We start from the raw sequence: 56,710 nt of genomic DNA, 5'->3' as shown, positions 1-56,710 counted from the left end.
ACGGTGTCAACCCCCTCGCCCACCGAGTCGACCCAGCCGGCATTCTCATGGCCGAGCGTGAACGGTGTGGTCCACGGCATCATCCCGGGCTCGAAGTCGTGCATCAGATGCAGGTCGGAGTGGCACGCGCCCGCGCCGCCGACCTTGACCACGACCTGCCCTGGCCCGGGAGTGGGTTTGGGGACCACCACCAGTTCCGGCTCGCTCTTCCAGTCCATCAGTCTCAAGGCCTTCATTTCGCTGATGGTAGGACCGCGACGGGCAATCGCACCTGTGATCGCAACGGCGGGCATAGGCTGCGGACAGGGCACGGGCGACTCGATGACGAGGGAGTATGCCCATGACAGCGCTGCGCGGCAGGACAATCGGTTGGGTGGTGTGCACGGTGGCGATCGCGTGCGCGGCACCGGCCGGCGCCGACCCCGTCGATCCCATCCCGGGCAACGGCTTCTTCGTCGTCGGGCCCGACGTCGCCCCGGGCCTCTACCGCACCGGCGGCTCCGCGTCACCGTTCGGGGTCTGGATCAACGACGTGCCCACCCAGGAGTCGATGTGCGTGTGGTTCACCTACAGCACACCGGCTCCCGAGACCGACCATGTCGTCTCGACGAACATGTCCGTCGGCCCGATGTACGCGAACATCAATGCGACGGTGCAATCGTTCGAGTCGCGCAACTGTCAGCCCTGGACGCGGGTGCCGTGAGCCCTCAGGCCGGCTTGCCCGCCGGGTCGATGGGCGTGTAGGAGAGCACCCCCTCGAGCTCGTTGCGCCAGGCCAGACCCATCTGCACCAGCTCCTCGGCGGCGGGGACGTGCTCGTCGGGCACCTGCGGTTCGTGCGCCAGCACCTCGGCGGCGGCGCAGTGCTGCGGTCGGGTGCGAGGGTCCGCGGCGACGGCTGACAACCACCGTTGCCGGGCATCGTCGGTGTTGGTCGGGTCCTCGGCGGGATCCTCCGGTGCGTGGCTCATGCCTGTCGATTTGACGCTCGCGCCGGGGACGAAACCGGCCCGATTTGGCCGGTCTTCCGGGCACGGTATAGCCTGTCGGCGTGTACAGCGGTGTGTGCGTCGCCTATTGGCGCTTTATCAAGGCTCCGGGCGGAGCCGATAAAGCGCAGCGCTAAGCACGCAATCCACCCGGAGCCCAGGCAGTGACCACCAGGTCGCTGCCTTTCGTCATTCAGGGCGCCGGACTCGTGCAGGTGCCCGTCACCAGGAAGGCACCCCACGATGAATCTGGCGCAGATCGCCACTCCGCCCGCCACGTCTGACCGGCGCATTCGGCGATTCACCGAGATTCCCAGCCCGCACGACGTGCTGACGGAGTTCCCGCTGGGCGCCCGCCGCGCCGAGCGGGTGGCCCGCGATCGCGACGAGATCGCCGACATCCTGGCCGGCCGCGACAACCGTCTGCTGGTCGTGGTCGGACCGTGCTCGGTGCACGACCCGGCAGCCGCGCTCGACTACGCGAGCCGGCTGGCCAAGCTCGCCGAAGAACTCGGCGACCGGCTCAAGATCGTCATGCGGGTGTACTTCGAGAAGCCCCGCACCACGATCGGCTGGAAGGGGCTCATCAACGACCCCGGTATGGACAACACCTTCGACGTGGCCCGCGGTCTGCGCATCGCCCGCCAGTTACTGCTCGACATCATCGACATCGGCCTGCCGGTGGGGTGCGAGTTCCTCGAACCCACCAGCCCGCAGTACATCGCCGACGCGGTGGCATGGGGCGCGATCGGCGCCCGCACCACCGAATCCCAGGTGCACCGTCAGCTCGCCTCGGGGCTGTCGATGCCCGTCGGCTTCAAGAACGGCACCGACGGCAACATTCAGGTGGCCGTCGACGGGGTCAAAGCCGCGGCCGCCCAGCACGTCTTCTTCGGCATGGACGATCTGGGCCGGGGTGCCGTGGTCAGCACCGAGGGCAACGAGGACTGTCACGTGATCCTGCGCGGCGGCACCGACGGCCCCAACTACTCGGCCGAGGCGGTCACCGCGACCGCGGCCAAGCTGGTCGCCGCCGGGCTGCCGGGCCGCGTGGTGATCGACTGCAGCCACGCCAATTCCGGCAAGGACCACCTCCGTCAGGCCGGAGTGGCCACCGAGGTCGCCCAGATGGTGCGCGACGGCGCGCCGGTCAGCGGCGTGATGCTGGAGAGCTTCCTGGTGGCCGGTGCGCAGGCGCCGGACTCCGCGCCGCTGACCTACGGGCAGTCCGTCACCGACAAGTGCATGGACTGGGCGGCGACGGACTCGGTGCTGCGCGAGCTGGCCCGGCGTAACTAGGCGGAATTTGAGGCATCCGCCTCATGCCGGCGGACGGGGTGCGGCGCCACGCTGGCAGCCATGACAACCACCACATCTGCTCGATCTCCTCGCTCCGCCGCCGCTGCGGTGGCCCGCACACCGATCCTGCCGGCCGGCCCCGACGAGACCGTCACCGGTTTCGGGGTGATGGGCTTGCCGTTCGCAACCGGTCACTACCTGGCCTACCGGGATTTCCCGGCCGCCTCGTTCCTGCCGGACTCGGTGCCGGGCTACCGGTCGGTGTGGCATCGCGCGCCGGACGGCACCTGGACGTTCTATGCGACGACGCCCGCCGAACACAGTTGCGCCCGCTACTTCAGCACCGCAACCACCAACGACGCCGTCGTCTGTCCGGTTGAGGCGACGTGGACCGGGGACAACGCGCTGGTCATCGCGATCCCCGGCGTGCTGGAGTGGGCCCTGGAACTGCACGCCACCGCGACCACCCGCGCGCTGACGGCCGTCGCGACTCGACTGCCCGAGCAACTCTGGACCAGCACGGGCGCACTGGGCGTGATCGGCCGGTTGGCCGGCACGATGCTGGGCGCCGGTCAGGTGCGGCTGGCGGGCACGATGCCCAACGGGCAGCACTTCCGCATCGCGCCGCGGCAGATGTGGGCGGTGCGCACCAGCCGCGCATTCCTGTTCGGCCGTGATCTCGGGCCGGTCGCACCGTTGCCCGACCAGGCCCGGCTCGGCGACTTCCGGGCGCCGCAGCGCGGGCTGGCCGTGGTCGGGCAGGGCCGGTTCGACGCGTTCGACCCGACCCGGCATCGAAGCGCACTGGATCTGGCGACTTGACATGTCCCGGGCCGTAGCGAGGCGCACACTCGAAGCTGTGCACGCAGCGACGGGCCCGTCCCGGGCCGAGTTGCTCGCGGCCCTCTCGGTGGCCGTGGATCTCGGCTTGGGCCAGCCCGCCGAGCACATGCTGCGCTCGGCGCTGATCGGCACCCGGATCGCCGACCGCCTCGGCCTGGACCGCGCCCAGCGTGACTGCGTCTACTACACCGCGCTGGTGATGTGGATCGGCTGCCACGCCGACTCCCACGAGTACGCCCGCTGGTTCGGCGACGACATCGCGGTCCGCCGCGATTCCTACTCCGTCGACTGGTCCGGGTTGCCGTACTATCGCTTTCTGCTGTCGAATATCGGACGCGGACAACCGATTTCGCGACGCCTGCTGACCATCGCGTCGTTGGTGGTGAGCACCCGCGCCCAACTCGTGGCGCTGATCCACTCCCACTGCACGTCGGCGGCGCTGCTGGCCGAACGGATGGGGCTGAGCCGCGACGTCCAACACGCGCTGGGCTTCACGTTCGAACGGTTCGACGGCAGCGGGCTCCCGCACGGCGCCGCCGGTGAGCACCTGCCGATCGCGATCCGGGTGGCGCAGTTGGCGGACACGGTCGAGGTTCATCACCGCACCCTCGGGATCCCGGGCGCCGTCGCGGTGGTCAGGTCACGCCGGGGCGGGCAGTTCGACCCCGTCGTCGCCGACGCGTTCCTCGCCGACGCGGAGCCGATCCTGGCCGGACCGCCGGCCGGCGACACCTGGCACGCCGCGCTGCACGAGTCGCCGGACCGCGGCGAGCGGCTCGACGGCGCGGAGCTCGACACGCTCCTGCGGGCCCTCGGCGAGTTCGTCGATCTCAAATGTCCGTTCACCCTGGGGCATTCCCGCGCCGTCGCGGACCTCGCCGCGGGTGCGGCGCGCTCGGCCGGGCTCGACGAGGCCGAGGTCTCGACCATCCGGCGGGCCGGGTACGTGCACGACCTCGGGCGCATCGGGGTGTCTTACCGGGTGTGGTCCAAGCCGGCGGTGCTGACCCCCGGTGAGTTCGAGCATGTGCGGCTGCATCCGTATCTGACGGTGCGGATCCTCAGCCAGGTCCCGGGGTTACGCGAGGTCGCCGAGCTTGCCGGGAACCACCACGAATGCGTCGACGGTTCCGGCTACCCCCGCGGCGTCGTCGGCGGAGCGCTGCGCATGCCCGACCGGATCCTCGCCGCGGCGGTGAGCTATCAGGCGGCGCTGGAGCCGCGGCCCTACCGGCCGGCACTGTCCGCGGCCGATGCCGAGCGGCGCGTCAAAGAGCGGGTCCAAGCCGGTGAGCTCGACGCCGCGGCGACCGAGGCGGTGCTGTACGCCGCGGGGCGCCGCGCCCTGCGGGTACGTCCCCGCCCGCACGGCCTGACCCCGCGGGAGACCGACGTGCTGCGCCTCGTGGCGACCGGCGCGTCGAACAAGGAGATCGCCGCGGCGCTGGTGATCTCGGAGAAAACCGCACGCAACCACGTGGAGCGGACCTACGCCAAGATCGGCGTGTCCAACCGCATCGGTGCGAGCATGTACGCCCTGCAGAACGGACTGGTGAACTGACATGAACACAACGCTTCGCCGCTCAGCGGCACTGATCTACGGAATCATCTGTTACGCAGCGTTTCTCGCTGCCTTCCTGTATGCCGTCGGCTTCGTGACCGGAATCGGGGTCCCCCGCACGGTCGACCGCGGCATCGACGCGTCGTTGGCCGAGGCGCTGCTGGTGAACGTGGCGTTGTTGGGGGCTTTCGCCATCCCGCACAGCGTCATGGCGCGCCCGGGGTTCAAAGCGCGCTGGACCCGGGTCGTTCCCGCCGCTGTGGAGCGCAGCACCTATGTGCTGGTCTCCAGCGCGCTGCTGGGCTTGCTGTTCTGGCAGTGGCGCACGATCGACGGGACGGTGTGGCACGTGGGCCCGCCGGCGGCGCGTGCGGTCATCTGGACGGTCGCGGCGGCCGGCTGGGTGACGGTGGTGGCCTCGACGTTCATGCTCAACCACTTCGAACTGTTCGGGCTGCGTCAGGTGATCGACGCGTGGCGCGACCGGGCTCCAGGAGGTGCGCACTTCCGGACGCCGCTGCTGTACCGCCTGGTGCGCCACCCGTTGATGCTGGGTTTCCTGGTCGCGTTCTGGGCCGCGCCGACGATGTCGCGGGGACACCTGCTCTTCGCGGCAGCCACCACCGGATACATCCTGGTGGCGCTGCATTTCGAGGAGCGGGACCTGGTGGCGGCGCTCGGTGATGAGTACCGGCAGTACCGGCGGGACGTGCCGAAGTTGGTGCCGGGCACGTCGCGCCGGGTCCACCGCGCTCAGGCGGTGCGGCGAATGCCGCGCTTGAGCAGCAACTCCCGCTCGGACTCGCTCAACCCGCCCCAGATTCCGTAGGGCTCACCGACCGCCAGCGCGTGGCTGCGGCACTGCGCGATCACCGGGCATTGCCGGCACATCTCCTTGGCGCGCATCTCGCGCTGCGCGCGGGCTCGTCCGCGTTCGCCGTCGGGGTGGAAGAACATCGAGGAATCCACCCCCCGGCAAACACCGTGCATCTGCCAATCCCAGACATCGGCATTCGGGCCCGGAAGCTGTTGCGGCTGTGGCATGGGAAAACCCCTCTCTGTCCACCCTTTTCGCGTACGCAGTGGACGCGTGAGTTTGTCGATCAAACCGAGCACAGTCGCCGATGACCACTCGTGCACACAAGGTAGAAGGGCTTCGGAATTGCCGTCAATACCGCAGGGGTGTGCGTAACCGCATATCCGCAGGCAGAAAATTTACATCGCGTTCATCTAGGCGCAGTTTGCATGTCGACAACGGTGCTAAGCAATGTGGTGGCAGCCCAATCACTGTCCCATTTTGGCTGTTGAGTTCTTCAGGTGGCACACAGCTAATTCGGCGTGCCCTCTTCGCCGTTGACATTGTCGTAACACGGCGTCCATGAATTGTTAACTGACGCGAATCGAAAATTCTTGTGGCTGATAGCGTCGCCGTCCGATGAGCAATGCCGCGCCCGTGGAGTTGACCGACGTGGCGTTCGGGCGCCATCCCGGCCGCTGGCCGCTCCCGCCGGCGCACAGTGCCGGCGAACACTGGCTCCGCGCCGTCGCCGCCGCGGGGCAGGGCCGCTACGCCAGCGCGCTGACCGACCTCGACTGCCTACTCCGGGCGACGGCCGAGGGACCCCTCGCGTCGCTGGCCCACAGCACCCGTGCCTCGTTCTTGCGCCAACTCGGTTGGCACGACACGGCGCGCGGGTACGACGGGCGCGGCTGGGCGCTGTCCGGCGGTGCCGGCGAGGCGGCTGCCGACGCGCTGATCGGGCTGGCCGCCGACGCGCTGGGCGTCGGCCGGTTCGCCGCGTCGGCGCGCGCACTGGCCCGCGCCGCCGACGTGATCTGCACCGCCGACGCGCCACGGCCGGCGGTGCGGCTGGCGTGGGTGTCGGCCGAGCTGTCGATGGTCCGCGGGGACGGTGTCGGTGCGGTGACCTTCGCGCAGCAGGCCGTCGGACGCGCCGAGGCGCTCGGTTCGACGCGGCACGCCGTCAAGTCTGCGGTCGTGCTGGCGGCCGCGCACTGCAGCGCCGGCGACCTCGAGGCCTCGCGGCGGGTGGCCGAAGCCGCGCTGGCGGCCACCGAGGAGTCGGGGCTGGTGCCGTTGCGATGGGCGGTGGCGAGTCTGCTCGCCGACATCGGTAGCGACACCCGGACCAAGGCGCAGGTCACGGCGGTGCGTGACGATGCCGCCGCGGCGGTGTCGAGATGGGGCGGCGTGTGGCGTTCCCGGTAACGCGGTTGCGGCGTACTCGGTCGTTATTGTTTAGCTGACCGGCCCCGACAACCACCGACTGATACAGCCGCCTCGTCCTCCGGGAGAAGTGGGTCCTGACGTAACGCTGGAGAGATCGCGCACGATGACAATTTCGGGAGAACGTCTCGATGATGTCGTTGCTGCGGCAGTGGCCGGCAGTCGGGACGCCCTCCGGGAGGTGCTGGAGACCATCCGCCCCCTCGTCGTCCGGTACTGCCGGGCGCGGGTGGGTTCTGCGGAACGCAGTGGCCTCTCGGCAGATGACGTTGCTCAGGAGGTGTGCTTGGCTGCCATCACGGCGCTGCCGCGATACAAGGATCAGGGACGACCGTTTCTGGCCTTCGTGTACGGGATCGCAGCGCATAAGGTTGCTGACGCGCACCGGGCGGCTTCCCGGAACAAGTCCGATCCGATGGACGTCGTCCCGGAGCGCCACTCCGGCGAAGCCGGCCCCGAGCAGCTGGCGATCGACTCCGAATCGGCGGCGCGGATGAAGGCGTTGCTGCAGATCCTGCCCGAGAAGCAGCGGGAGATCCTGATCCTGCGCGTCGTGGTGGGGATGAGCGCCGAGGAGACCGCCGAGGCCGTCGGCAGCACACCGGGCGCGGTGCGCGTTGCTCAGCACCGCGCGCTTTCCCGGCTGAAGTCCGAGATCACGACGGCGGGACACGGCCATGCCTGACTTCGGACGCTGGGGCGCCAACGGAGGCGATCCGTCGCTCAACGACATCAACCGCACCGACCAGTTCCTCGACTCGCTGGCCGGGCAGCAGCCGGTGTACGCCACCGACCGCGCCGAGGCCGAGTTGGCGCAGCTGTTGTCCGGATGGCGCGACGACGTCCGCGAGACGCCCGTCGGCACCATGTTGTCGGTCGACGACGCGGCCGCCGCGCTGGGACGCGTCACGTCACCCGGCCGGCGCCGCCGGCTCTCGCTGGCCGTCGTCGGATCGGCCGCGGCCGCGGTGCTGTGCCTGGGTGGGTTCGGCGCGGTGGTCGCAGGGTCCGGACCGGGCGATGCGCTGTACGGTCTGCGCACCATGATGTTCGGCGAGCAGTCGCCGGCGGTCCGCGACGACGCCGTGATCCTGGCCGCGCAAACCGAGATGCAGCAGGTTCAAGAACTCATCGAGCAGGGCGACTGGCAGGAAGCCAGGGTCAAGCTGGAAGCGGTGACCACCACGGTGGCCACGGTCGGCGACGAGGGCCGCAAACAGGACCTGGTCACCCAGTGGCAGGAACTCACCGTCAAGGTCGAGGCGCAGGACCCGGCCGCCACCGTGCCTCCGGGTGCGCCGCTGCCGACGTTCCCCGAGGTGCCCGTCGAGGCGCTGGATCCGGGAGTGCCGCCGGTCACCGCGCCCACGGAAGTGTCGGAAACCACCACCGGTACCGAAGCGACCGAGACCACCGGGCCGACCGAGACGACTGGGCCGACCGAGACGACGGAACCGACTCCGACGACCGGGCCGACGTCGGAGACTGCGCAGCCCTCGGAGACGCCGGGAAGCTCGGCACCCACCGCGACAGCACCGACCAGCACGCCCGAGGCCCCGGCCACCAGTACGCCCGCGGCGCCGCCGAGCAGTGCGCCCGCGCCGACGTCCACTGTGGTCGAGCAGTCCACCTCGGCGGTCCGGTCGGCGCCGTCCACCACCTCGTCGGGGAGCCCGGCACCGTCCGCATGGCCGACGGCGGTACCGTCGCCGACCACTACGACGGCCGCTGCGCAGCCCACGTCGGCGTCCGTGGCGGCGCCGACCACGACGACGGTGGTGCCCAGTGCGGCGCAGGAGTCGGTGCCGGCAGCGACGACGCAGGTGATTCCCACCACCACGACCACGCTGATCGTGGTGCCGGAGAGCGCGGGTTAGCCGCCGTTCGCCGGCTCAGCGGTAGCCGTCGGAGTCCGACGTCGCCTCATTCAGCGATGCGTCGGCGTAGCCGCGGCAGTAGTCCCAGGTGACGTAGGCATCGGGCTCGGGGTCGTAGGCCGGCTCGTGCGGGCGTACGGTGCCGTCGACGAGCAGCTGCAGCAGATTGGCGCGCAGCATGTCCCAGTCGTGGTAGTGATCCTGCTGGCATTCGTCGCAGCAGACGACGAGGCCCCGAATTCCCTTGTGCGCCAACAGCGCCTCGTACACGGCGAGGTCGGCGAGGTCGGCTTCGACAGCGGTGCGCTCCTGCGGATCCAGCGGCTGACCCGGCTCCAGGGCGTCGAGCGCGGCCGAGGGATCGCTCGGGTCGTCGGCGAACGGATCAGGCGGTAGTCCTGGTGGCAGGTGGTCTTGCACGCCACAAGACTACGCAGCCCCCGCCGCATCGCGCCAGCGCTCGGCACGCTCGCCGTGGGCGACCCGAACGGCGAAGTGGTTGCCGATAAGATGTGTGTTCAGGTCGCATATGGGCCTGCTGCACTGTCTCTGGAGGCTTCCCCCATGTCGATCGCCGAAAGCAGCATCCCCCTCACCGTTCCGGTGTCCACGGGCGGCGATGACCCCACCAAGGTCGCGATGCTCGGGCTCACGTTCGACGATGTGCTGCTGCTGCCCGCCGCGTCGGATGTCATCCCCGCCACCGCGGACACCTCGAGTCAGCTCACCCGCCGTATCCGGCTGAAGGTGCCGCTGGTCAGCTCCGCGATGGACACCGTCACCGAGGCTCGGATGGCCATCGCGATGGCCCGGGCCGGCGGCATGGGCGTGCTGCACCGCAACCTGCCCGCGGCCGAGCAGGCCGGCCAGGTCGAGACGGTCAAGCGCTCCGAGGCCGGCATGGTGACCGATCCGGTGACCTGCGCCCCGGACAACACGCTGGCCGAGGTGGACGCGATGTGCGCGCGGTTCCGCATTTCGGGCCTGCCGGTGGTGGATGCCGACGGCCAGCTGGTCGGGATCATCACCAACCGCGACATGCGCTTCGAGGTCGACCAGAACAAGCGCGTCGCCGAGGTGATGACCAAGGCGCCGCTGATCACCGCACAGGAGGGGGTGTCCGCCGAGGCCGCGCTGGGCCTGTTGCGGCGACACAAGATCGAGAAGCTGCCGATCGTCGACGGCCACGGCAAGCTCACCGGGCTGATCACCGTCAAGGACTTCGTCAAAACCGAGCAGTTCCCGCTGGCCACCAAGGACTCCGACGGCAGGCTGCTGGTCGGCGCGGCCGTTGGGGTCGGGGAGGACGCCTGGTCGCGGGCGATGACCCTGGCCGACGCCGGGGTCGATGTGCTGATCGTCGACACCGCGCACGCCCACAACCGCGGCGTGCTGGACATGGTGCACCGGCTGAAGAACGCGGTCGGCGAGCGCGTGGACGTGGTCGGCGGCAACGTCGCGACGCGGGCGGCCGCGGCTGCGCTGGTGGAGGCCGGTGCCGACGCCGTCAAGGTCGGTGTCGGACCCGGGTCGATCTGCACCACCCGCGTCGTTGCCGGCGTCGGGGCTCCGCAGATCACCGCGATTCTGGAGGCGGTCGCGGCGTGCGCCCCGCACGGCGTGCCGGTGATCGCCGACGGCGGCCTGCAGTACTCCGGTGACATCGCCAAGGCGCTGGCCGCCGGCGCGTCGACGGCGATGCTGGGCTCGCTGCTGGCCGGCACCGCCGAATCGCCCGGCGAGTTGATCTTCGTCAACGGCAAGCAGTTCAAGAGCTACCGCGGGATGGGGTCGCTGGGCGCGATGCAGGGCCGGGGCGCAACCGGCAATCTGCGGGGCAGCTACTCGAAGGACCGCTACTTCCAGGACGACGTGCTGTCGGAGGACAAGCTGGTGCCCGAGGGCATCGAGGGCCGGGTGCCCTACCGCGGCCCGTTGGGGTCGGTGATCCACCAGCTCGTCGGCGGTCTGCGCGCGGCCATGGGGTACACCGGCTCGCCCACCATCGAGGCGTTGCAGCAGGCGCAGTTCGTGCAGATCACCGCGGCCGGGCTGAAGGAAAGTCATCCCCACGACGTCGCCATGACCGTCGAGGCCCCCAACTACTACACCCGCTAGGGTCGGCGGGGCCGAAGGGGAGAAACAACTGATGCGCGACATGGTGGAAATCGGCATGGGCAGAACCGCCCGCCGCACGTACGAACTCCACGACATCAACATCGTGCCGTCCCGGCGCACCCGGTCCTCGCAGGATGTGTCGACGGCGTGGCAGCTCGATGCGTACCGGTTCGAGATCCCGGTGGTCGCCCACCCGACCGACGCGCTGGTGTCGGTCGAGTTCGCCATCGAGATGGGGCGGCTCGGCGGGCTCGGCATCCTCAACGGCGAGGGTCTGATCGGCCGGCACGCCGACGTCGAGGACAAGATCGCCCAGGTTTTGGATGCTGCGGAGAAGGAGGCCGACCCGTCGGCGTCCACCCGGCTGCTGCAGCAGTTGCACGCCGCACCGCTGGATCCCGAGCTGCTCGGCGCCGCCGTCGCGCGGATCCGCGAGGCCGGGGTGACCACCGCGGTGCGGGTCAGCCCGCAGAACGCCCGCGCGCTGACGCCGGCGCTGCTGTCCGCGGGCATCGACCTGCTCGTCATCCAGGGCACCATCGTGTCGGCCGAGCGGGTCGTCAATCACGACGGCGAACCGCTCAACCTCAAGACGTTTATCTCCGAGCTCGACGTGCCCGTCGTCGCCGGTGGGGTGCTCGACCACCGCACCGCGCTGCACCTGATGCGCACCGGCGCGGCCGGCGTCATCGTCGGTTACGGCTCCACCCAGGGCGTGACGACCTCCGACGAGGTGCTCGGCATCAGCGTCCCGATGGCCACCGCGATCGCCGACGCCGCGGCCGCGCGCCGCGAGTACCTCGACGAGACCGGGGGACGCTACGTGCACGTGCTCGCCGACGGGGACATCCACACCTCCGGCGACCTGGCCAAGGCGATCGCGTGCGGCGCCGACGCGGTGGTGCTGGGCACCCCGCTGGCGTCGGCCGCCGAGGCCCTGGGTGGCGGCTGGTTCTGGCCGGCGGCGGCCGCGCACCCGTCGCTGCCGCGCGGGGCGCTGCTGCAGATCGCAGCGGGGCAGCGGCCGTCCCTGGAACAGGTCCTCATCGGTCCGTCCGACGATCCGTTCGGCTCGCTGAACCTCGTCGGCGGGCTGCGCCGCTCGATGGCCAAGGCCGGCTACTGCGACCTCAAGGAGTTCCAGAAGGTCGGACTCACCGTCGGGGTCTGACCGCCGGCTGCAGGCTGCGCAGCGTGCGGGTCAGGTAGTCGTCGACCAGGTTCTTGCGGGCCTGGGAGTCGTCGACGGTGATCAGCAGCGCGTAGAGGCCGAGCAGGAAGAAGATGGCGCTGTTCATCGCGTCCACATCGGGATCGATCGCGCCGGCCCCGCGGGCCCGGTCGATCTGCTCGGCCACCAGCACGACCAACGGATGGTCGTCACCTTCCTCGGCCGGTGGGCGGGTCGGCGAGAAGTGCAGCGCCAGAAACTCTTTGAACAACACCACACCCAGCCTGCGCTCCAGGCCGAGCACCTGGCGCACCGCCTCCTGCAACGTCGAGGCCAGGTCGTCGTGCGTCTTGGCGAAGGCCGCGAACCGCTTGGCGATGCGGGCTTCCTCCCGGCGTTCCAGTTCCAGCAGCACGTGCTCTTTGGTCGGGAAGTGGAAGAAGAACGTGCCGTGCGCGACGCCGGCCGCCCCGACGATCGCGCTGACGTCGGCTTCGGCCATCCCGGCCCGCTTGAACTCGGCGATGGCCGCCCCGAGGAGGCGCTCTCTGGTCTGCAGCCGCTTCGTCTCGCGCGTCGTCATCCCGGTGGCCACAGTGCATGACACTAACGTCTGCCGGGTAAGGCCAGCCTCGCTGGCAAGTTACCGAACGGTAAGTTCATACTGGTCAGATGAAGCCTGACTACGACGTCATCATCATCGGCTCGGGGTTCGGCGGCAGCGTGACCGCGCTGCGCCTCACCGAGAAGGGCTACCGCGTGCTGGTGCTCGAAGCCGGTCAGCGCTACGCCGACCAGGAGTTCGCGAAGACGTCGTGGAACCTGCGCAAGTTTCTGTGGGCGCCGCAGCTGGGCATGTACGGCATCCAGCGCATCCATCTGCTCGACAACGTGATGATCCTGGCCGGCGCCGGGGTGGGCGGCGGCTCGCTGAACTACGCCAACACGCTCTACGTGCCGTCCGAGCCGTTCTTCAAGGACCCGCAGTGGCGCGACATCACCGACTGGCGCGAGGAACTGTCCCCGCACTACGACCAGGCGCAGCGGATGCTGGGCGTGGTCACCAACCCGACGTTCACCGACGCCGACCGCATCATGAAGGAAGTCGCCGACGACATGGGCGTCGGCGACACCTGGGTGCCGACGCCGGTCGGGGTTTTCTTCGGCCCCGACGGCACCAAGACCCCGGGCAAGACCGTGCCCGACCCGTATTTCGGCGGCGCCGGGCCGGCCCGGACCGGGTGCATCGAGTGCGGCTCGTGCATGACCGGCTGTCGGTACGGCGCCAAGAACACCCTGGTGAAAAACTACCTCGGCCTGGCCGAAAGCGCCGGCGCGCAGGTGCTGCCGATGACCACGGTGACCGACTTCAGCCAGCGCGGCGACGGCAGCTGGCAGGTGCGCACCGTGCGCACCGGCAGCCTGTTGCGCCGCAACCGGCGCACCTTCACCGCCCAGCACGTCGTGCTGGCCGCCGGCACCTACGGCACCCAGAAGCTGCTGTTCAAGATGCGCGACACCGGCCGGCTGCCGGAGTTGTCCGACCGGCTCGGTGTGCTCACCCGCACCAACTCCGAGTCGATCGTCGGCGCGGGACGGCTGCGGGTCGGCGACGACCTGGACCTCACACGTGGGGTCGCCATCACCTCATCGATCCATCCGACGTCGGACACCCACGTCGAGCCGTGCCGGTACGGCAAGGGATCCAACGCGATGGGTCTGCTGCAGACGCTGATGACCGACGGCGCCGGACCCGAAGGCACCGATGTGCCGCGCTGGCGGCAGCTGCTGCACATCGCCCGGGAGGATCCCCGCGGCACCATGCGACTGCTCAATCCGCGGGGGTGGAGTGAGCGCACCATGATCGCGCTGGTGATGCAGAACCTGGACAACTCGATCACCACGTTCACCCAGCGCACCCGGCTGGGCTTCCGGCGCTACCGCAGCAAGCAGGGCCACGGCGAGCCCAACCCGTCCTGGATCCCGGTGGGCAACGAGGTGACCCGGCGCATCGCCAAGAAGATCGACGGCGTGGCCGGCGGCACCTGGGGCGAACTGTTCAACATTCCGCTGACCGCGCACTTCCTGGGCGGTGCGGCGATCGGCGACAGCCCCGAGCACGGCGTCATCGACGCGTACCACCGGGTGTACAACTACCCGACGCTGTCGGTCGTCGACGGTGCTGCGATCTCGGCCAATCTCGGTGTCAATCCGTCGCTTTCGATCACCGCGCAGGCCGAGCGGGCGGCGGCGCTGTGGCCGAACAAGGGCGAGCAGGATCTGCGGCCGAGCCAGGGCGAACCGTACCGTCGGCTCACCCCGATCGCCCCCAACAACCCGGTCGTCCCCGCCGACGCGCCGGGCGCGCTGCGCAGCATCCCGATCGAGCCGATCACCTCAGCGGGCTGAACCTGCCGTGGTGACGGGCCGGCGGACCAGACACCACATCTGATCGCCGGCGACCACCACCTCGACACCGGGCGGGTGCCCATCGAGGGTGTCGTCGGCACCGAGATCGCAGACGACACTGACCTCGACCCACTCAGGGGTAGAGGTGATCACCAGCCGGGCCGAGCTTTTCGCGCGGCCGAGGACCGCCCTGAGCGGTTCGATCAACGCGTCGATCGTCGTGTCGGTGAGGTCGGGCGGCGGACCGGTGAGATCAACGACCACGTCCACCTGACGTGCTTCGGCGGCGTCGACGAGGGGCCGGATCCGCTGCATCAACGGATGATCGAACGTACTGGCCTGGTCGAACAGCGCTCGTAGCCGGCGGCATTCGGCTCTCGCGCGCAATTGGGTGTCCCGGTCGACCCGACCTCGGGACAGCGCGTCCAACAGGGGGACCACACTGTCGACGATATCGGCGTAGCGGCGCCGGTATTCCGCCCGCAGTGCGGCTGCCACCCTCTCCTGGGCGAGCAGCGCATGGTGCGCCGTCGTTTCGGTCTGCGCGTCGGCGGCGGCATCGCGCATCAGACCGCTGAAGATCAACGCGAACAGTTGCACCGCGAGGATGCTCGCCGAGCCCAGGCCGATGTTGACCCACGCGGCCGCGGACGGATCCAGCCACAGCACAACGGAGTTGCCGACCACCCAGTACCCCACCAGAATCGTGACGCCCGTGCGGGTGCGCAGCCCCAGCAGCAGCGGCAGCACACACCAGCCGATCGCCGCCTGCGCCCAGTGGGCATATCCGATCACCGACCCGTGGGTCACCGACAACGGCTGGACCACCGCGACCACCAGCAGCGCGACCGCGGCAGGCCAGACGAAGACGGATCGGCCCCACAGGATTCGCGGCACCGCGGCCAGCGCGCCCAGACCGGCCAGGACGCCCAAGGCCGCATTGAGGCCGGTGTGGGTGGCACCGGCCGCCGCCGGAACCGTGATGAGGAGGTTGACCACCGCATAGACGGTCAGGGCCAAGCCGTAACGCATCCGGGCGGGAAGCGTCAGCGGGTCGGTGTCGGCCGGGGGGGCGGGGCGGGGATGATCGGTCCGCCACCATAATTCGACCGACGTGCCCTGGCCCGGAGTGGACGTGATCCGGGCGCGGCCGCCGGCCCGCTGCATCCGCCCGAGCACCGAGTCGCGCAGGCCATGCCGGTCCCGTGCGGCAGCGCCGTCGAAGCCCACGCCGTCGTCGTGCAGCCGGACGGCGGTGTCCGACACGCTGACCCGCAGCAGCGTCGCGCGGGCGTGCCGGTCCGTGTTGGTCATGATTTCACGAACCGCGGCGACCACCGGGTGGGCCGTCCGCCCCGGCAGCCAGAGTCGTTCCGGGCCGTCGAACTCGACCGGCGTCGCGACGTGTTCGGCGCACTGACGCAATGCGGCAACGAGATCCACCCAGCGCGGCGGCGTCCGCCAGTTGGTGTCGCCGAGCAGCGCGAGGTCTCGTCGGGCCTGCGCTGCGATGCGCGTCGGGCTGATCGCCGTGCCGTGTCCGACCATGAGCAGGGTCGAGGCTGCGGTGTCGTGCAGCAGTGCGAGCTGTTCGTGCTCGTAGTCGCGCACGGCGGCGTCGACCTGGCGGGCGAGTTCGGCCTGGTGGCGGTCGGCGCGGGCGCGGTCCACGGTGGCGGCGAGACCGAGCAGCATGGCGCGGATCACCGACGCGGTGGCCCACTGGACTGCGAAGTAGTACATCGCGTTCACCGACGCCACCTCGGACCATCCGGCCGCTTGGGCGACTCCGCCCGCGTAGGCCGACGCGATGCCGGTGACGAGCAGCAGACTCACCCGCGGTGACACTGCTACCGAGAGGCTGACCACCGCGGTCCCGGCGATGGCCTGCGGCGCGCTGTTGGACAGGTGAAAATCGGTGCCGGACACCAGCATCGGGATGGACAGGCACACCAGCAGTACCAGCAGGTAGTCCAGCGCCAGCCAGCGCGCGGCGCGGGAGCGGGTGCTCAGCCGGTACAGCGACCACACCGCCAGCAACGCCAGCAGCGCCGCTCCGGCGGGCTGCGCCGGTGAGTGCGGATCGCCCAACGCGACCACCGCCACGCCGAGGTTGACGGTGTGGCGCATCAGCAGCCCGACGGTCGCGGCGCGGGCCGCCATCTGCCGCCGGTATGCGTCGTCCGGCTCGGTGCGGCTCGTCGACACCACACCTCCCCGCCGTCGGTCAACGCATCGATGGCGATACCGTATCCCGTCGCTGACGGGGCGTGCGCGGCCCGACTGCGGTGGTGACGGCGCTGAACGTAGCAATACAAAGTTGGCTGGCTGCCGGGATGGCAACGTCGCGTCGGTGGGGAGGCGCTCTCGCGGTGACGCGTTCCCTGCGGTTGAATACCCGGCAGGCGTATGACTGACATTGGGCAGTGGCTGCCAAGTCGGGGGAGGGTGGGCATGTCCGGCGGGGGTGCGGTGCGAATCGCGATCATCGACGACCATGACGTCGTGCACGCTGGCGTGCAGGCCTGGTGCGCGCAGGCCGACCCGCCGATCGAGGTGGTGGGCTGTTTTCTCGAGCCGGCCGAGTACTTTGCTGCCCGTTCCGACGGTGCCGCCGACGCCGATGTGGTGCTGTTGGACCTCCAGATCGAGGGCAACCGGCCGGACTTCGAGGCGTTGCGCCGGCTCAGCGACGGCGAGCAACGAGTGATCGTCTACTCCCACATCTCCGCCGACGAGGTGATCCTGACCTGTCTGGAGCTGGGGGCGGTGACCTATCTGGCGAAGTCGGAAGGCAAACGCCATCTCATCGACGCCGTGCGCGCGGCTCACACCGCGACGCCCTATGTGGGACCGCGGATGGGCAAGGCCTTGCTCAACGACACCACGCTGGGCAGGATCAAGCTCTCCGAGCGGGAGAAGCAGGTCCTGATCGCGTGGTTTCAGACCGAGAGCAAGGAACTCGTGGCCAAGAGGCTGTTCATCGCTCCGACGACGGTGCGCACCCATCTGCAGCGTGCCCGGGCGAAATACGCGAGTGTGGGACGGCCGGCGCCCACGAAATCGGCTCTGCTGGCGCGGGCGATCGAAGACGGAATCCTGAGCCTCAACGACTTGTGAGGGCAGCTTCGTACGTTCGGGCGACAGACGACGTAGTTCCTCGGACACTAGCGTGTGCGTCGGGGGAAATGTGGTCACCGGCAGCGCCGCGGCCTCGGCGGCCGTCTTACGTGGGGTGACGGTCGGTCGGGGACCGACCGGAGTCGGCGAGGTGGCGCGCCGGTGACCACAGACATCGCCGTCTCACTAAACTGACCGGGTGGAAGCTGCAACCCCCCGTCCTGTTCTGGTCGTCGACTTCGGCGCGCAATACGCTCAGCTGATCGCGCGTCGTGTGCGGGAAGCGCGGGTGTACTCCGAGGTCGTGCCGCACACCGCCGGGGTGGACGAGATCCGGGCGCGCAACCCGCGGGCGCTCGTGCTGTCCGGGGGGCCGGCCAGCGTGTACGCGGAGGACGCCCCGCAATTGGACCCCGCGCTGTTCGATCTCGACGTGCCGGTGTTCGGGATCTGCTACGGCTTTCAGGCGATGGCGCAGGCGCTCGGCGGCACGGTGGCCCGCACCGGCACCAGCGAATACGGCCGGACCGAGCTGAGAGTCTCTGGCGGAGCGCTGCATTCGGATCTGCCCGAGACGCAGCCGGTGTGGATGAGCCACGGTGACGCGGTGACCGTCGCGCCGGACGGTTTCGAGGTGGTGGCCACCAGCTCGGGAGCCCCGGTCGCGGCGTTCGAGAACCGTGAGCGGCGGCTGGCCGGCGTGCAGTACCACCCCGAGGTGATGCACAGCCCGCACGGTCAGCAGGTGCTGAGCCGGTTCTTGCACGAGTTCGCCGGCATCGACGCGACGTGGACTCCGGCCAACATCGCCGACGCGTTGATCGAGCAGGTGCGCACCCAGATCGGCGACGGCCGGGCGATCTGCGGGCTGTCCGGTGGCGTGGACTCCGCGGTGGCAGCGGCGCTGGTGCAGCGCGCCATCGGAGACCGGTTGACGTGTGTGTTCGTCGATCACGGGCTGCTGCGGGCGGGGGAGCGCGCGCAGGTGCAGCGCGACTTCGTCGCCGCCACCGGGGCGAACCTGGTGACCGTCGACGTCGCCGACCGTTTCCTCGAAGCGCTCTCGGGGGTCACGAATCCCGAAGGCAAGCGCAAGATCATCGGCCGCGAGTTCATCCGGGCCTTCGAAGGGGCGGTGCGCGATGCACTGGGCGGGGTCGACGGGGAGGTCGAGTTCCTGGTCCAGGGCACGCTGTACCCCGACGTCGTCGAGTCCGGCGGCGGGTCGGGCACCGCGAACATCAAGAGCCACCACAATGTGGGCGGCCTGCCCGGCGACCTGAAGTTCCGCCTCGTCGAGCCGTTGCGGCTGCTGTTCAAAGACGAGGTACGGGCCGTCGGACGCGAACTCGGCCTGCCCGAGGACATCGTTGCGCGCCAACCGTTCCCGGGCCCGGGGCTGGGCATCCGCATCGTCGGCGAGGTCACCGCCGATCGCCTGGACACGCTGCGCCGCGCAGACGCCATCGCCCGCGAGGAACTCACCTCGGCGGGGCTGGACCACCTGATCTGGCAGTGCCCGGTGGTGCTGTTGGCCGACGTCCGCTCGGTGGGCGTGCAGGGCGACGGGCGGACCTACGGGCACCCGATCGTGCTGCGCCCGGTGTCCAGCGAGGATGCGATGACCGCGGACTGGACGCGGGTACCTTACGAAGTGCTGGAGCGTATTTCGACGCGGATCACCAACGAGGTTCGGGAGGTCAACCGGGTGGTGCTCGACATCACCAGCAAGCCGCCGGGCACCATCGAGTGGGAGTGAGCGGCGTCACTCGCCCGCGGCGGCCTGCTTCTCGATCAGGTCCCCGAGCATCTGCGTGACCACGGATTCGACCTGCGCTTCGATCGAGGACGCCAGCGTGGCCCCGACCGCGGTGACGGCCTGGGTGCGGAAGCGCACCAGAGTGGTGATCAGCTGGGCCACTTCGACGTCACCGGGCATCGCCGCGCCGGGGTTGATCTTGTCGACCACCTCTTCCACACCGGCCTGTACCAGGATGGCGCTGATTTGGTCGAGCAGCGGCGCCACCTGCTCGTGCAGGTCGATCAGCTTGTCCAAAGCCACTCCGTACTGCCGGATCTCGATGAACGCATCCACCAGGGTCGGCCGCATGATGGTGGCCTGTTCACCGTCGTCGAGCCGGATGATGTCCAGCGACACCAGCCGGTCGAAACCGGCCGGGTCGTCGATCAACCGCCGGGCCGCACTCAGCGCCATCCGTTGAGGTTTCTCGGTGGCCCAGCTGCCCGCGATCGCCGACTCGAGCCCGAGCAGGTCGCCGAGATCCTTGCCCTGCTCCCAGGCCGACAGCATCTCTTTCACGTGGGCGATGTTGTAGCCGCGGTCCAGCAGTGAGGTGATCAGGCGCAGCCGGGTCAGATGGGTGTCGTTGAACAATGCGATCCGGCCGACCCGCAGCGGCGGGTGCAGCAGGCCGCGGTCGCGGTAGACGCGGATGTTGCGGGTGGTGGTGCCGGCCAGCCGGGCGAGCTCGTCGATGCGGTATTCGCCGGAGTCGGCCACGCCGTGCGGCTGCACCGCGGCGTCGAACAACTGCGACACTGCGTTCTCGATGACGTCGCGTGAGCCGCGGCGCACGCGACGCAGAATCGTCTGGATCGGCCCGGACACGTCAGCCCGTCGAGGTCACGGCCCGCGGACGTGTCTCGTGGGCCACCGCATCGAAGTCCGCGGATCGGAACCGTCGCATCTGTCGAAGATACTGCGTCGCGAAACCGGGGTACATCGAGGCGTTGAAACCGTCGGCGGTCAGATACCAGCTGCTGCATCCCGACATCCAGGTCGTCTTGGTCAGGCGCTGCTGCAGCCGCGCGTTGTAGCGGGCCTGGGCCTGCGCCCGCACGTCGAGATAGCGCAGGTTCTGCTCCAGGATGGTGGTGATCGCGCGGACCGCGTAGTCGATCTGGCCCTCGACATACACCAGCAGCGAGTTGTGGCCGGGACCGGAGTTCGGCCCCGTCATGAAGAACAGGTTCGGGTAGCCGTGGGCGCTGGCGCTCTTGTAGGCCTCGGCGTGGTCGGCCCACTCCTGCTGCAGTGATCGCCCGTCCAATCCGGTGACCGGAAACGGCGGGCCGGTCAGGTGCACGTCGTACCCGGTGGCGAACACGATCGCGTCGAGATGGTGCTCGATGCCGTCGCTGGTACGGATACCTGCGGGGCTGAGGGTGGCGATCGGCCAGGTGATCAGTTTGCAGTTGTCCCGTTGCAGTGCCGGGTAGTAGTCGCTGGAGATCAGCATGCGCTTGCAGCCCGGGGTGAAGTCGGGCGTGAGTTGGCGGCGCAGCCACGGATCCTTGACCTGGGCGCGCAGATGCGCTTTGCCGAGCCGGGCCACCAGGCCGGTCAGCGGGGTGTCCCAGACCAGCGCGGTCGCGCTGGCCTCGTGACCCCAGTACAGCGCCTGCCGCGCCAACTCCTGAGCGGCCGGCACCGCGGCGAACAGTGTCTGAACCGGGCCCGGCATCGGGACGTCCAGCCGCGGCAGCACCCAGCCCGGGGTGCGTTGGAACACCTTGACGAAGGCGGCCTTGCGCACCAGTTCCGGGACGATCTGCACAGCGCTGGCCCCGGTGCCGATCACCGCGACGCGCTTGCCGGTCACGTCGTAGTCGTGGTCCCAGTCCGCGCTGTGGATCTTGCGGCCCCGGTAGGTGTCGATGCCCCGGATGTCGGGCCACGCGTGATCGGCGAGCGGGCCGGAGGCCAGCACCACCGTGCGGGCCTGGAACTTCCGGCGCCGCCGGGTCGATGCGGTCCAGACTCCGCGGCCCTCGTCGAATGTCAACCCGGTGATCTCGGTGTTGAAGCGGATCAGCGGACGCAGCCCGTGGGCATCGGTCATGTCCTCGATGTGCTCGCGGATCTCCGCGCCCGACGGATAGGCCCGCGACCACGACGGGTTCTTGACGAACGAGTACGAGTACAGCAGCGACGGGATGTCGCACGCCACCCCGGGATAGGTGTTGTCGCGCCAGGTCCCGCCGACCGCGGTGCCGCGTTCGACGATCACGATGTCGTCGATTCCGGCTTTCTTGAGTTTGATTGCGCTGCCCAGGCCGGTGAATCCGGCGCCGACGATCAGGGTGTCGTGAATACGGTTGGCTGCGGGCATGTTTCAGGCCGCCGGTTCGTGGGTGAGTTCCTTGAACCAGCTCGGTATCGGTTTCAGCAGCTTCCTCGGGTAGCGTTCGGACAGCCAGACCATCGAGTTGGCCAGCAGGTGGTAAGGGTGGTTGGGGTTGACCACGACACCGGCGTGCCGCTTGAGAACCTGGTATGCGGGGACGCGCCAGGTGTTCTCGCCGCGCTCGCCGAGGTGTTTGAAGCGCAGCATGGCCTGGTAGAGGCGGTCGGGTTCCAGTCCCATCGCGATGATCTCGTCGATCGCGCGGTTGAGCAGCGGGATGTACATCATGGCGCCGATGATCAGGCTGGGGGAGGCGACGGTGCCGACGAACTCGATCGCCAGGGTCCGCGCGGTGCGGTGGCCGATCATGTCCAGCACCTCGAAATCGACGACCAGATGCCGAGATTCGTCGTTGTTGATCTTCTCGAAGACCTGATGGCAGACGGGGTCGTGGACCTCCTCGAGGAGGAATTTCAGCAGCGCACCGTCGAGGGCCACCTCCAGCATCGGGATCACGGTGCCCAGGATGGACAGCGACATGTCGTCGGCATAGGTGTCCAGCCAGTCCATCGCCATCCGGATGTTCACGTTCGGCTCGGGCATCTCGCCGTCATCCAGCATTCCCCACCGTTTCATCAGCGCCAGTTCGGCATTGGCGTGCCGCTGCTCCTCGGCGTGGAAGTAGCGGTAGATCTCCGCGATCGTCGGGGTGGGCGCCTTCTTGGCCAGGGCGGCGAACCCGCGAGCGCCGATGTTCTCGATCCAGCACAGGTCGGCCATGAAGGCCTTGAGTTGCGGTCGTTGTTCGTCGGTGATGCGCTCCGCACCCGGGGCGTCCCAGTCGATGTCGGCCAGCGCCCACTGGCGGTCCTTGATCTTCGCCAGCATCGTGTCCATGTCGATCGCCATTGATCCTCCTAGGTGGTGACGCGGGTGGTCAGGCCGGCGGCGCGGGTGTACACCGTCGGGGTGAAACGCTTGATGCCCCAGCCGATCCGGGCTTCCGGCTGCGGCATGCAGTACAGGCCACCGCGATCGAGCGTGTCGAGGCAGGTACGGGCCACCCGGTCGGCGGAGAAGCCGATCCAGCGCATCAGCGTTTCGGCGACGTCGCGGGACTGCGCGGAGATGACGCCGTCGTCGGCGCCGGAGGTGACGATGTTGGTCTTGACGAACGTCGGGCACAGCGCGGTGACGTGCACCCCGGTGCCGGCGAGTTCGGCGGCCAGGGTCTCCGACAACGACAGGGTCCCGGCCTTGCTGACGTTGTAGGCGGCCATTCCCGGCGCGGCGCCGAATGCCGCTGCCGACGCGACGTTGATGATGCCGGCGGGGCGGCCGGCCGTGCGCAGGATCGGTGCGAACACGTGGCATCCGTGGATCGGTCCCCACAGGTTGATGTCGAGCACGCGGCGCCAGACGGCGAGATCGGTCTCCCCGATGACGGCACCGCCCGCGCCGACGCCCGCGTTGTTGATCACCAGCGTCGGTGGGCCGCCGAACCACGCCTGCGCCTCATCGGCGAGCCGATGCACCGCGTCGATGTCGGTGACGTCGCAGCGCAGCGCCAGTGCCTGCGCGCCGTGGCCCGCGAGGGCCTCGGCGGTGGCCGAGGCGGCCGTCGGATCGATGTCGCTGCAGACGACCCGTCCGCCGCGGCGCGCCACCTCGGCGGCGAAGGCGGCGCCGATACCGCTTCCGGCGCCGGTGATCACCGCGTCGGCGTTGTGGCTGCGCTTGGCGCCGAAGGGCCACATGTCAGCTCGCCCGTTCGATCTCGGCGTCGCCCAGCGTCTCGGCGATGAATGCTGCCACGGTTCTCATCGCGGGCACGGCTTCGGGCGATATCCGGGGCAGCGCCTGGAAGACGTGCACCTGGTCGGGCCAGATCTGCAGCTCACATCGGCCGCCGGCGGCGCGCAGGTCGTCGGCGAGCGCAATGGCGTCGGCCGCGAGCATCTCGGCCCCGCCCGCCTGGATCAGCGTCGGAGGCAGAAGGCGTCCGCCGGCGACGTCGAGGGCCAACCGGGGATGACGCGTCTCGATTCCGTTGCAGTACAGGCTGACCAGACGGACCGCGTGGTGCGAGCGCATCGTGGGGTCCGGGCGGGTCTGCTCGCGGGACCGCGCCAGTGTGAACGTCAGGTCCATCAGCGGAGAGAGCAGCACCAGTGCGGCGGGGTGGGCGACGTCGGGCTGGAGCAGCAGATCAACGCTCAGGTGCCCGCCCGCGGAGTCTCCGGCCACCGCGATGCGCTCGGGTGCGATGCCGCAGTGCCCGGTGAGCCAGTCCCAACCGCGGCGGACATCCTCTGCGGCGGTGGGGAACCGGTGTCGGGGCGCCAGGCGGTAGTCGACGCTGAAGACGGGCAGACCCGTCAGGCGGGACAGCCATGAAGCCAGGCGTCGGTGGGTTCGGGTCGAGCACAACACATAACCGCTGCCGTGGACGAAGTAGATCGCGCCGGGGGTTTCACCGGAAACCCCACGGCCCCGGACCCATTCGCCACAAAGGCGTTGTCCGTCGGCGGTTGTGACGTCGACTCGCTCGACCCGGGTCCCGGCCATCGACGGGCCGAACGCGTCCATGAGGCGGGCGACGATCTGGCGGGAGGCCCACAGACCCCACGGTTGCCCCGGAGGGAGCACCGCGCTGATCTGGCGCAGGGTCAGGCTGCTGAGGGTGGCGGCGTGGCGTGATCGCCAGGAGCCTCGCTCGGATGAGTCCGTCGCACTCTCGTCGGTGAGCATGTGACGGATGCAACTCCTAATGATGACATTTGTCAATGTCACTATTTGGCAGTGTCGCCTTTGATCTGGTTGACGCTGTCAGAGGGTGGGTGTTTACTGGCTGCATCGAACAAAGTTTCGAACAACGGATGTGTCGGATGGTGTGAAAGGTGCTTTTGTGACGATGCCAAAAAGCCTGGATCGACGTCCTGTCACACGTGCTGAACAGGTAGAACAGCTGCGAAAGCAGATGGCCTCGATCTCCGGGAAGGTGGGTTCAGGTCGCCGGGCCGTCGCCCCGGTTCCCGAGCTCTCCGGCACTCCGGAATCTTTGCTGCCGGTCCCCGATTCGCTGGCTGAACTGCTGTCCGATCCGTTGCCACGGGGGACGGTGGCGGTGGTGGCGGGTGCTCGTTCCCTCCAGCTGGGCATGGTGGCGGCGGTGACGGCCTCCGGCGGCCATGTCGCGATCATCGGCCAACCCGATGTGGGGTTGTTGGCTGCGGTCGAGATGGGGGCCGATCTGAGCAGGATCGCGGTGATCCCCGAACCGGGCGCCGATCCGGTGGAGGTGGCCGCGGTCCTGATGGACGGTATGGACCTGGTGGTGCTGGGGCTGGGCGGCCGCTCTGTGCCGGCCACGCGGGCCAGGGCGGTGACGGCGCGGGCCCGGCAGCGCGGGTGCACGCTGCTGGTCACCGACGGGGACTGGCAGGGCGCGTCCACCCGGCTGGAGGCCCGGGTCAGCGGCTATGAGATCACCGGCGGCCGGGACCCGCACCCGGTACCGGGGTGCGGGCGGATCAGCCGGGTGCGGCTGGCCACCCGGGCTCGGGGACGGTTCGCGGGCCCGGCCCGCGCCGTGGGCACCTGAGCACACCGATGGGACAGAGCAGGGTCCTGGCACTGTGGTGCATGGACTGGCCCGCGGTCGCTGCGGCGGCCGCCGCGGAACTCGCCCCCACGGTTCCGGTGGCCGTCACCTTGGCCAACCGTGTCATCGCCTGCTCGGCGGCGGCGCGGGCGGCGGGAGTCCGTCGGGGGCTGCGCCGCCGGGAGTCGCAGGCCCGTTGCCCGGAACTGCATGTCGTCACCGCCGATCGCACCCGCGATGCCCGACACTTCGAGCGGGTGACCGCCGCGGTCGACGATCTGGTTCCGCGTGCCGAAGTGCTGCGTCCCGGGCTGCTGGTGCTGGCGGTGCGGGGCGCGGCCCGCTACTTCGGCTCCGAGCAGGCCGCGGCCGAACGTCTGGTCGACGCGGTGGCCGCGGCGGGCGTCGAGTGCCAGGTGGGTATCGCCGATCAACTGCCCACGGCGGTGTTCGCCGCGCGGGCCGGGCGGATCATTCCCGCCGGGCAGGATGCGTCGTTTCTGTCGGCGCTGTCGATCCGGACGCTGGCATCCGAGCCGAGCCTGTCCTCGGCACCGCGCGATGACCTGGTGGATCTGTTGTGGCGCATGGGAATCCGGACCATGGGTCAGTTCGCCGCACTGTCGCGCAGTGATGTCGCGTCCCGCTTCGACGCCGATGCGGTGCTCGCGCACCGGGTGACCTGTGGCGAACCCGCCCGCGGTCCGTCCGGGCGGGAACCAGAGCAGGAGCTCGACGCGGTGATGCAGTGCGATCCACCCATCGACCGGGTGGACGCGGCGGCCTTCGCGGGGCGGTCGCTGGCCGGCGCTCTGCACCGCAGCCTGGCCGCGGCAGGGGTGGGCTGCACCCGCCTGGCCATCCACGCCGTCACTGCCAACGGCCGGGAACTGGAACGGGTGTGGCGGTGCGCCGAGCCACTGACCGAGGACGCCACCGCCGACCGGGTGCGCTGGCAACTCGACGGCTGGCTCAACTGCCGCACCGAGCAGGACCGGCCTGGCGCGCCGATCACCGTGCTGCGATTGCGCCCGGTGGAGGTGGTGTCCGCCGAGGCTTTGCAGCTGCCGCTGTGGGGCGGTATCGGTGAGGAGGACCGGTTGCGGGCCCGGCGCGCGCTGGTGCGGGTCCAGGGTCTGCTCGGCCCGGAAGCCGTCCGGGTCCCGGTGCTCAGCGGAGGCCGAAGTCCCGCCGAGCGGATCGCGTTCACCGCGCTCGGCGACGAACTTGTGCCGCAGGCAGATCCGCGCCAGCCGTGGCCCGGCCAACTGCCGGAGCCGTCGCCGACGGTGCTGCTCGACGACCCGGTCGAGGTGTTCGACGCCGCCGGCGAGCCGGTACGGGTCAGCGGGCGGGGATTGTTCTCCGCGGACCCGCACCGGGTGGCCGCGCCGGGCCGATCGGGCCGGGTGTCCTGGTGGGCGGGTCCCTGGGCGGTCGACGAGCGGTGGTGGGATCCCGCCCAGACCAAAAGCAGCAGGGTCGCCCGCGCGCAGGTCCTCGTCGGTGCGGATCCGCCGCAGGCGCTGCTGCTGTGCTACCGGCAGCGCCGGTGGTACCTCGAAGGTGTCTACGAGTAGGGCAGCTGCCGGGCGAACGCCCCCACCCGTGCGATGAACCGGTCGAAGAACGCGGTCGGATCGACGTCGACTCCGATCAGCGCGTTGGGTTTTCGCCCCCAGCGCCCACTCCAGTCGGCGATCGTCATTCCACGGGTCAGCGTGCCGGTCAACTCGACATCGACCGGCGCGGGCCGGCAGCGCACCAACTCGGGGTCCAGTGCCACCGCGACGGCCAGCGGGTCGTGCAGATGGGCCAGATATCCCTCGCCGCAATCGTGGTGAAACTCGAAGTAGAACCGCATCGCGTCCTCGAGCACCCGGATCAGCGGGTTGGCCGCCGCAGACGCCGCGCCGCGGTCGTCGTGCTCGGACAGTGGCCGCGACGGCGATCCGGCCGTGTCGGCCAGCGCGCCGAGCAGCTCCGGGGTCAGCATGATGTTCTCGGTCAGGTTGAGCCCCAACACGATCGGCAGCTCGTCGGCATCGGAGAACGCCGCGAACACCTCGGCAGCTGCCTCCGGATCGACGCTGACGTTCCATTCTGCCACCGGAGTGGTATTGCCGCGGTAGTCGAACGCGCCACCCATGATCACCAGTCGCCGCACCAACCGGGGCAACGCGGGTTCGGCCCGTACCGCGAGTGCCAGATTGGTCAGCGGTCCGGTGGCCACGGCGATCAGCTCGCCGGGGTGCGCGCGGGCCGCCCGCACCCAGGCCTGCGCCGCGTCGTAGGCGGTCAGCTCGGCCGTCGGGGCCGGGAGGCGGGCATACCCGAGACCCTGCGGTCCGTGCGTGTCCTCGGCCGTACGCAGCGGGGCGCTCAGCGGCGCCTCGGCGCCTTTGGACACGGGCACCCCGGACCTCCCGCACAGCTGCAACAGTCCCAGGTTGTTCTCGCAAACCTGATGCACATCAACATTTCCCGCGGTCGACGCGATGCCGATCACCTCGGCGTCCGGGCTGCCGAACAGGTAGGCCAGGGCCATCGCGTCGTCGACTCCGGTGTCGACGTCGACGAACACCGGGAGGCGCGCCGCGCTCACCAGTGCACGCCGGGCACCAGCCGCACCGCCTGCTTGACGGGGCGGGGGACGCGCACCGCCGGGACCGAGGCGACGACGCGCCGGCGCCGGCGCGAAACCGGCCGGGGCGGACGCGCGTCGGCGACCCCGCGGGCGGCCGGCGAATCCGGGAAGCCCAGCGAGAGCTGGTGCAGGACGCGTCGGGCGAGCTTCGGAGCCAGGTAGGTGCCGATCTCGGCGAACGTGCCGATCGGGGTGTCGATGCGGGTGGGCTTGTCCACCAGCGCCCGCACCACCATCGCAGCGGCGTGTTCGGCCGAGATCGCCGGGGCGGGATTGAGCCGGCCGGACGGTTCGATCATCGGCGTCTTGACCAGCGGCATGTGAATGGTGGTGAACGTGATGTGATCCGAGAGGGTTTCGGCACCGACGACGTCGGCGAACGCGTCCAGCGCGGCTTTGGTCGGGATATAGGCGCTGTACTTCGGGTTGTGCGCCTGCGCCCCCGCTGAGGACACGTTGACCACATGGCCGAACCGGCGTTCGCGCCAGTGCGGCAGCAGGGCCAGCACCATGCGCACGGCGCCGAAGTAGTTGACGGCCATCACGCGCTCGTAATCGTGCAGCCGGTCGGTCGACGAATACACCGAGCGGCGGATCGACCGTCCGGCGTTGTTGACCAGATAGTCGACGTGGTCGAACCGGCCGAGGATGTCCTTGACGGTGTGCTCGACGGCGGCGGAATCGGTGACGTCACAGGTGAATGCGTGCGCGTCGCCGCCGGCCGCCCTGATCTGGGCGATCAGTTCATCGAGCGCCTGCCCGTCGCGGGCCAGCGCGAACACCGTGGCGCCGCGGGCGGCGACCGCGATGGCCGAGGCCCGGCCGATCCCGCTGGAGGCCCCGGTGATGATCACGTGCTTGCCCACCAGCGGCCCCGCGGGATCGTGCCGCCGCGCCCGGTCGGGATCGAGGTGCTCGGCCCAGTACCGCCACAGCCGCGGCGCGTACGACGCGAACTCCGGAACCTCGATTCCGCTGCCGCGCAATGCTTTTTCGGTGCGATCAGCGGTGAAGGTGGGGGCCAGCTCGGCGACGTCGAGAACCTCGCCCGGCACCCCGAGCTGGGTGGCCGCCATGTTGCGCACCACCCGGGTGCGGCCGCTGGCCCGCAGCAGTGGCGTGGCAGCGGCGCGGGGCAGCGACCCCACCAGCGGCGGCAGTCCGGCGGCCGGGGCGATCCCCCGGTAGATGCCGTGCAGGCCGATCGGCTCGGGCGCGGTCAGGTGGTAGGTCCGGCCGTCACCGTCGGGGACGTGCATCAAGGCGACCAGCGCGTCGACGACGTAGTCGACGGGCACGATGTTGGTGCGCCCGACGTCGGGCAGCAGCACCGGGGCGAAGCCCGGCAGCAGCGCCAGCTTGGCGAGCAAGCCGAAGAAGTAATAGGGCCCGTCGATCTTGTCCATCTCGCCGGTGCGGGAGTCACCGACGACGACCGCCGGGCGGTAGATCCGGAACGTCAGCCCGGCCGCGGAGCGGACCAGGTGTTCGGCCTCGAACTTGGTCCGGTGGTACGGGGTCGGCAGAGCCTGGCCGATGTCGAAGTCGTCTTCGGTGAACACGCCACGATGCGTCCCGGCGACCGCGATCGAGGACACGTGGTGCAGCGTCGCGTCGAGCCGGCGGGCCAGCGCGATCACGGCGCGGGTGCCGTCGACATTGGCCTGCCGGTGCTGCACTGCCGGCGCGGTCAGGTCGTAGAGCGCGGCACAGTGCACGACGTGGTCTACCGGCCCCAGCAGTGCGATCGTGTCCTCGGTGAGGCCGAGCCCGTCCGACGTCAGGTCGCCGACCAGGGGTTCGACCCGCTCGTCCCACTCGCGGGCCAGCTGCTCGAAGCGGCCCAGGGAACGGCGGCGGACCAGGACGTGGACGGTGTCGGTGTCCGGGCGGGTCAGCAGCCGGGATACCACCCGGCGGCCAATGAACCCGGTACCGCCGGTAACGACATAGCGCATGCCAGACATGCTTGTGTCTGAGCAGACAAAGGTCAACAGCTGGCTTGGCATTGTTCGCGTATGCCGTCGGCGCCGCGTCGCGCAGAGCTGATGACATCATTGGATAATGGAACACATACTGTTAATCTGTAACATGTGCTGACGAGATGGAGGCTCCCTGCGAGATGACCATCGACCAGACGAGTTGCACTGCCGAATTCTTCGACGACGCCTGCATCCAGGACCCGTATCCGCTGTACGACCGATGGAGAGCCCAAGGGCCGGTCCACCAAGTCGGCGACTCTTCCTTCTACGTGGTGTGCGGATGGGACGAGGTGAACGAGGTCATCACTCACCCAGAAGTGTTCTCGTCGAACCTGACGGCGACGATGACCTACTCGCCTGAGCACGGGGTGGGATCGTTCGAGATGGAAGGCCTCGGCGGGTCGTCGCATGTGCTGGCGACTGCAGACGACCCAGTCCATGCCGTGCACCGCAAGATGCTGGTGCCGCATCTGGCGGCCAAGCGGATCAGAGCTGCCGAAAGCTTCGTGGCGATGACAGCCGACGACCTGCTGGATCGCGGCATCGCCCAGGGTCGCATCGAGTGGATGGGTGCGGTGGCGAATCGCCTTCCGATGATGGTGGTCGCGCGGCTGATCGGCGTGCCCGACCACGACGTCGACATGCTCATCGCGTCGGGGTACGCGACGACCCAATTGCTCGACGGCTTGGTGTCTGCGGAGCAGTTGACGGCTGCTGGTACCGCCGCGATCGAGCTCAGCGGGTACATCAGCGAACACTTCGAGCGTGCGGCGACCGAGCCGGGTGACAATCTGCTCGGTGACCTCGCCACGCTCTGCGCAGCCGGCCAACTCGACGACAACACCGCTCGCATCGTCATGCTCACCCTGTTCAGCGCCGGCGGAGAATCGACCGCCTCGCTCTTGGGCAGCGCCATGTGGTTGCTTGCCGACCAGCCCGACATCCAGCGCCAGCTGCGCCGCAAGCCTGAGCTTCTCGCTGCCTTCATCGAGGAAGCGTTGCGTTTCGAACCCCCTTTTCGCGGACACTATCGCCACGTCGTGTCCGATACATCGCTCGGTGGTGTCCCCTTGTCTGGTGGATCGCGCCTGTTGCTGCTCTGGGGCGCGGTCAATCGCGATCCGGCACAGTTCGAACATCCGAACGAGTTCCGCCTCGACCGTCCGAAGGGCAAGGGGCACATGACGTTCGGCAAGGGAGCACACTTCTGCGTCGGCGCATCTCTGGCACGCCTGGAAGCGATGACAGTGCTGCGCAAGGTCCTCGACCGCACCCGGTGGGTCGAACCGGTGGCGGTAGGACGCTGGCTGCCCAGCATCCTGGTCCGGCGCCTGGATCGTCTGGAGTTGCAGTTCGGGTGAGCACTTCACAGGAGCTGGCCGATCTTGTGGCTCAGGCTGAACTTTCACAAGCCAAGGCACGCTATTGCCGCCTACTGGACACCAAAGACTGGCCCGCCCTCGCCGAGTTGATGACGGAAGAGATCGCTGTCGACTTGGACGCGGGCAATCCCTCCTCGGTGCCCCTCGTGGGACGCGAGAACGTCCTGGCGGCGGTCCAGGCCTCGGTCGCTGACGCACGCACCGTGCACCAGGTGCATGCACCCGAGTTCGAATTCAGCGACGAGGTAGCGCGGGTGATCTGGGCGGTTCAGGAAAGAGTGGTGTGGCAGAACGGAACATCGTTGACGGCGTTCGGTCATTACCACGACCGGTGGGTTCGCCTCGACGGTCGTTGGCGGATCGCCGAGCTTCGGCTCCATCACCTGATCATGGACTTCGGGTGACAGGTGTCGCAGGCCTGCGAGTCGCCGGGCGACTGCTGATGGCGATGGCTGAACCTAGTCGACCTTGGCCCGCCACAACGGTTTTCCGTCGAGTGCCTGACAGAACAGGTAGCGGCCATCGAAGCCCTGTGCAACAGAATTCTCGTACCCCTGGCACAGAGAATTCTCCAGTTTGACCCCGCGCATGGGCAGGGAGCGGAAGTAGCGGGGCTCATATCGCCGCGGGGAGCCGCAGAACACCAGTCGGCCCCATGAGGTCGTTCCGAAGACGTAGTACTCGGTGTTGTCACAGTGCGCACCCAAGGTGACACCCCCTCTGATCCCTGGCGTGCAGAAGGCGTCGTTGCATTCCTGTGCGCGGGCTTCTCCGGCAGACCCGACGGATGCTCCAGCACACAGTGTTGCCGCGACGAGTGCGACAGACGTGGCCGACATCCGCATGGAGGCAGCTTACCGGATCATGCGACAGATAATCAGAGTTTGTTCTATCGTTTAAAGCATGGTGCTGGGGTCCCGGCGGGAAGGCCTCTTGGCGACGGCTGTCATCAGTCTGTGTCTGTTCGGGCAAATGAACGCTCCGGTCGCCCACGGTGTCGACCCCGAACTGGCGTTGAACGGCACGTATGCCGCCGTGTCCATCGGTGAATGGGCGAAGACGAACGAGGTGTACATCGACCAACGGACGGTGCGCAGCACTTGGACAATCGTCTCGTCATGCTCAGATCCGGGTACCTGCTTCGGCCATGTGCACAGCGACCACGGCTGGTCGGCGGAGATCACCCTGCAGTCCAACATGTGGAGCGTGCGTAGAGAGATTCCGGACTGGATGCCATGCCCCGGCGGCGGTGCGTATCCAGGGCGACAGCTGTTTCGCTTCACGCCGGCCGGCCCCGCCGGCCGCCGGGTCGTCGGCTCGCCCGTGCTCAGTGGTGAGGATGTGACGGCTGGACCCGCGGGTGCGTGTGGGGTTGGCCAACCCCTAGTGATCCGGATGCCGTTTCGCCTGGAAAAGGTTGGCTGACAGTCGGTCTAATTCGGCATCAGATCTCGCCACGACTTCGGTGAGGCACCTGTGGCCAAGTCAGACTGTTGGCGGGTGCGACCGTCGGGCGTGACATAGCGTCCCGACGCTGGGTCATACTGCGCGAAGGCCAGCGGACCTCCTGATGCAGCCTGCGGCAACGCATTCGGTGCTGCAGCCGTCGGTCCAGGCGGTGGAGGTGTGCCCTCAACGGGGCCGTAGAGACCCTCTCCCGGCAAGATGCGGTCGTCCGGCGGAATTCCCTGGGCGATGGCGTTCGGGTCGATCGGATTGGGTCCGAGGGCATGCTGGCGCAGGGCCAGCGGCTGATAGCTCTGATCACTCCGACAGATCTCGACGGTCGGGGCCCGCTTCCCCGGATTCTCGAGGCACGGGGTGTTGCGGGCGCCGCGGACAGCGATCGGTGAGTCCTGTGGGAGCTTGCAGAACAGGTTTTCGGGCGTGTCGATGTCGGTGAGGTCCGCCGGTGATCGCCACTGTGAGGCCGGCAGAAAGCCGACGGTGCAGGCGGGCGGATCGCCGCTGGTCGCGGTGAAATCACCCAGCGGCCATCCGGTCGGATTGTTCCACGGCAGAGCAAACCCTTGCAGCGCAGCGATGTACGGCGGGAACAGAACGAGTAGCTGCTCGATCCCGGGCCGATAGGTCACCGCGATCTGACCGACGGTAGTCAAATTTGCCAGCAGCACGGGAAGCGTAGGTCTGACGTCACCGAGCAGACGCGCCGCTTCGTCGGCAGCTCCGGGACCGGCTTGCAGAATGTTCCGCACGGCGGCGTCGTTCTGATCGATCTGGCGGGTTATCCCGGCGAGGTTGCTCGCCCACTGACGCAGGGAATCCGTTGTCTGCTGTTGAGCATCGAGTAGCGGCACACTGTCGTCGGTGAGCACTCTCACCGCATCGGCGTTGGTCCGAAGCGATTCACTGAGCGTGGCAGAGGAGTCGAGGAGCGATCCCAGGTCGAAGTCCGCTCCGCTGAGAGCCTGGGAGGTCTCATCGAGGAGGTCGGCGATCCGGTGCTTGGGAATGCTGCCCAACAGCGCACTCATCTGATCGAGCATCGGCCCGACTTTTTGCGGCACAGTGACGTCGATGGCGGGTATGACAGATCCGTCGCCCAGGTACGGTCCGTTGTCCGTGCGGGGCCGCAGGTCGACGTATTGTTCTCCCACCGCTGACACGCTGCGCACCTCTGCGCTCAAATCGGCCGGGATTCTTGGGGTGGTTTGGAGACTGAGCTTCGCTCTCGGACCTTTCGGGGTCAACTCCAACTCGGTGACCTTGCCGACTTGGACGCCACGCACGGTGACATTGCTGAAGCGATAAAGTCCGCCACCCTCGGGAAGTTCCATCGTCACCGAATACCGTCCGATACCCAGCAGCATCGGCGCCTGGATATAGACAATGATCATCGCCGTGACGGCCAGCACCGAGACGATGGAGAACAGCACCAGTTGAATACGGACCAGTCGACTGAGCATCAGCGTGCGCCCGGGTAGGGCCCCGCGAAGACCTGATCTTGGAGCGGTGCGGGGGTGCCGGACTGCCAATCCCGCGGTGGCGCAATGGGCAGCACCGGTCCGGAGAATGCCGGCGCAGGCTGCGCACCGGCCTCCGGTGGATCGGCCGGCGCTGGCGTCGCCGGTGGGACGGGCTCGGCGATCGTGCCGCCGAGTGGATCGTACGTGTAATTCTCGTGCCAGGGGTCGCCCGGAGCAGGAATCAGCCGCGCTCTGGGTTCACCGAATCGGGTACCGAGCGCCAGCGTCCGCTTGATCCGGGGATAGGTCAGGTCCAGCGTGACGAACAGGTTCATGAAGTCCCCTTTCATCCCGCGGTCGATGACGTTCTGGGTGAATGGAAACGTCGTCAGATATGCGAGCACCGTGTCGAGGTCGGATCCGAGATCGGCGACTGCACCGAGGATGGGCTCCAGGTTCTGCAAGTTCCGGATGAGATCGTCCTGGGTGTCGTTGATCAGTCCCGTGGCGGAGTCGCTGAATATCCGAAGGCGGTCCAAAGCCGTTGTTATCTGCGGTCTTTGCTCGATCAGGACATCTAAGGCAGCGGGGATCCTGCGGATCGCCGCATCGATGGTGCCCGAATTCTCGGCTAGGGTCTTGCTGAGCTTGTTCAGTTCGGCAAATGTGACGACCACGTCCTGGCGCTGATCTGCCAGCACACCGGCGATCTCATCCAGGCGGGTGAGCAGGGTGCGGACCTGTTGCTCGCGTCCGGAGAGGGCAACGCTCGTTTCGTGGATGATGTCGCTGATCTGTCCGAGCCCGCCGCCGTTGACGATGGTCGACAGCGAAGACAGGGTCCGCTCCGTGGACGGAAAGGTCGAGGCCCTTTTCAGCGGGAGTGTCGTGTTCGGCGCAAGGCGACCGTGCGGCTGCTCACCCAGCGGGGGGTTCAGTGCAAGATGCATCGACCCCAGCAAGCTGGTCTGACCGACGGTGGCCACAGCATTCTCGGGTACCACAACATCTGGTTCGACGGACACCTCCACCGTGGCGTTCCAATTGTCGACTGCGAGCTTGGCGACACTTCCGACGGTGACATCAGAGATCAAGACGGGCGAGTTGGGCTCCAGTGTACCGACATTCGCGATCTCGACGAAGTATGTCACTGCGTGTGCGTCTCGGCCTGCCGTCCCGGGCAGGGGCAGCGAATTGAGTCCTTGAAAGGCGCAACTCGTAGCGGCAGTGGCCACGAGGGCGCACAGCGCAGTCCGACGAACAGCGATGACATTCACGGATTCGGCACCTCCGGTCCCGCGGGTGTCGTGTGCGGCAGTGGTGCTTCGGCAGCACCGTGCGGCACCGAGTTCGGCAGGATGAGACTGTCGACTGTTGCGAGGGCGGGTGGGGGACCGTAACCGGGGGGTGGCGGCACGTCCCCGCTGCCAGTGTATGCAGACACCGCAGGCGGAGTCTCCGCCGGTCCCGCGGGCACTCTTGCCCCGCCGGGAGCCAACCGCGGATCCGAGTACACGAGGTTCTGCGGTTGGGCCACCGCGCTGAGGAGCGGATTGAACGGGATCGGCAGATAATTGAAATTCGCCAAGCGCAATGCCGGACCGAGGTACTCGGCACACAACCGGGCAGTCTCAGGGGCCGTGGCGTTCTCGACAGCGCCGATCCCCGAGCAGAGAAACTGGACGGGATTGGAGAAGTTCTGGAAGACGAAGGAACCGACGAATGTCCCGGTGTCCGGGTTGTACATGTTATAGGTGTTGGCTATCGCGGAGGGCGCCCCGTGCAAGATGTTCTCGACTGAAGTCCGCTGTTCGACAAGCACCGCGGTGAGGTCGGCAAGGCGTTCGATCTGCTCACTGGTCTGGGTTCGACTTCCTGCAATGAATCGTTTGGCGTCGTCGATAGCGCTGGAAAGCGTCGTCAGTGCAGAATCGAGATCGCTTCTGCTGTCGTTGACGACGGCGGTCAAGGACGCGAAGCGATCCTGAAACTGGACTATTTGAATGTTGCTGTCGCGCAGCGCCGAGACGAAGCGCTGCAGGTTGGTGACTATGTCGGCCAGGTCACCGCTGCCCTCGGCGAAGATGCGACCTGCCGCCGATAGCTGTGCGAGTGTCTCGCGAAGCTTGGCACCGTTGCCGTCCATCGCATCCGCTGCGCTGTTGATGAATCGCGATACCGAGGTCTGATCGTCAGGCGAGGTTGGGCCGAGATCCTCGGTGAGCCGCGCCAACTGCTCTTTGACCTCATCCCATTCCACCGGAACTGCCGTGCGCTCCAGCGGAATGACACCACCGTCGGGCATCGTCGGTCCCTGGGCATCGTAGGCCGGTGCCAGCTGCACAAAGCGGGCGGCGACGAGATTGGGGGCGACGATGATCGCTTGGGCGCCGACAGGTATCGGTACGTCCCGGTCGATCTGCATCGCGATTTTGGCCTGCGTCCCTCCGGACTCGATCGAGGTGATGGTTCCGACCTTCACTCCGAGGACGCGGACGTCGTCGCCGGGGTAAATGGCAGTGGCGGACGAGAAGTACGCAAAGATCGTCGACGGAGCGAGCAATGTCTGACGCACCAGGAACGCCGAGGACGCGACGATCAGCACGACGAAGGCCGCAGCAGCCCCGGCCATTGCGCGTCTACGGATTGCCGTCATGGGGAAGATCTCCAGGTTGCGGAATGCCGTTGACCGGGAAAGGCAGCTCTGCGCGGGGACCGGCGTTATCCGGCGGCTGGCCGGCGTTGACTCCCCGACGGAACCCGAAAGCGTAGTCGAGGAAAGGTTGCAGGAACTGCGATGGGATCAGGTTGGCGACAAACGCGTTGTAGTAGGCACCAGATGCGATCGTTTCGCCCTGCGTGCGCTGAAACTTCTCGAGCCCGGGAAGCGCTGCGGCGATATTGTCACGATTCTTCTGCAGCATGGCGTTGACCGAGTTGAGTTTGTCCAGCATCGGGGTCAGTTCGGCTTCGTTGTCAGCGACCAGGCCGGAAATCTGTTGAGAAACAGCCGATGTATTAGCGAGCAGATTGGCGATTGCTGCCCGTCGGTCGACGAGCACCGCCATCAGATCGTTGGCGTTGAGGATCAGAGTATTGACCTGTTCGCTTCGATCTGAGAGCACCCGTGTGACGTCGGCCGAGTTCGCCAGAAGCAGTGCGATGTTGTCGTTGCGCTCGTTGAGCATTCGTGACACGCGCGTCAGCCCTTCGAACGTAGGATCCAACTGCGGGGCGATCTGGTCGAACGTCTGCGCCAGCACGTCCAGAGACTGATTGACGTTGGCGGTGTCGGTCTGGGCAATCTGCGACGAAAGATCACCCACTGCGTCATTGAGCGAGTAGGGAGATGAGGTGCGTGTCAACGGAATCTCGGTCGAGGCATCCAGAACACCGTCGCCGGCTGATTGCAAAGTCAGTGTCCGCTCCCCGAGCAGCGAGCCTGTCCGGATGTGGGCGGTGGTGTCGCGCCCGAAGGTCACGGTGGCATCGGCGGTGAAGCCGACTCGGACTCGATTTCCGTCCAGGGCGACGCTGGTGACGTGACCGACCTTGGTGCCGGAGACCACAACGTCGTTGCCGGCTTGCAAGCCGCCGGCTTCTGCGAACAGTGCTTGGTAGCGGACGTCGGTGGCCAGGGATAACAGCCGTTCCGGTTGCAGGCCTACCAAAATGATCAGCACGGTGACGAGGATGCCGATGAAGCCGGCTCTGAAGAGGTGCTTGCCCTTGTACTTCAACATCAGGAATCTGCGCACCTTCCGGCACCCTGGTTCTTGACCCAGGGGAAGACCGCGGTTTGTCCTTGCAGATCGCTCACGCGCAGTGTGATGCCGCAAAGGTAGTAGTTGATCCAACTGCCGTATGCGCCGAGTCTGACCAACTTCCTGAAGTTGTTCGGCGCCTTCTGCAGGGCGATATCGATCTTGTCTTTGTCCGCATCGAGGGGCACTGAGAGACGACTCAGTTGGTCGACCGTGGCCGCTAAGGGCGGCCGTCCATTCGTGAGCAGATCGGTCAGAGACGCCGTGCCCTTCTCCAGTGACTCGATGGACGCGCCGATCGGATCGCGGTCGGCGGCAAGTCCGGCAACGAGTTCGTCGAGGCGCTCGACCGAGTCGGAGAATTGCCGGCTGTCTTTCGCCAGCACGGACGTCAGGTTGCGAAGGTTGTCGATGACCTGCTGAATGACGTCGCTGTGATCGGAGAGAGTGGAGGTGAATGTCGACGTTCGGGACAGCAGCGATTCCATCACGCCTCCCTGGCCTTGGAGCGCCTGCAGAAGAGACGACGTCAGTATGTTGATGTCCTGGGGGTCGAGACCCCGGGTGAGGGGCCGCAGGCCGCCGAGAAGCAGGTCGAGGTCCAGTGCAGGTGCGGTGCGCTCGGCGGGGATCTGTGCGCCTGCCGGCAGGGTCTGTGTGGAGCCGGGTGAATCGAGCAGTTCGAGATACCGGTCACCCACCAAGTTGAGGTAGCGAACCTCCGCGCGGGTGCCGGCTGTCAGCACCACCTTGCGCTCGGCGTCAAAGGAGACCAGGACGGTCTTGTCGGAGCGCAGGCGAACGTCGTTGACAGTTCCTACGCGCACGCCCGCTACCCGGACCGAATCGCCGCTTTTCAGGCGGGCGACATCGTTGAACACCGCGGAGTAATTGTTGGTGTCCCCGGCCCGGTAGTCGGCGAACATCATCACCAAAAATGCTGTCAGCAGGCTCATCACGGCGGCGAAGGCGGCAAACTTGATGCTTGATCCACGCATGTCTACCCCGGCATTCCGATCTGCGAGGAGTTACGGGGAGGCCCATCGATGGGTCCGAAGAGGAGCTGCTTGAGCCCGTCGGAGTTCAAGACGATGCCGTCGTTCCCGTACCGCCAACGGTTTCCGCCGATGTCGGTGACCAGGAATGGTGAGATCTCCTCCGGTTGCAGAACCGGCATACCGACCTTCTCACAGTTCGATCCACCGCTGGCCGCAACTTTGGGAAGGTCTCCCGGGTAGCGGTATCTCTCGATCCCCCAGGTGAATCCGATCGACACCATGATTCCGGGTTCCGGTAGCGGGATTCCCTGAGTGAAAGGCACCAGCCCCTGCAACGTGCAGTCGACGTTTTGGCGGTACTGGTGGAGCAGGTCTGTCGTCGGCACGAGAATGTGGAGAAGATCGGTCAGTGGCTGCCGGTTCTCTGTCAGCACGGCGGTTCCGATGTTGCCGAATCCGATCGCGCTGACCAGAAGTGCGTCGAGATTGTGCTGCTGACCGACGAGTGTCTCGCTGATCCCGGTCGTCCGCTCGAGCACCTCGATGAAGTCAGGTGCGGCAGTGGCGTAGGCCGATACCACGGGCGGCAGAGCCGACAGATCACGGCGCAGATTGGGGACGCTGGGCTCGAAGCGTGTCAGGAAGGCATCAAGGTCGGCAAGCATCTGGTTGATCTTCCGGCCACGGCCGTCCAGTGCTCGCGAGAGCTGACCGAGCGTCTCGTTGAGCTGGACAGGGTCGATGGTGTCGAGCAGATTGGTCAATCGTTCGAATACGGTGTTGATCTCGACGGTGACGCGGTCACCTTGCAGCACTTGACCGGCGGCGAGAGCAGAGGATGCCGGCCGCGCCGGTGGAACCAGATCAACGAACTTCGCGCCGAAAACAGTCGAGGACGTGATGTCGACCCCGACGTCGGACGGGATCATCGCCATCTGTTGAGGGTTCAGTTCGAGATGCAGCGCCGCTCGTCCGTCCGGCAGGACTTCTATGGAGCCGACCCTGCCGACCGTGATGCCCTGCATCTTGACCTTGGCGTCGGGATTCATCACCAGTCCGGCGCGCTCGGAAAGTACGGTGACTGTGGCCGTCCTCGTAAGATCGCCGCGGAACAGCACCACGGACAGCGCAGTCACAAGCACCGCCGAGGTGATCAAAGCCAGCCCTGCGAGAACACGGACGCGGTTGTTGCTCAACTCGAGGCCCCCGACCTCGCTGCTGCGACCACCACGGTATGCACCGTCGGCACCCACGCCACGAACCGTGACTGCATGAGGAAATCATGCCTCGGGAAAGGCTGTCCGAGGACGAACTGCACCGCGTCCGGCGCCGACGAGAAAATGTCATCGGCGGTCTGCATCGAAACTGAAATATGCTTCGGCAGAGCGATTCCCGTCGACCGCGGCTCAGCTACGGGCGCTGCCGCCTCAATCCAGAATCGCGCGCCGACGTTCACCTCACTTGACCTCGAAGCGCCTGACGATGCAGTCCGGCAACGTCTCGACCTTCCGGCGTAGCGTGACGGCCACGACGGGCGTCATGATGTGGGCGAGCAAACGACCACCCGGGGCCTCAATCCTCTCGCACGCACGATGAACAATATAGCAGTAACTGTTCTATTGACAAGATGCCTTTCGGCGCGGCTGATGCTCCAGTTGTTGCTTCTGACTGTTGCCATCGCAGCCTGCCATTGCCGTCGAGGCCTGCTTGGCTTCACGACGATATTGCACTGACGAACAGGGCTGATCAGGAGATTCGGCGTTAATGAGCCACAGCGAAACGGTCAGCTGATGAGAATAACGACCCGAGTGCGGGGCCGCGGGCAAGTCGGGACAACTCCGGCGGCTCCCGTCAAGCAGCTGTGCAGTGCATGTATCAGTGTTCTACTCCACGCTTGGCCACGTTCGGCGCCGTTTCCCAAGCCGGGGCGCAACGCTGGTTGCCCGGAGTCGCCGGCAGGATTGCGGCGACCAGAAGGCACAAGGCAGTTGCGTGACCGTTGACCGGGTTCGGTCAGGAGGGATTGCGCGGGGCGCAAGGCCGATTCGGCACATCGGCGAGCGCAGCACCGTCATTGTCAAGAGGGCTGTCAGCCGCTCGTAGCGCCTCCGCGATTCCACGCCGCACCAGGACGTGGAAACAGTGGGTCAACAGGGGCCCGCCCCGCGTTAGTCTCACGGCATGCCTCTCGATCCGCAGGCCCTCGGCGCCACCACCGATCCGCAACTGTTCGAATGGACCGATCGCGACACGCTGCTGTACGCGCTAGGTGTCGGCGCCGGCGTCACCGACCTGGCGTTGACCACCGAGAACAGCCATGACGTCGAACAGCAGGTGCTGCCCACCTATGCGGTGATCGCGTGCTCGCCGTTCGCGGCGATCGGCCGGATCGGCAGCTTCGACTTCAGCCGGCTGCTGCACGGTTCGCAGAGCATCCGGGTGTTCGCGCCGCTGCCGCGCGCGGGTCGGTTGAGCGTCGTCACCGAGGTGGCCGACCTGCAGGACAAGGGTCCGGGCAAGAACGCCGTGGTGATGCTGAAGGGCACGGGCACCGACCCGGACTCCGGCGCGACGCTGGCAGAGACGCTGACCACCCTGGTGCTCCGTGGCGAGGGCGGTTTCGGCGGACAGCCGGGACAGCGGCCGCCCGCCCCGGAGTTTCCCGACCGCGCGCCCGACGCGTCGGTCGACCTGCCGACCCGCGAAGACCAGGCGCTGATCTATCGCCTGTCCGGAGACCGCAACCCATTGCACAGCGATCCGTGGTTCGCCCAGCTCGCGGGCTTCTCGAAGCCGATCCTGCATGGCTTGTGCACCTACGGGGTCGCCGGGCGCGCGCTGGTCGCCGAACTGTGCGGCGGCGACGCCACCAAGCTGACCGCCGTGGCGGCCCGCTTCACCTCGCCGGTCTTTCCCGGCGACACCCTGCGGACCACGATCTGGCGAGTGGGCGAGGGTCGAGCGGTGTTCTGCACCGAAGCGCTGAGCCCCGACGATGGTGACCCGCGATTGGTGCTTGACGATGGAGAGGCCGAATTCGAGTCCTGAACAACCCTGGGAAACCGTTTGCTGCGCTGGTAGCGTTCCGCTGTGAGCGGGGGCAGTGATCTGGCTGGGGGAGGCTTTGACGGGGGGATAGAGGTGCGATGGAGCGTTTGCGGGAAGCGTTAGCCGGCGTGGTCCGGCCAGAACTGTGGCGTGCCGATCAGTATTACTGGTTCACTGCCGCGCTGGCGGCTCGCGGCCTGCAGGCCGTGGCCAGCAGGCTGGTCGCGTTGGCGCTGGCCGTGTTCGGCCTGGTTCCCGTGGTGCTGGTCTACAGCCGCCAGACCGCGCAAGGGGTGGCCCTGCAGATCGTGGCGGTGGTGATCGCCGTGGCCGCGCTGGCCGCCGCCGGGATGTGGCTGCGGGACCGTTGGCCGAGTCGGCTGCAGTCACTGTTGTGCGTCGGGGTCGGCTGCGCGGTGGTCGCGCTGATGGCGCTGACCACGGCAAACCCGGTGTTCGGCTTTCTCAGCGCCAGCGTCTTCGTGCTAGTCAGTGTCTACGTCACCTGCTTTCACACCCCGCGCCTGCTCGCGCTGGCCTGGGCGGTGTTGGCCGTGGTCGTCGTCGTGCTGTTCGTCCGGGCCGCGCAGACCGATCTCGCGGTGGCACTGACCTCGGCGGCGGTGGTGATCCTGGTCAACGTCTTCGCGGCGTTCTCCTTCCGGCTCGTGGTCCGGCTCGTCGAGTCCGACGCCGACCACGCCGACATCGAGCAGCTGACCGGTTTGCGGCATCGCGATGCGTTCTACCGGGATGTCGCGACGCTGCTGGCCTCGCGTAGCCGCAGCGATGACCGATACCTCGTCGTGGTGGCGGTGAACATCGACAGCTTCTCGTTGCTGCTGGGCCTGTCCGGTGCGCGCGGGGGCAACCGGGCCCGCGTCGCGGTGGGACAGGCGCTGCGCGAGACGGTTCGACACAACGCGATCGTCGCCCACGTCTCCGACGACGACTTCCTCATCGCCGACACCTTCACCACCGCCGACGCGTCGCCGTTGGTCGAGCGGATCCGTGGCGCGATCGCCGCCACCCCGCAGCGGTTGACGGCCAGCATCGGCGTGGTGTGCACCCCGCTGCCGCCGCTGGCCGCCGAGCCGCCCGACGAGGTACTCGACAAACTGATCGGCATCGCCACCCAGGCCATCGAGCAGGCCCGGATGGCCGGCGGCAACCAGGTGCGCTACGTGCTCCGGCCGACGCTCGAGGACGGCGGGGGCGGGGACGACGACGGCCCGAACGGCGACTGGCCCGGCGAGGACCGCCCCGCCTGATCCCCTTCCCGCCCATATCGAACGTGTGTTCGATACACTGGTCCGGTGGGTTGGCACAACGGTCCGCCGAGCTGGGGCGAGATGGAGCGCGTGCTCACGGGCAAACCCCGTCGGGCCGGCTGGCCGATCGACGAGCAGGTCGGCGACGGCGGCGACAGCCCCGCCTGGTCACGGAAACGCGGCCGTTACGAGTCCATCGGCGACGCGACGCGGCCGGACTCGGCGGTGCCGTATGCCGAGTTGCACGCCCACTCGGCCTACAGCTTCCTCGACGGCGCCAGCACACCGGAGGAGTTGGTCGAAGAAGCCGCCCGGCTGGGTCTGCGGGCTCTCGCGCTGACCGACCACGACGGCCTCTACGGGGTGGTGCGATTCGCCGAAGCCGCCAGGGAACTCGAGATGGCCACGGTGTTCGGCGCCGAGTTGTCGCTGGGCGGGGGCAGCCGCACCGACGACCCCGACCCGCCCGGCCCGCACCTGCTGGTACTGGCCCGCGGACCGGAAGGCTACCGGCGGCTGTCGCGGCAGTTGGCCGCAGCGCATCTGGCCGGCGGGGAGAAGGGGGTGCTGCGCTACGACTACGACGCGCTGACCGAGGCCGCCGGCGGGCACTGGCAGATCCTCACCGGCTGCCGCAAGGGCCACGTCCGCCGTGCACTGGCTATGGACGGGCCCGACGGGGCAGCCGCCGCGCTGGCCGACCTGGTGGACCGCTTCGGGTCCGAACGCGTCACCGTCGAACTCACCCACCACGGCCACCCGCTCGACGATGAACGCAACGCCGCGTTGGCCGCGCTGGCGCCCCGGTTCGGAGTGGGCGTGGTGGCCACCACCGCCGCGCATTTCGCCGAACCCGGCCGGGGTCGGCTGGCCATGGCGATGGCGGCGATCCGGGCCCGCAACTCGATGGACGACGCCGCGGGTCACCTCGCCCCGCTGGGCGGGTCGCATCTGCGGTCCGGCGACGAGATGGCCCGCGTGTTCGCCCACTGTCCACAGGTGGTGACCGCGGCGGCCGAGCTCGGGGAGCAGTGCGCGTTCGCACTGTCCCTGATCGCGCCGCAACTGCCGCCGTTCGACGTCCCCTCCGGTCACACCGAGAACAGTTGGCTGCGGCATCTGGTGATGACCGGGGCGCGGGAACGGTACGGTCCCCCCGCGCACGCGTCCCGTGCCTACGCCCAGATCGAGCACGAGCTGCGGGTCATCGAGCAGCTGAACTTCCCGGGCTACTTCCTGGTGGTCCACGACATCACCCGGTTCTGCCGGGACAACAACATCCTGGCCCAGGGCAGGGGCTCGGCGGCCAACTCGGCGGTCTGTTACGCGCTCAAGGTCACCAACGTGGACCCGGTCGCCAACGAGTTGTTGTTCGAACGGTTCCTGTCCCCGGCCCGCGACGGCCCACCCGACATCGACGTCGACATCGAATCCGACCTGCGCGAGAACGCCATTCAGTACGTCTACCAGCGCTACGGCCGGGAGTACGCCGCGCAGGTCGCCAACGTGATCACCTACCGCGGCCGCAGCGCGGTGCGCGACATGGCGCGCGCCCTGGGGTATTCGCAGGGTCAGCAGGACGCGTGGAGCAAGCAGTTCAGTCAGTGGGGCAGGCTGACCGACGAGACCCACACCGAAGGGATCCCCGAGCAGGTGGTCGAGCTGGCCAAGCAGATCTCGAACCTGCCCCGGCACATGGGCATCCACTCCGGTGGCATGGTGATCTGCGACCGCCCGATCGCCGACGTGTGCCCGGTCGAGTGGGCGCGAATGGAGAACCGCAGTGTGCTCCAGTGGGACAAAGATGATTGTGCGGCAATCGGTCTGGTGAAGTTCGACATGCTGGGCCTGGGGATGCTCTCGGCGCTGCACTACGCCATCGATCTGGTGCGCGAGCACAAGGGCATCGAGGTCGACCTGGCCAAGCTGGACCTGTCCGAGCCCGCGGTGTACGAGATGCTGCAGCGCGCTGATTCGGTCGGGGTGTTCCAGGTGGAGTCGCGCGCGCAGATGGCCACGCTGCCGCGGTTGAAGCCGCGGGTGTTCTACGACCTGGTGGTCGAGGTGGCGCTGATTCGGCCCGGGCCGATCCAGGGCGGGTCGGTGCACCCGTACATCAAGCGCCGCAACGGACAGGAGAAGGTCACCTACGAGCATCCGTCGATGGAGTCCGCGCTGCGGAAGACATTGGGAGTGCCGTTGTTTCAGGAACAGCTGATGCAGCTGGCCGTCGACTGCGCCGGTTTCTCCGCCGCCGAGGCCGACCAGCTGCGCCGCGCGATGGGCTCCAAGCGGTCGACGGAGAAGATGCGCCGGCTGCGGGGCCGGTTCTTCGACGGGATGGCCGAGCTGCACGGCATCACCGGCGAAGTGGCCGAGCGCATCTACGAGAAGCTGGAGGCGTTCGCCAACTTTGGTTTCCCGGAGAGCCATTCGTTGAGCTTCGCGTCGCTGGTGTTCTATTCGTCGTGGTTCAAGCTGCACCACCAGGCGGCGTTCTGCGCTGCGCTGCTGCGCGCCCAGCCGATGGGTTTCTACTCGCCGCAGTCACTGGTGGCCGACGCGCGCCGCCACGGCGTCACCGTGCACGGACCCGACGTGAATGCCAGCCTGGCCCACGCCACGCTGGAGAACCGCGGACTGGATGTGCGGCTCGGCCTGGGCAGCGTCCGCCACATCGGTGACGAGCTGGCCGAGCGGCTGGTGCAAGAGCGAGAAGCCCACGGCGCGTTCCGAACCCTGCTCGACCTGACCGGTCGGGTGCAGCTGACGGTGCCGCAGACCGAGGCGCTGGCCACCGCGGGAGCGCTGGGGTGTTTCGGCATCACCCGCCGCGAGGGGCTGTGGGCGGCGGGTGCGGCCGCCACCGAACGCCCCGACCGGTTGCCGGGCGTCGGGACGGCATCGCACATCCCGGCGCTGCCCGGGATGAGTGAGTTGGAGCTGACGTCGGCCGATGTGTGGGCCACCGGGGTGTCCCCGGACCGCTTCCCCACGCAGTTCCTCCGGGAAGACCTCGCTGCCATGGGGGTGGTGCCCGCCGACCAGCTGTTGTCGGTGCCCGACGGAACCCGGGTCCTGGTCGCCGGCGCGGTGACCCACAGGCAACGGCCGGCCACCGCGCAGGGGGTCACGTTCGTCAACCTCGAGGACGAGACCGGGATGGTCAACGTGCTGTGCACACCGGGAGTGTGGTCCCGGCACCGCAAGCTGGCGCAGACGGCGGCGGCGCTGGTGGTGCGCGGTGTGGTGCAGAACGCCACCGGCGCGGTGACGGTGGTCGCCGACCGGATGGGTCCGCTCACACTGCGGGTCGCGTCGAAGTCGCGGGACTTTCGCTAACTGCGCGTGACCGGCAGCACCACCTCGTTGCGCCGCCGGAACGGCAGCGTGAAGGGCGGATCGTAGAACCACGACATCGGCTCGCCCGCGGGCTGGTAGCCGCTGCCGCTCAGCGCCTCGCGCAGCAGACCGACGCGACGCGCCACCTCCGCGGGGCTGCGGTCTCCGCTGAACCGCAGCACCGCCACGGTCTCGCCGGGTACCTCGACGAGCTGGACCCGCTCGTCGTTCGGTTTGGGCAGGGTCTCCATCGTCCACTTCGACGGCATGAAGAACCGGATCGTCGATGGACCGCCACCGGTCTGCTGGGCCACCGGCGCGGTCATCGCGATCTTCTGACCGGATGAGCGCTGGGTCACCGGCGCGGTCATGTCGATCTTTCGTCCGCCGTCGTTGCCGCCGAAGATGTAACCGGCGAGCCGGCGGAACCCGACGTTGCGGGCGGCGTCCTCGTCGGCGGCCACCGTGGTCTCGGCGGCGATGCGGTCGTTATAGCGGCGGATTTCCACCTTGGTGCCGTCGCGGTCGACGGTGTCGAGCACGGTGAAGCGCGGCTCCTCGGTTCCCCAGCGCAGCCCGACGACTGATCCAGCGAACTCCAGGCCTTGCGAGACAACCTCTTTGATGTTCAGCACACCTCCTGTCTACCCCAACGGTGGCCTCCTCACGCGGCGGTAAGCTCGGCCAGGTGACGCTGAACCTGACTGCAGACGAGGTCCTGACCACCACCCGTTCGGTGCGCAAGCGCCTCGACTTCGACAAGCCGGTGCCCCGTGAGGTGCTGATGGAGTGTCTGGACATCGCGCTGCAGGCGCCGACCGGCTCGAACAACCAGGGCTGGCAGTGGGTGTTCGTGGAGGATGCGGAGAAGAAGAAGGCGCTCGCCGAGATCTACCGCACCAACGCCACGCCGTATCTGAACCTGGAGAAGCCGACCACCGGTGACATCCGCGACGAGCAGCGTCCGCGGGTGGAGGACTCCGCGCGCTACCTCGCCGACCACTTCCACGAAGTGCCCGTGATGTTGATCCCGTGCCTGGAGGGCAAACCCACCGAGACGCCGTCGGGGCAGAGCGCCGGGTACTGGGGGTCGCTGTTGCCGGCGGTGTGGAGCTTCATGCTGGCGCTGCGGTCCCGCGGTCTGGGTTCGGCGTGGACCACGTTGCACCTGCTCGGGGACGGCGAGCGCCAGGCCGCCGACCTGCTCGGCATTCCGTTCGACAACTACAGCCAGGCCGGGCTATTCCCGATCGCCTATACCAAGGGCACCGATTTCCGCCGTGCCCGCCGGCTGCCCGCCGAGCAGCTGACCCACTGGGACAGCTGGTAACTCGTCACGCTTGGGCGGCCCGCGCAGGGGCCGGAATTGAGTTCCTAACGGATGTCAAACGGCGTGTTGGCTCGTAGGCTCGTGTTTGGCGGGCCTGGATGTTGGAGCGCTTGGCGACTCCTGTGACTCCTGGCCCGCCGCCTGTTTGCGGCGGTCGCGCATGCGTTGGTGACGGATGTTGTCGCGGCGCCGGGGTTGGATCTGGTAGCGCTCTTTGACGATCTTGCGGCCCTGAGCGTCGGTGATCGGGGTGCCGTCGACATCGCGTAGGACGTAGGGCTGGCCGTTGCGCATGCAGGTAGCGATCCGGGTGACCAGCAGGGTGGCCAGGTGGCAGATCGCCGAGTCGTGGTGGCGGTCGCCGGTCATCAGTCGCTGGTATTTCGCGGCGATCTGCGGGTCGATCTTGCGGGCTTGATCAGCGGCGGTGTATAGCATTTCGCGCAGCAGGGGGTCGCCGGCCTTGGTGATCGAGGATTCGACCTTGCTCAGCCCGGACTGGCTGACCTTGGGGACCAGTCCGGTGTAGGCGCGGATCGCGGCCAGTGAGGTGAACCGGTGAGGATCACCGATCCGCCCAGCGATCACGGCGCTGATGACCGGTCCGACACCGGGAGCAGAAGCCACGATTGCCTTGGGGTCGGCGTCGGCGTAGAGGTTCGCGACCCGTTCATCGATCTGCTTGATCTGCCGGGTCAAAAACAGCGCCTGTTCGGCCTCGTGGGCGATGTCGTCGCCCAGTTCGGCGAAGTTCATCCCGTCGGGTCCCCACAGCATGAGGGTTTCCTTGGCTGCGACGATGAGTCCGGCGGCGTGGTCCTCGCGCCACGCGCCGCGGGACCGGGCGATCAGAAACCGGCTCAGACGTCCCTGGCCGAGTCGGATCACCGTATTCGGGTCGGCGTAGCGGGCGAGGAACTCCAACGCCGCGTTGCCGTAGTTCGAGCCGAGCACCGCATACCACGCTGGCCCGAGGAGCTCGACGAGCGCATCGAGCCGTGAATACACCGCCACCCGGCGTTTGATCATGGTGGAGCGCTGTCGGACCAAGCGCCGCAACGGGTCTGCCGGTCCCTGGCCGGAATACTCGCGCAACCCTTCGGGATGAAGTAGCGGCAGCCGGGCCAGCAGCTCGGAGTCGATGCGATCGTTCTTGGTGTGCTTGGGTAGTACTTGCGCAGATCCGCCGATTGGGTGGTAGGCACCATCACCACCCGGGCGCCGCGGCGGCGGAACCACTCGGCCAGCACGATCCATGCGTTACGGGTCGGCTCGACCACCACGGTCACGTCCGTGGCGTCGGCCAGGAACAGATCGGCCCACAACCGCTCCAAGTCCGCCGGCCGGGTCGAGAATTTCCGGCCCCGCCATACCGTGGTCCCGTCGCGGGCCAGCGTCGCTTGATGCGCCGCGCGCACCGCTACGTCGATTCCTAATGTCCATGCCATCGTTGTGTGCTCCTGTCAGCCATCAATCCCTATTCACCCAGGTGGCTGACCATCGCGGCTGTGGCCCAGACATTCCCTAAGCAGGAGTCCACACCGACCGGCTGGCTCCAAGTTCCCGAACAAGGACACCGCTCGACCAGCCACCGAGCTCGCGAGCGGACCACTCAAATCTCAGGGATCACCACGCGTCCCAGTCGGACGTTCGGCCCGCCCGCGAACTCACACTCCAAAGCTAAATGTCGGACCCTGCTGCTTGTATGGGGTCATGTCTTCCACCGCGCTGTTGGCCGATGACGAGGTCGAGCCTGCGTCGAGTCGGGCGGCTCGGTTGGATGCGTTGTTCGACGAGTTGTCGGAGTTGACGGGTCAGCGCAATGCCATCGATGGCCGGATTGTGGAGATCGTGGCCCAGATCGACGGGGACCGGTTGTGGGGCAACACCGGGTGCCGGTCGATCGAAGCGTTGGTGGCGTGGAAGATCGGGTGTTCGCCGAACAACGCCGAGACCGTGACCGCGATCGCCGACCGGCTGGCCGAGTTCCCGCGCTGTGCGGCCCTGTTGCGGGAGGGCCGGTTGTCGTTGGATCAGGTCGGGGTGATCGCCCAGCGCGGCGGGCAGGGCTCCGATGCCCACTATGCGGGGTTGGCCGAGAACATGACGGTGGCGCAGTTGCGCACGGCGGTCAAGGTCGAGCCGCAACCGGCGCCGGCGCCGCGCGGTGAGCACCAGCGCGGGATCAGCAAGACCACCAAGGGTGAGTTGATCCGGTGGACGATCACGCTGTCGACCCTTGAGTCGGCGACGTTCGAGGCCGGGCTGGCGTCCCAGCACGACGGGCTGATCGCCGAGTGGAAACGCGACCACGCCGGTGAGGACTCCGCCGACGCCGCCCCTCGCGATGATGAGGACGAGGACGAGGATGCGGTCGGTGTGCGGCCGCCGATGCCGACGCGGGTGGATGCGTTCACGGCGTTGGTCGAGGCGGGGTGGGACGCCGATGTGGCGGCCCGCCCGCACGGGCAGCGCACCACCGTGGTGGTGCACGTCGACGTCAAGGACAAGGTCGCCTCGCTGCATCTGGGCCCGCTGCTCACTGATGCCGAGCGCCGCTATCTGAGCTGTGATGCCACCTGCGAGGTGTGGTTCCAACGCCACGGCGAACCGATCGGGTCCGGGCGCAGCACCCGCACCATCAGCCGACGGTTGCGCCGCGCCCTGGAGCACCGCCATCGCACCTGCGCGGTGCCCGGGTGCGGGGCCACCCGCGGCCTGCACGCCCATCACCTGCAGCACTGGGAGGACGGCGGAGCCACCGAGCTGGACAACCTGGTGCTGCTGTGCCCGTGGCATCACCGCCAACACCACCGCGGGGTCATCACCATCACCGGACCCGCCCCGACCATCACCGTCACCGACCGCCAAGGCCGACCGCTACGCCCCGGCTCCCTGGCCCGCCCACCCACCCAGCCACCCCCCGACGTCCCGCCCTATCGCGGCCCGACCGGCGAACGCGCCGGCTGGAAGTGGTACCACCCCTACGAGCCACCGCCACCCACCGCCAACTAGGCCGGGTGGACGTCATCACACCGCGCCGGCGAAGCCGTGCTGGCGCCACGCCTCGTAGACCGCGACCGCGGCTGCGTTGGACAGGTTCAATGAACGTCGTCCGGCGATCATCGGGATCCGCACCTGCGCGGTGATGCGCGGATCGGCCAGCGTGGCGGCGTCGAGCCCGGTCGGTTCCGGCCCGAACAGCAATACGTCGCCCGGCCGGTAGGCGACGTCGGCGAACGACGTGCCGGCGTGGGCGGTGAACGCGTACACCCGCGCCGGGGTGAGCGCCGCCCACGCGGTCTCCAGGTCCGGGTGCACGGTGACCGAGGCCAGGTCGTGGTAGTCCAGACCGGCGCGGCGCAGCTTGGGTTCGGACAGGTCGAAGCCGAGCGGCTCGACCAGATGCAGCTCGCATCCGCTGCCGGCCACCATCCGGATCGCGTTGCCGGTGTTGGGTGCGATGCGCGGCGAATGGAACATCACACGGAACACAACACGACCTCTCGTCAGGCGGCAGCGCACGGTTGGGGACAATGCTCGCATGGCCGAGCAGAGCCACTGGATGCGCAAGGTCGAGGCCGACCCCGGGCATTCGCAGTGGTACATCGAACGATTCCGGGCGATGGCGCGCGAAGGCGCCGACCTCGTCGGTGAAGCCCGCCTGGTCGACGCGATGGTGTCGCGCGGTGCGCGCATCCTCGACGCCGGCTGCGGTCCGGGCCGCGTGGGCGGCTATCTGGCGGCGCAGGGGCACCAGGTGGTCGGCGTCGACGTCGACCCCGCGCTGATCGAGGCCGCCGAACAGGATCACCCCGGTCCCCGGTGGCTCGTCGGCGACCTCGCCGAACTCGACCTGCCGGCGCGCGGCGTTCCCGAGCCGTTCGACGTGATCGTCTCGGCCGGAAACGTGATGACGTTCCTGGCCCCGAGCACCCGGGTCGCGGTGCTGAGCCGGTTGCGGGCGCATCTGGCCGACGACGGCCGCGCGGTGATCGGCTTCGGAGCGGGCCGCGACTACCCGTTCGCCGACTTCTTCGCCGACGTCGCCACCGCCGGGCTGACCCCCGATCTCTTGCTGTCGACCTGGGATCTGCGCCCGTTCACCGACGACTCCGATTTCCTCGTCGCGATCCTCCGGCGCGAGACGGCGTCATGACCGCTCCGTCCGGCAACCGGCGGTGGACGCTGTCCAACTGGCCGGTGCGCATCAAGGTGTTCGCCATCGTCGTCGTACCGCTCACGCTGGCCTGCGTGCTGGGCGGCGCGCGGATCTACACCGGTATGACCGCCGAGGAACCCGACGCCGACACGCTGCGCGATGTGGTGGTGGTCGGCGTGGCGATCCTGCTGACCCTCGTGGTGGTCACCCTGGTGGCGCGGTCGCTGATCCGTCCGCTGCACATCCTGCGCGACAGCGCCCTGACGGTGGCCCGCGAGGACCTCGCCCGCGAGTTAGAGGAGGTGCGCAGCAGCGGCAAACCCCTCGCGGTGCAGCCCATCCCGCCGCAGACCACCGAGGAGATCGGTCAGGTCGCTCAGGCCGTCAGCGAACTCCACGAGCAGGCGGTGGCGCTGGCCGGCCAGCAGGCGCGGCTGCAGCTGCAGGTGACCGACATGTTCGAGACCCTGTCGCGGCGCACCCGGGCGCTGATCGACGAGCAGCAGGGGCTCGTCGACGAGTTGCAGCGCGAGGAACCCGATCCGGCCCGCCGCGCCGACCTTCGTCGCGTCGACCACCTGGCTGCCCGGATGCGTCGCAACGCGGCGAACCTGCTCGTCCTGGCCGGCGCCCGGATTCCCCGCGAGCAGGACGATCCGGTGCCGCTGACGGTGCTGGTGCGCGCCGCGGCCGCCGAGGTCGAGGACACCGAACGCGTGACCGTCGGGCTGCCCGGCACCATGGTCGCCGGCCGGGTGGCCGGGGACCTCATGCACCTGCTGGCCGAACTGCTCGACAACGCGTTGCGCTACTCGCCGCCGCAGTCGCAGGTGCGGGTTTCGGCCGTACACACCAACAACGGCGGACTGGTGATCGAGATCAGCGACGTTGGCAGCGGCATGAGCGAGTCCGATCTGCGGGTGACCAACACCCGGTTGCGCGCGGGCGGCGAGGTCAATCCGTACACCGCCCGCCACATGGGCTTCTTCGTCGTGGGCCGGCTGGCTGCGCTGCACGGCTTCGTGGTGCGGCTGCGCAGCACGGTGGCCGGCAAACCCGAGGCCGGTGTCACCGCCGGGGTGTACGTCCCGGCGAAATGGCTGGTCGGTGATGGACCCGCTGGAAACTGACCGCGAGTACACCGGAAACGATTTCCGCGACGAGGACCTCAGCCGGCTGCGCACCGAGCGGGTGGTGTTCACCGAATGCGACTTCTCCGGGGTGGACATGTCGGAGTCGGAGCACGTCGGCTCCGCATTCCGGAACTGCACCTTCCGCAGGACGTCGCTGTGGCACAGCGTGTTCCGGCACTGCACGTTCCTCGGGTCGACGTTCACCGAATGCCGGATGCGTCCGCTGACCCTGGTCGAGGTGGAGTTCACGCTGGCTTCCCTCGGCGGCGCCGACCTGCGCAAGGTCGACCTGTCGGACTGCCGGCTGCGCGAGACCAGTCTGGTCCACACCGACCTGCGGGAGGCGCTGCTCGCCCGGGCTGATCTGTCCGGCGCCCGGGTGCAGGGCACCCGGCTCGAGGGCGCCGATCTGCGCGGCGCGCGCGTCGACGCGTCGCTGTGGACGACCGCGCAGCTGCGGGGCGCCAAAGTCGACGCCGCCCAGGCGCTGGCCTTCGCGGCGGCGCACGCGCTCGACATTTCCGGTGCGTGAAAACGCAAAAGAGCTGGTGGAAAAACCGCACGTGGCGGGGTGTTTGACGGCACAGCGCTAAAAGTCGCATCTGTAATGCGCAATTACTAGCGTCGGTCGTGTGCAGCTCACCCGGTTCACCGACCTCGGCCTTCGGGCCATGATGCTGCTCGCCGCGGGCGAAGCAGACGAACAGCGGGTCACGACGCGCTCGATCGCCGTGGGTGCCAACGCCTCGGAGAACCACGTCGCCAAGGCGGTGTCCCGGCTCGTCGAACTCGGCATGGTCTCGGCCCGCCGCGGCCGGGTCGGGGGACTGACCCTGACCGAGGCGGGACGCGACGCGTCGGTCGGCTGGCTGGTCCGCCGCCTCGAGGGCGACCGCGAGGTCATCGAATGCGGCGGCGAGAACCCGTGCCCGTTGGTCGCGGCCTGCCGGTTGCGCCGCGCGCTGGCCGACGCCAAAGAGGCGTTCTACCGCGAACTGGACCGCTACACCGTCAGCGACCTGGCCCGCGCCCCCGCGCTGGCGGTCCTGCCCCTGATGTCCCCGAGTGTCACCCCGTTGAATGAAAGGAATCCCCGATGACCGTCATCGCCACTCCCGTTGAGCTGGAGGCCGCGCACGCCGAGGTGGTGTCCGCGACGCTGCCGCTGATCGGAGCGCACATCGACGAGATCACCACGGAGTTCTACCGCGGGATGTTCGGCGCGCATCCGGAACTGCTGCGCAATCTGTTCAACCGCGGCAACCAGGCCCAGGGGGCGCAACAGCGCGCGCTGGCGGCGTCCATCGCGACCTTCGCCACCCACCTGGTCGACCCGAACCTGCCGCATCCGGCCGAGTTACTCTCCCGCATCGGGCACAAGCACGCGTCGCTGGGCGTGACCGCCGACCAATACCCGATCGTGCACGAGCACCTGTTCGCCGCGATCGTGAAGGTGCTCGGCGCCGACACCGTCACCGCCGACGTCGCCGCGGCATGGGACCGGGTGTACTGGATCATGGCCGACACGCTGATCGCGCTCGAACGCGACCTGTACCGGGCCGCGGGTGTGGCCGACGGCGACGTCTACCGCAGGGCCCGGGTGGTGGCCCGGGTCGACGACCCATCCGGAGCGGTGCTGATCACCGTCGCCGCCCAGGACCGCCCGTTCTCGGCTTTCCTTCCCGGTCAATACGTTTCGGTGGGCGTGACGATGCCCGACGGCGCCCGGCAGCTGCGCCAGTACAGCCTGGTCAACGCCGCGGACGGCGGCGAGCTGACCTTCGCCGTCAAGCCGGTCGGGGCGGTCGGCGCGCAGCCCGCCGGTGAGGTGTCGAGCTGGATCGCCGCCAACCTGTGCGTCGGCGACGTCCTCGACGTCACGGTGCCCTTCGGCGACCTGCCGGCCCCCGACGGCGCCGCGCCGCTGGTGCTGATCTCCGCCGGCATCGGCGTCACCCCGATGATCGGGTTCCTCGAACACCTGGCCGCGCACGCGCCCGACGCCCGGGTGCAGGTGCTGCACGCCGATCGCAGCGACCGGAGCCATCCGCTGCGCGAGCGCCAGCACGAGCTGGTCGACGAGCTGGCGCACGCGACGCTCGACGTCTGGTACGAGGACGGTCTGACCGCCGGCATCCCCGGCGTGCACGCCGGCCTGATGAACCTGGCCGACATCGACTTCGCCGACGACGTGCAGGTCTACCTGTGCGGTGGGAACGGTTTCGTGCAGGCGGTCCGGGCGCAGCTGCTGGGCAAGGGCATCACCGCCGAGCGGGTGCACTGCGAGCTGTTCTCGCCCAACGACTGGCTGGTGGACTAGCCGGCAGCGATCGCGCGCGTCACCAGGTCGGCCACCGCACGGCAGTACGCGGGGTCGACCGGCGCGTCGCGGTAGAGCGCGAAGGTGTGCAGGGGCGACGTCAGCAGTTGCAGCGCAACGATCGGCTTGACGTCGTCCCGCAGCTCACCTCGGTCGGCGGCGCGGCGGAAGATCACCTCGATGACTTCCCGGCGCGTCGCGTAGAACGCGATCCGGGTGTCGGAGTCGACGACCAGGGACTTGCTGTCGATGACCAGCATCCGCGCGATACGCCGGCCGACGGGCTCGTTGAGGTAGCCGGCGAGCGCCAGGGCCAGTTCGGTGAGGTCGCCGTGCAGGGAGCCGGTGTCAGGTGGGGTGATCATCATTTGGCTGTAGCTCGACAATGCGTCGATGATCAGCTGCTGCTCGCCGTCCCACTGCGCGTGCAGGAAGTCCGGGTCGAGCCCGGTGCGCAGTGCCACCCCCTGGATGCTGAAGCGGTCGACGCCCCACTGCTGCAGTTCGGCCAGCGCGGCGTCGAGGGCCTTCTCCCGCGCCACTGCGTCTTCGACCACGTCCGACCCCAACCCGATCAGCGTCACTTGGTGAGGATACGAAATCTGGCACATCGTGCCGCAAACTCCCGGAAAAACGGCAGTCTTTTATTGACGATGACGACAACCGCCATGGTCAGGCCGAGTTCAGCCGGATCCTCCAGCGCACGTAACTCAGGTAGAACACGCTGATCAGGACCAGCATCGCCATGTCGAACAGCCATGCCCCGGAGGTGTGCTCCCAGTGCCGGTCCTGCGGGGTCAGCGGTCCGGGAACCAGCCGGATCAGGTCGATCGTCGACGCCGACGACGCGAACCCCCAGCGGGCGGGCGTGGCCCACGACATCTGGTCCAGCACGATGCGGTCGGTCACCGGGATCATCCCGCCCGAGAACACCAACTGGCTCATGACCGCGACCACCAGCAACGGCATGATCTGCTCGGCGGACCGGGCCAGGGCGGACAGCGCCAGGCCCACCAT

51 protein-coding genes and 2 pseudogenes (2 of these 53 only partly in view) are annotated in these 56,710 nt (G+C 68.2%); 28 read left to right on the top strand and 25 right to left on the bottom strand.

Features of this window, described 5'->3' with window-relative positions:
- On the bottom strand, window positions 1-236 hold the beginning of the coding sequence (locus G6N31_RS16105; protein ID WP_098004163.1) for an NAD(P)-dependent alcohol dehydrogenase. 811 nt of this gene lie to the left of the window's left edge; only the first 236 of its 1,047 coding nucleotides appear in the window; it begins with the start codon at window positions 234-236; its stop codon lies off the left edge, out of view.
- 98 nt (window positions 237-334) lie between these two features.
- On the opposite strand from G6N31_RS16105, the gene G6N31_RS16100 reads away from it, so the two are divergent.
- A complete protein-coding gene (locus G6N31_RS16100; RefSeq protein WP_420090844.1) occupies window positions 335-703 on the top strand; it encodes an Rv1352/Rv1906c domain-containing protein in 369 nt (122 codons plus the stop codon).
- 4 nt (window positions 704-707) lie between these two features.
- Here the strand turns inward: G6N31_RS16100 and G6N31_RS16095 are convergent, their stop codons facing one another.
- Window positions 708-971 carry a hypothetical protein gene (locus tag G6N31_RS16095; RefSeq protein WP_098004161.1) on the bottom strand — a complete coding sequence of 88 codons (264 nt, stop codon included), beginning with the start codon at window positions 969-971 and terminating at the stop codon, window positions 708-710.
- A gap of 261 nt (window positions 972-1,232) precedes the next feature.
- Between G6N31_RS16095 and G6N31_RS16090 the strand changes: the two genes are divergently transcribed.
- The 4 genes from G6N31_RS16090 to mddA are packed head-to-tail and all read left to right on the top strand — an operon-like array spanning window position 1,233 to window position 5,521.
- Window positions 1,233-2,288, top strand: coding sequence for a 3-deoxy-7-phosphoheptulonate synthase (locus G6N31_RS16090; RefSeq protein WP_098004160.1), 1,056 nt, complete (start codon window positions 1,233-1,235; stop codon window positions 2,286-2,288).
- Between the two features lie 60 nt (window positions 2,289-2,348).
- Window positions 2,349-3,110: a hypothetical protein gene (locus G6N31_RS16085; RefSeq protein WP_098004159.1), complete on the top strand. Its 762-nt coding sequence runs from the start codon at window positions 2,349-2,351 to the stop codon at window positions 3,108-3,110.
- Between the two features lies 1 nt (window position 3,111).
- The gene (locus G6N31_RS16080; RefSeq protein ID WP_098004158.1) at window positions 3,112-4,692 is read left to right on the top strand and encodes an HD domain-containing phosphohydrolase; all 1,581 of its coding nucleotides are present in this window, start codon (window positions 3,112-3,114) and stop codon (window positions 4,690-4,692) included.
- A gap of 1 nt (window position 4,693) precedes the next feature.
- Window positions 4,694-5,521, top strand: a complete 828-nt coding sequence (gene mddA / locus G6N31_RS16075; protein WP_098004157.1) for a methanethiol S-methyltransferase — start codon at window positions 4,694-4,696, stop codon at window positions 5,519-5,521.
- Here mddA and G6N31_RS16070 read toward each other — a convergent pair.
- Entirely contained in the window at window positions 5,446-5,736 is a 291-nt protein-coding gene (locus G6N31_RS16070; RefSeq protein WP_098004156.1) for a WhiB family transcriptional regulator, read from the bottom strand. The two genes, mddA and G6N31_RS16070, sit on opposite strands and share 76 nt — an antisense overlap.
- A 391-nt stretch (window positions 5,737-6,127) precedes the next feature.
- Between G6N31_RS16070 and G6N31_RS16065 the strand changes: the two genes are divergently transcribed.
- The 3 genes from G6N31_RS16065 to G6N31_RS16055 all read left to right on the top strand — a co-directional run bounded on the left by G6N31_RS16065 (window position 6,128) and on the right by G6N31_RS16055 (window position 8,817).
- On the top strand, window positions 6,128-6,922 hold the full coding sequence (locus G6N31_RS16065) for a hypothetical protein (RefSeq protein ID WP_098004155.1): 795 nt from the start codon (window positions 6,128-6,130) through the stop codon (window positions 6,920-6,922).
- 124 nt (window positions 6,923-7,046) lie between these two features.
- The gene (locus tag G6N31_RS16060; RefSeq protein ID WP_098004216.1) at window positions 7,047-7,625 is read left to right on the top strand and encodes a sigma-70 family RNA polymerase sigma factor; all 579 of its coding nucleotides are present in this window, start codon (window positions 7,047-7,049) and stop codon (window positions 7,623-7,625) included.
- Window positions 7,618-8,817 (top strand): anti-sigma-D factor RsdA, encoded by a 1,200-nt coding sequence (locus G6N31_RS16055; protein ID WP_098004154.1) that lies wholly within the window; start codon window positions 7,618-7,620, stop codon window positions 8,815-8,817. The genes G6N31_RS16060 and G6N31_RS16055 overlap by 8 nt, the downstream gene beginning before the upstream one ends.
- A gap of 15 nt (window positions 8,818-8,832) precedes the next feature.
- On the opposite strand, the gene G6N31_RS16050 is transcribed toward G6N31_RS16055, so the two are convergent.
- Window positions 8,833-9,237: a DUF5319 domain-containing protein gene (locus G6N31_RS16050; protein ID WP_098004153.1), complete on the bottom strand. Its 405-nt coding sequence runs from the start codon at window positions 9,235-9,237 to the stop codon at window positions 8,833-8,835.
- A 144-nt stretch (window positions 9,238-9,381) separates the two neighbouring features.
- Between G6N31_RS16050 and guaB the strand changes: the two genes are divergently transcribed.
- Together guaB and G6N31_RS16040 are read left to right on the top strand one after the other, a co-directional pair.
- The gene (guaB, locus tag G6N31_RS16045; RefSeq protein WP_098004152.1) at window positions 9,382-10,935 is read left to right on the top strand and encodes an IMP dehydrogenase; all 1,554 of its coding nucleotides are present in this window, start codon (window positions 9,382-9,384) and stop codon (window positions 10,933-10,935) included.
- A gap of 31 nt (window positions 10,936-10,966) precedes the next feature.
- Window positions 10,967-12,106: a GuaB3 family IMP dehydrogenase-related protein gene (locus G6N31_RS16040; RefSeq protein WP_098004151.1), complete on the top strand. Its 1,140-nt coding sequence runs from the start codon at window positions 10,967-10,969 to the stop codon at window positions 12,104-12,106.
- Here G6N31_RS16040 and G6N31_RS16035 read toward each other — a convergent pair.
- Window positions 12,090-12,689 carry a TetR/AcrR family transcriptional regulator gene (locus G6N31_RS16035; protein ID WP_163722467.1) on the bottom strand — a complete coding sequence of 200 codons (600 nt, stop codon included), beginning with the start codon at window positions 12,687-12,689 and terminating at the stop codon, window positions 12,090-12,092. The genes G6N31_RS16040 and G6N31_RS16035 overlap by 17 nt on opposite strands.
- Before the next feature lie 89 nt (window positions 12,690-12,778).
- On the opposite strand from G6N31_RS16035, the gene G6N31_RS16030 reads away from it, so the two are divergent.
- The gene (locus G6N31_RS16030; protein WP_098004149.1) at window positions 12,779-14,515 is read left to right on the top strand and encodes an FAD-dependent oxidoreductase; all 1,737 of its coding nucleotides are present in this window, start codon (window positions 12,779-12,781) and stop codon (window positions 14,513-14,515) included.
- Here the strand turns inward: G6N31_RS16030 and G6N31_RS16025 are convergent.
- Window positions 14,504-16,723: a sensor histidine kinase gene (locus G6N31_RS16025; protein WP_234815363.1), complete on the bottom strand. Its 2,220-nt coding sequence runs from the start codon at window positions 16,721-16,723 to the stop codon at window positions 14,504-14,506. The two genes, G6N31_RS16030 and G6N31_RS16025, sit on opposite strands and share 12 nt — an antisense overlap.
- Window positions 16,724-16,969: 246 nt before the next feature.
- Between G6N31_RS16025 and G6N31_RS16020 the strand changes: the two genes are divergently transcribed.
- Together G6N31_RS16020 and guaA are read left to right on the top strand one after the other, a co-directional pair.
- On the top strand, window positions 16,970-17,635 hold the full coding sequence (locus tag G6N31_RS16020) for a response regulator transcription factor (protein ID WP_098004214.1): 666 nt from the start codon (window positions 16,970-16,972) through the stop codon (window positions 17,633-17,635).
- A gap of 199 nt (window positions 17,636-17,834) precedes the next feature.
- Window positions 17,835-19,394 (top strand): glutamine-hydrolyzing GMP synthase, encoded by a 1,560-nt coding sequence (guaA, locus tag G6N31_RS16015; protein ID WP_098004148.1) that lies wholly within the window; start codon window positions 17,835-17,837, stop codon window positions 19,392-19,394.
- A 6-nt stretch (window positions 19,395-19,400) separates the two neighbouring features.
- Here guaA and G6N31_RS16010 read toward each other — a convergent pair whose 3' ends face one another.
- From G6N31_RS16010 to G6N31_RS15990, 5 genes are read right to left on the bottom strand one after another with little or no spacing between them, the layout of a single operon-like run.
- On the bottom strand, window positions 19,401-20,264 hold the full coding sequence (locus G6N31_RS16010; protein WP_098004147.1) for a MerR family transcriptional regulator: 864 nt from the start codon (window positions 20,262-20,264) through the stop codon (window positions 19,401-19,403).
- A 1-nt stretch (window position 20,265) separates the two neighbouring features.
- Window positions 20,266-21,768 carry a flavin-containing monooxygenase gene (locus G6N31_RS16005; protein ID WP_098004146.1) on the bottom strand — a complete coding sequence of 501 codons (1,503 nt, stop codon included), beginning with the start codon at window positions 21,766-21,768 and terminating at the stop codon, window positions 20,266-20,268.
- 3 nt (window positions 21,769-21,771) lie between these two features.
- Window positions 21,772-22,692: a reductase gene (locus G6N31_RS16000; protein ID WP_098004145.1), complete on the bottom strand. Its 921-nt coding sequence runs from the start codon at window positions 22,690-22,692 to the stop codon at window positions 21,772-21,774.
- Window positions 22,693-22,700: 8 nt separating this feature from the next.
- Window positions 22,701-23,540, bottom strand: a complete 840-nt coding sequence (locus G6N31_RS15995) for an SDR family NAD(P)-dependent oxidoreductase (protein ID WP_098004144.1) — start codon at window positions 23,538-23,540, stop codon at window positions 22,701-22,703.
- 1 nt (window position 23,541) lies between these two features.
- On the bottom strand, window positions 23,542-24,534 hold the full coding sequence (locus G6N31_RS15990; protein WP_098004143.1) for an alpha/beta hydrolase: 993 nt from the start codon (window positions 24,532-24,534) through the stop codon (window positions 23,542-23,544).
- 163 nt (window positions 24,535-24,697) lie between these two features.
- On the opposite strand from G6N31_RS15990, the gene imuA' reads away from it, so the two are divergent.
- The gene (gene imuA' / locus G6N31_RS15985) at window positions 24,698-25,387 is read left to right on the top strand and encodes a DnaE2-dependent mutagenesis accessory factor ImuA' (RefSeq protein ID WP_098004142.1); all 690 of its coding nucleotides are present in this window, start codon (window positions 24,698-24,700) and stop codon (window positions 25,385-25,387) included.
- 8 nt (window positions 25,388-25,395) lie between these two features.
- Window positions 25,396-26,967 carry a DNA polymerase Y family protein gene (locus tag G6N31_RS15980; RefSeq protein WP_098004141.1) on the top strand — a complete coding sequence of 524 codons (1,572 nt, stop codon included), beginning with the start codon at window positions 25,396-25,398 and terminating at the stop codon, window positions 26,965-26,967.
- Here G6N31_RS15980 and G6N31_RS15975 read toward each other — a convergent pair.
- Together G6N31_RS15975 and G6N31_RS15970 are read right to left on the bottom strand one after the other, a co-directional pair.
- Window positions 26,958-27,935, bottom strand: coding sequence for a nucleoside hydrolase (locus G6N31_RS15975; protein WP_234815368.1), 978 nt, complete (start codon window positions 27,933-27,935; stop codon window positions 26,958-26,960). The two genes, G6N31_RS15980 and G6N31_RS15975, sit on opposite strands and share 10 nt — an antisense overlap.
- A 53-nt stretch (window positions 27,936-27,988) precedes the next feature.
- A complete protein-coding gene (locus G6N31_RS15970; protein ID WP_098004139.1) occupies window positions 27,989-29,992 on the bottom strand; it encodes an SDR family oxidoreductase in 2,004 nt (667 codons plus the stop codon).
- Between the two features lie 164 nt (window positions 29,993-30,156).
- Between G6N31_RS15970 and G6N31_RS15965 the strand changes: the two genes are divergently transcribed.
- Both G6N31_RS15965 and G6N31_RS15960 read left to right on the top strand, forming a co-directional pair.
- Complete coding sequence (locus G6N31_RS15965) at window positions 30,157-31,377, top strand: cytochrome P450 (RefSeq protein WP_098004213.1); 1,221 nt, start codon at window positions 30,157-30,159, stop codon at window positions 31,375-31,377.
- On the top strand, window positions 31,374-31,802 hold the full coding sequence (locus G6N31_RS15960; protein WP_234815362.1) for a nuclear transport factor 2 family protein: 429 nt from the start codon (window positions 31,374-31,376) through the stop codon (window positions 31,800-31,802). The genes G6N31_RS15965 and G6N31_RS15960 overlap by 4 nt, the downstream gene beginning before the upstream one ends.
- Window positions 31,803-31,856: 54 nt before the next feature.
- Here G6N31_RS15960 and G6N31_RS15955 read toward each other — a convergent pair whose 3' ends face one another.
- Window positions 31,857-32,105: a hypothetical protein gene (locus G6N31_RS15955; protein WP_420090835.1), complete on the bottom strand. Its 249-nt coding sequence runs from the start codon at window positions 32,103-32,105 to the stop codon at window positions 31,857-31,859.
- Between the two features lie 196 nt (window positions 32,106-32,301).
- On the opposite strand from G6N31_RS15955, the gene G6N31_RS15950 reads away from it, so the two are divergent.
- Window positions 32,302-32,823, top strand: a complete 522-nt coding sequence (locus G6N31_RS15950) for an Rv2253/PknI dimerization domain-containing protein (protein ID WP_098004138.1) — start codon at window positions 32,302-32,304, stop codon at window positions 32,821-32,823.
- Between the two features lie 8 nt (window positions 32,824-32,831).
- Here the strand turns inward: G6N31_RS15950 and G6N31_RS15945 are convergent, their stop codons facing one another.
- From G6N31_RS15945 to G6N31_RS15920, 6 genes are read right to left on the bottom strand one after another with little or no spacing between them, the layout of a single operon-like run.
- Window positions 32,832-34,325, bottom strand: coding sequence for an MCE family protein (locus G6N31_RS15945; RefSeq protein WP_098004137.1), 1,494 nt, complete (start codon window positions 34,323-34,325; stop codon window positions 32,832-32,834).
- Window positions 34,325-35,593 (bottom strand): MCE family protein, encoded by a 1,269-nt coding sequence (locus G6N31_RS15940; RefSeq protein ID WP_420090860.1) that lies wholly within the window; start codon window positions 35,591-35,593, stop codon window positions 34,325-34,327. The genes G6N31_RS15945 and G6N31_RS15940 overlap by 1 nt, the downstream gene beginning before the upstream one ends.
- Window positions 35,594-35,598: 5 nt before the next feature.
- Window positions 35,599-36,981, bottom strand: coding sequence for an MCE family protein (locus G6N31_RS15935; RefSeq protein ID WP_163722219.1), 1,383 nt, complete (start codon window positions 36,979-36,981; stop codon window positions 35,599-35,601).
- The gene (locus G6N31_RS15930) at window positions 36,965-38,068 is read right to left on the bottom strand and encodes an MCE family protein (protein ID WP_098006705.1); all 1,104 of its coding nucleotides are present in this window, start codon (window positions 38,066-38,068) and stop codon (window positions 36,965-36,967) included. Before G6N31_RS15930 ends, G6N31_RS15935 begins: the two co-directional genes overlap by 17 nt.
- Window positions 38,068-39,087: an MCE family protein gene (locus tag G6N31_RS15925; protein ID WP_098006707.1), complete on the bottom strand. Its 1,020-nt coding sequence runs from the start codon at window positions 39,085-39,087 to the stop codon at window positions 38,068-38,070. Before G6N31_RS15925 ends, G6N31_RS15930 begins: the two co-directional genes overlap by 1 nt.
- A gap of 2 nt (window positions 39,088-39,089) precedes the next feature.
- Window positions 39,090-40,340 (bottom strand): MCE family protein, encoded by a 1,251-nt coding sequence (locus G6N31_RS15920; RefSeq protein WP_234815499.1) that lies wholly within the window; start codon window positions 40,338-40,340, stop codon window positions 39,090-39,092.
- A gap of 928 nt (window positions 40,341-41,268) precedes the next feature.
- Here G6N31_RS15920 and G6N31_RS15915 point away from each other — a divergent pair.
- From G6N31_RS15915 to G6N31_RS15905, 3 genes are all read left to right on the top strand, one after another.
- Complete coding sequence (locus G6N31_RS15915) at window positions 41,269-42,135, top strand: MaoC/PaaZ C-terminal domain-containing protein (protein WP_098006713.1); 867 nt, start codon at window positions 41,269-41,271, stop codon at window positions 42,133-42,135.
- 98 nt (window positions 42,136-42,233) lie between these two features.
- Window positions 42,234-43,406, top strand: coding sequence for a diguanylate cyclase domain-containing protein (locus tag G6N31_RS15910; protein WP_098006715.1), 1,173 nt, complete (start codon window positions 42,234-42,236; stop codon window positions 43,404-43,406).
- 45 nt (window positions 43,407-43,451) lie between these two features.
- Window positions 43,452-46,748: an error-prone DNA polymerase gene (locus G6N31_RS15905; RefSeq protein WP_098006717.1), complete on the top strand. Its 3,297-nt coding sequence runs from the start codon at window positions 43,452-43,454 to the stop codon at window positions 46,746-46,748.
- Here G6N31_RS15905 and G6N31_RS15900 read toward each other — a convergent pair.
- On the bottom strand, window positions 46,745-47,383 hold the full coding sequence (locus G6N31_RS15900; protein WP_098006720.1) for an SOUL family heme-binding protein: 639 nt from the start codon (window positions 47,381-47,383) through the stop codon (window positions 46,745-46,747). The two genes, G6N31_RS15905 and G6N31_RS15900, sit on opposite strands and share 4 nt — an antisense overlap.
- A 53-nt stretch (window positions 47,384-47,436) precedes the next feature.
- Between G6N31_RS15900 and G6N31_RS15895 the strand changes: the two genes are divergently transcribed.
- Window positions 47,437-48,078, top strand: coding sequence for a nitroreductase family protein (locus tag G6N31_RS15895; RefSeq protein WP_098006722.1), 642 nt, complete (start codon window positions 47,437-47,439; stop codon window positions 48,076-48,078).
- 54 nt (window positions 48,079-48,132) lie between these two features.
- Here the strand turns inward: G6N31_RS15895 and G6N31_RS27220 are convergent.
- A pseudogene (locus G6N31_RS27220) lies at window positions 48,133-49,526 on the bottom strand (IS110 family RNA-guided transposase).
- Window positions 49,527-49,791: 265 nt separating this feature from the next.
- Between G6N31_RS27220 and G6N31_RS15885 the strand changes: the two are divergent.
- The gene (locus G6N31_RS15885) at window positions 49,792-51,093 is read left to right on the top strand and encodes an HNH endonuclease signature motif containing protein (protein ID WP_163722217.1); all 1,302 of its coding nucleotides are present in this window, start codon (window positions 49,792-49,794) and stop codon (window positions 51,091-51,093) included.
- Between the two features lie 15 nt (window positions 51,094-51,108).
- On the opposite strand, the gene G6N31_RS15880 is transcribed toward G6N31_RS15885, so the two are convergent.
- Window positions 51,109-51,573, bottom strand: coding sequence for a tRNA (cytidine(34)-2'-O)-methyltransferase (locus G6N31_RS15880; protein WP_098006751.1), 465 nt, complete (start codon window positions 51,571-51,573; stop codon window positions 51,109-51,111).
- Between the two features lie 49 nt (window positions 51,574-51,622).
- Between G6N31_RS15880 and G6N31_RS15875 the strand changes: the two genes are divergently transcribed.
- From G6N31_RS15875 to G6N31_RS15855, 5 genes and pseudogenes are all read left to right on the top strand, one after another.
- Window positions 51,623-52,237, top strand: coding sequence for a class I SAM-dependent methyltransferase (locus G6N31_RS15875; protein WP_098006749.1), 615 nt, complete (start codon window positions 51,623-51,625; stop codon window positions 52,235-52,237).
- Window positions 52,238-52,392: 155 nt separating this feature from the next.
- A pseudogene (locus G6N31_RS15870) lies at window positions 52,393-53,349 on the top strand (sensor histidine kinase); the annotation flags it as partial.
- A gap of 1 nt (window position 53,350) precedes the next feature.
- Window positions 53,351-53,905 carry a pentapeptide repeat-containing protein gene (locus G6N31_RS15865; RefSeq protein ID WP_098006745.1) on the top strand — a complete coding sequence of 185 codons (555 nt, stop codon included), beginning with the start codon at window positions 53,351-53,353 and terminating at the stop codon, window positions 53,903-53,905.
- 100 nt (window positions 53,906-54,005) lie between these two features.
- Window positions 54,006-54,473, top strand: a complete 468-nt coding sequence (locus tag G6N31_RS15860; protein WP_098006743.1) for an RrF2 family transcriptional regulator — start codon at window positions 54,006-54,008, stop codon at window positions 54,471-54,473.
- On the top strand, window positions 54,470-55,693 hold the full coding sequence (locus G6N31_RS15855; protein ID WP_098006741.1) for a globin domain-containing protein: 1,224 nt from the start codon (window positions 54,470-54,472) through the stop codon (window positions 55,691-55,693). The genes G6N31_RS15860 and G6N31_RS15855 overlap by 4 nt, the downstream gene beginning before the upstream one ends.
- Here the strand turns inward: G6N31_RS15855 and G6N31_RS15850 are convergent.
- Together G6N31_RS15850 and G6N31_RS15845 are read right to left on the bottom strand one after the other, a co-directional pair.
- Entirely contained in the window at window positions 55,690-56,277 is a 588-nt protein-coding gene (locus G6N31_RS15850) for a TetR-like C-terminal domain-containing protein (RefSeq protein WP_234815501.1), read from the bottom strand. The genes G6N31_RS15855 and G6N31_RS15850 overlap by 4 nt on opposite strands.
- 88 nt (window positions 56,278-56,365) lie before the next feature.
- Window positions 56,366-56,710 carry the 3' portion of an ATP-binding cassette domain-containing protein gene (locus G6N31_RS15845; protein ID WP_163722215.1) on the bottom strand. The gene runs 2,244 nt beyond the window's last position, so the window shows 345 of its 2,589 coding nt (coding positions 2,245-2,589); its start codon lies off the right edge, out of view; the stop codon is at window positions 56,366-56,368.

Source organism: Mycolicibacterium duvalii (assembly GCF_010726645.1).
Lineage (GTDB): Bacteria > Actinomycetota > Actinomycetes > Mycobacteriales > Mycobacteriaceae > Mycobacterium > Mycobacterium duvalii.
This window is presented reverse-complemented; position numbering and strand designations above follow the sequence as displayed.

Excerpts from the sequence above, each read along its gene's own strand:
- G6N31_RS16100 (WP_420090844.1), top strand. The coding sequence starts at position 335 with ATGCCCATGACAGCGCTGCGCGGCAGGACAATCGGTTGGGTGGTGTGC.
- G6N31_RS16095 (WP_098004161.1), bottom strand. The coding sequence starts at position 971 with ATGAGCCACGCACCGGAGGATCCCGCCGAGGACCCGACCAACACCGAC.
- G6N31_RS16090 (WP_098004160.1), top strand. The coding sequence starts at position 1,233 with ATGAATCTGGCGCAGATCGCCACTCCGCCCGCCACGTCTGACCGGCGC.
- G6N31_RS16085 (WP_098004159.1), top strand. The coding sequence starts at position 2,349 with ATGACAACCACCACATCTGCTCGATCTCCTCGCTCCGCCGCCGCTGCG.
- G6N31_RS16080 (WP_098004158.1), top strand. The coding sequence starts at position 3,112 with ATGTCCCGGGCCGTAGCGAGGCGCACACTCGAAGCTGTGCACGCAGCG.
- mddA (WP_098004157.1), top strand. The coding sequence starts at position 4,694 with ATGAACACAACGCTTCGCCGCTCAGCGGCACTGATCTACGGAATCATC.
- G6N31_RS16070 (WP_098004156.1), bottom strand. The coding sequence starts at position 5,736 with ATGCCACAGCCGCAACAGCTTCCGGGCCCGAATGCCGATGTCTGGGAT.
- G6N31_RS16065 (WP_098004155.1), top strand. The coding sequence starts at position 6,128 with ATGAGCAATGCCGCGCCCGTGGAGTTGACCGACGTGGCGTTCGGGCGC.
- G6N31_RS16060 (WP_098004216.1), top strand. The coding sequence starts at position 7,047 with ATGACAATTTCGGGAGAACGTCTCGATGATGTCGTTGCTGCGGCAGTG.
- G6N31_RS16055 (WP_098004154.1), top strand. The coding sequence starts at position 7,618 with ATGCCTGACTTCGGACGCTGGGGCGCCAACGGAGGCGATCCGTCGCTC.
- guaB (WP_098004152.1), top strand. The coding sequence starts at position 9,382 with ATGTCGATCGCCGAAAGCAGCATCCCCCTCACCGTTCCGGTGTCCACG.
- G6N31_RS16040 (WP_098004151.1), top strand. The coding sequence starts at position 10,967 with ATGCGCGACATGGTGGAAATCGGCATGGGCAGAACCGCCCGCCGCACG.
- G6N31_RS16035 (WP_163722467.1), bottom strand. The coding sequence starts at position 12,689 with ATGACGACGCGCGAGACGAAGCGGCTGCAGACCAGAGAGCGCCTCCTC.
- G6N31_RS16030 (WP_098004149.1), top strand. The coding sequence starts at position 12,779 with ATGAAGCCTGACTACGACGTCATCATCATCGGCTCGGGGTTCGGCGGC.
- G6N31_RS16020 (WP_098004214.1), top strand. The coding sequence starts at position 16,970 with ATGTCCGGCGGGGGTGCGGTGCGAATCGCGATCATCGACGACCATGAC.
- G6N31_RS16005 (WP_098004146.1), bottom strand. The coding sequence starts at position 21,768 with ATGCCCGCAGCCAACCGTATTCACGACACCCTGATCGTCGGCGCCGGA.
- G6N31_RS16000 (WP_098004145.1), bottom strand. The coding sequence starts at position 22,692 with ATGGCGATCGACATGGACACGATGCTGGCGAAGATCAAGGACCGCCAG.
- G6N31_RS15995 (WP_098004144.1), bottom strand. The coding sequence starts at position 23,540 with ATGTGGCCCTTCGGCGCCAAGCGCAGCCACAACGCCGACGCGGTGATC.
- G6N31_RS15990 (WP_098004143.1), bottom strand. The coding sequence starts at position 24,534 with ATGCTCACCGACGAGAGTGCGACGGACTCATCCGAGCGAGGCTCCTGG.
- imuA' (WP_098004142.1), top strand. The coding sequence starts at position 24,698 with ATGCCAAAAAGCCTGGATCGACGTCCTGTCACACGTGCTGAACAGGTA.
- G6N31_RS15980 (WP_098004141.1), top strand. The coding sequence starts at position 25,396 with ATGGGACAGAGCAGGGTCCTGGCACTGTGGTGCATGGACTGGCCCGCG.
- G6N31_RS15975 (WP_234815368.1), bottom strand. The coding sequence starts at position 27,935 with ATGGCCCTGGCCTACCTGTTCGGCAGCCCGGACGCCGAGGTGATCGGC.
- G6N31_RS15970 (WP_098004139.1), bottom strand. The coding sequence starts at position 29,992 with ATGCGCTATGTCGTTACCGGCGGTACCGGGTTCATTGGCCGCCGGGTG.
- G6N31_RS15965 (WP_098004213.1), top strand. The coding sequence starts at position 30,157 with ATGACCATCGACCAGACGAGTTGCACTGCCGAATTCTTCGACGACGCC.
- G6N31_RS15950 (WP_098004138.1), top strand. The coding sequence starts at position 32,302 with ATGGTGCTGGGGTCCCGGCGGGAAGGCCTCTTGGCGACGGCTGTCATC.
- G6N31_RS15945 (WP_098004137.1), bottom strand. The coding sequence starts at position 34,325 with ATGCTCAGTCGACTGGTCCGTATTCAACTGGTGCTGTTCTCCATCGTC.
- G6N31_RS15935 (WP_163722219.1), bottom strand. The coding sequence starts at position 36,981 with ATGACGGCAATCCGTAGACGCGCAATGGCCGGGGCTGCTGCGGCCTTC.
- G6N31_RS15930 (WP_098006705.1), bottom strand. The coding sequence starts at position 38,068 with ATGTTGAAGTACAAGGGCAAGCACCTCTTCAGAGCCGGCTTCATCGGC.
- G6N31_RS15925 (WP_098006707.1), bottom strand. The coding sequence starts at position 39,087 with ATGCGTGGATCAAGCATCAAGTTTGCCGCCTTCGCCGCCGTGATGAGC.
- G6N31_RS15915 (WP_098006713.1), top strand. The coding sequence starts at position 41,269 with ATGCCTCTCGATCCGCAGGCCCTCGGCGCCACCACCGATCCGCAACTG.
- G6N31_RS15910 (WP_098006715.1), top strand. The coding sequence starts at position 42,234 with ATGGAGCGTTTGCGGGAAGCGTTAGCCGGCGTGGTCCGGCCAGAACTG.
- G6N31_RS15885 (WP_163722217.1), top strand. The coding sequence starts at position 49,792 with ATGTCTTCCACCGCGCTGTTGGCCGATGACGAGGTCGAGCCTGCGTCG.
- G6N31_RS15875 (WP_098006749.1), top strand. The coding sequence starts at position 51,623 with ATGGCCGAGCAGAGCCACTGGATGCGCAAGGTCGAGGCCGACCCCGGG.
- G6N31_RS15865 (WP_098006745.1), top strand. The coding sequence starts at position 53,351 with ATGGACCCGCTGGAAACTGACCGCGAGTACACCGGAAACGATTTCCGC.
- G6N31_RS15855 (WP_098006741.1), top strand. The coding sequence starts at position 54,470 with ATGACCGTCATCGCCACTCCCGTTGAGCTGGAGGCCGCGCACGCCGAG.